The sequence below is a fragment of the Micromonospora sp. NPDC049900 genome, assembly GCF_044461025.1.
Taxonomy (GTDB): Bacteria; Actinomycetota; Actinomycetes; order Mycobacteriales; family Micromonosporaceae; genus Micromonospora.
Window position 1 is genome coordinate 1 of sequence record NZ_JBITKM010000001.1, and the last position, 56,470, is coordinate 56,470.

47 protein-coding genes, 2 tRNA genes, 1 rRNA gene and 1 other RNA gene (1 of these 51 cut by a window edge) are annotated in these 56,470 nt (G+C 71.7%); 28 read left to right on the plus strand and 23 right to left on the minus strand.

Annotated features, from left to right (window positions below):
• Positions 1-94: ribosomal RNA gene (gene rrf, locus ACIBMZ_RS00005) — 5S ribosomal RNA — on the plus strand; the annotation flags it as partial.
• Positions 95-514: 420 nt separating this feature from the next.
• Here the strand turns inward: rrf and ACIBMZ_RS00010 are convergent.
• Positions 515-2,329: a VanW family protein gene (locus ACIBMZ_RS00010; protein ID WP_396689588.1), complete on the minus strand. Its 1,815-nt coding sequence runs from the start codon at positions 2,327-2,329 to the stop codon at positions 515-517.
• Positions 2,330-2,427: 98 nt separating this feature from the next.
• Complete coding sequence (locus tag ACIBMZ_RS00015; RefSeq protein ID WP_396689590.1) at positions 2,428-3,723, minus strand: polysaccharide biosynthesis protein; 1,296 nt, start codon at positions 3,721-3,723, stop codon at positions 2,428-2,430.
• A gap of 159 nt (positions 3,724-3,882) precedes the next feature.
• On the opposite strand from ACIBMZ_RS00015, the gene ACIBMZ_RS00020 reads away from it, so the two are divergent.
• Positions 3,883-4,638, plus strand: coding sequence for an FkbM family methyltransferase (locus ACIBMZ_RS00020; protein ID WP_396689592.1), 756 nt, complete (start codon positions 3,883-3,885; stop codon positions 4,636-4,638).
• Positions 4,639-4,665: 27 nt separating this feature from the next.
• Here ACIBMZ_RS00020 and ACIBMZ_RS00025 read toward each other — a convergent pair whose 3' ends face one another.
• Positions 4,666-6,513, minus strand: a complete 1,848-nt coding sequence (locus ACIBMZ_RS00025) for a hypothetical protein (protein ID WP_396689594.1) — start codon at positions 6,511-6,513, stop codon at positions 4,666-4,668.
• 139 nt (positions 6,514-6,652) lie between these two features.
• Here ACIBMZ_RS00025 and ACIBMZ_RS00030 point away from each other — a divergent pair, with 139 nt between their 5' ends.
• A complete protein-coding gene (locus tag ACIBMZ_RS00030; RefSeq protein ID WP_396689596.1) occupies positions 6,653-8,371 on the plus strand; it encodes a hypothetical protein in 1,719 nt (572 codons plus the stop codon).
• Positions 8,368-8,529, plus strand: coding sequence for a hypothetical protein (locus ACIBMZ_RS00035; protein WP_396689598.1), 162 nt, complete (start codon positions 8,368-8,370; stop codon positions 8,527-8,529). The genes ACIBMZ_RS00030 and ACIBMZ_RS00035 overlap by 4 nt, the downstream gene beginning before the upstream one ends.
• Before the next feature lie 60 nt (positions 8,530-8,589).
• On the opposite strand, the gene ACIBMZ_RS00040 is transcribed toward ACIBMZ_RS00035, so the two are convergent.
• Positions 8,590-9,750: a glycosyltransferase family 4 protein gene (locus tag ACIBMZ_RS00040; RefSeq protein WP_396689600.1), complete on the minus strand. Its 1,161-nt coding sequence runs from the start codon at positions 9,748-9,750 to the stop codon at positions 8,590-8,592.
• Positions 9,751-9,996: 246 nt separating this feature from the next.
• Between ACIBMZ_RS00040 and ACIBMZ_RS00045 the strand changes: the two genes are divergently transcribed.
• The 4 genes from ACIBMZ_RS00045 to ACIBMZ_RS00060 all read left to right on the plus strand — a co-directional run bounded on the left by ACIBMZ_RS00045 (position 9,997) and on the right by ACIBMZ_RS00060 (position 17,901).
• On the plus strand, positions 9,997-11,664 hold the full coding sequence (locus ACIBMZ_RS00045) for a substrate-binding and VWA domain-containing protein (protein WP_396689602.1): 1,668 nt from the start codon (positions 9,997-9,999) through the stop codon (positions 11,662-11,664).
• Positions 11,661-15,878: an alpha-(1->3)-arabinofuranosyltransferase gene (locus tag ACIBMZ_RS00050; protein WP_396689604.1), complete on the plus strand. Its 4,218-nt coding sequence runs from the start codon at positions 11,661-11,663 to the stop codon at positions 15,876-15,878. Before ACIBMZ_RS00045 ends, ACIBMZ_RS00050 begins: the two co-directional genes overlap by 4 nt.
• A gap of 5 nt (positions 15,879-15,883) precedes the next feature.
• Complete coding sequence (locus ACIBMZ_RS00055; protein WP_396689606.1) at positions 15,884-16,696, plus strand: class I SAM-dependent methyltransferase; 813 nt, start codon at positions 15,884-15,886, stop codon at positions 16,694-16,696.
• Positions 16,697-16,761: 65 nt separating this feature from the next.
• Positions 16,762-17,901, plus strand: coding sequence for a DUF3068 domain-containing protein (locus ACIBMZ_RS00060; protein ID WP_396689608.1), 1,140 nt, complete (start codon positions 16,762-16,764; stop codon positions 17,899-17,901).
• A 58-nt stretch (positions 17,902-17,959) separates the two neighbouring features.
• Here the strand turns inward: ACIBMZ_RS00060 and ACIBMZ_RS00065 are convergent, their stop codons facing one another.
• From ACIBMZ_RS00065 to ACIBMZ_RS00080, 4 genes are all read right to left on the minus strand, one after another.
• Positions 17,960-19,630: a DUF885 domain-containing protein gene (locus tag ACIBMZ_RS00065; RefSeq protein WP_396689609.1), complete on the minus strand. Its 1,671-nt coding sequence runs from the start codon at positions 19,628-19,630 to the stop codon at positions 17,960-17,962.
• A 62-nt stretch (positions 19,631-19,692) separates the two neighbouring features.
• On the minus strand, positions 19,693-20,757 hold the full coding sequence (locus tag ACIBMZ_RS00070) for a PHP domain-containing protein (RefSeq protein WP_396689611.1): 1,065 nt from the start codon (positions 20,755-20,757) through the stop codon (positions 19,693-19,695).
• 149 nt (positions 20,758-20,906) lie between these two features.
• Positions 20,907-23,822 (minus strand): glycosyl hydrolase, encoded by a 2,916-nt coding sequence (locus ACIBMZ_RS00075; RefSeq protein WP_396689613.1) that lies wholly within the window; start codon positions 23,820-23,822, stop codon positions 20,907-20,909.
• A 167-nt stretch (positions 23,823-23,989) separates the two neighbouring features.
• On the minus strand, positions 23,990-24,730 hold the full coding sequence (locus ACIBMZ_RS00080; RefSeq protein ID WP_396689615.1) for a M23 family metallopeptidase: 741 nt from the start codon (positions 24,728-24,730) through the stop codon (positions 23,990-23,992).
• 66 nt (positions 24,731-24,796) lie between these two features.
• On the opposite strand from ACIBMZ_RS00080, the gene ACIBMZ_RS00085 reads away from it, so the two are divergent.
• The 4 genes from ACIBMZ_RS00085 (at position 24,797) to ACIBMZ_RS00100 (ending at position 26,754) form a co-directional block, all read left to right on the plus strand.
• The gene (locus ACIBMZ_RS00085) at positions 24,797-25,138 is read left to right on the plus strand and encodes a hypothetical protein (protein ID WP_396689617.1); all 342 of its coding nucleotides are present in this window, start codon (positions 24,797-24,799) and stop codon (positions 25,136-25,138) included.
• A gap of 132 nt (positions 25,139-25,270) precedes the next feature.
• Positions 25,271-25,438: a hypothetical protein gene (locus ACIBMZ_RS00090; protein WP_396689618.1), complete on the plus strand. Its 168-nt coding sequence runs from the start codon at positions 25,271-25,273 to the stop codon at positions 25,436-25,438.
• Between the two features lie 130 nt (positions 25,439-25,568).
• Positions 25,569-26,093, plus strand: a complete 525-nt coding sequence (locus ACIBMZ_RS00095; protein WP_396689620.1) for a tRNA adenosine deaminase-associated protein — start codon at positions 25,569-25,571, stop codon at positions 26,091-26,093.
• Positions 26,094-26,274: 181 nt separating this feature from the next.
• The gene (locus tag ACIBMZ_RS00100; RefSeq protein ID WP_396690925.1) at positions 26,275-26,754 is read left to right on the plus strand and encodes a nucleoside deaminase; all 480 of its coding nucleotides are present in this window, start codon (positions 26,275-26,277) and stop codon (positions 26,752-26,754) included.
• 83 nt (positions 26,755-26,837) lie between these two features.
• Here ACIBMZ_RS00100 and ACIBMZ_RS00105 read toward each other — a convergent pair whose 3' ends face one another.
• The 3 genes from ACIBMZ_RS00105 to deoD form a co-directional block, all read right to left on the minus strand.
• The gene (locus ACIBMZ_RS00105; RefSeq protein WP_396689622.1) at positions 26,838-27,299 is read right to left on the minus strand and encodes an acyl-CoA thioesterase; all 462 of its coding nucleotides are present in this window, start codon (positions 27,297-27,299) and stop codon (positions 26,838-26,840) included.
• Positions 27,299-27,934: a TetR/AcrR family transcriptional regulator gene (locus tag ACIBMZ_RS00110; protein ID WP_396689624.1), complete on the minus strand. Its 636-nt coding sequence runs from the start codon at positions 27,932-27,934 to the stop codon at positions 27,299-27,301. The genes ACIBMZ_RS00105 and ACIBMZ_RS00110 overlap by 1 nt, the downstream gene beginning before the upstream one ends.
• A gap of 167 nt (positions 27,935-28,101) precedes the next feature.
• On the minus strand, positions 28,102-28,809 hold the full coding sequence (gene deoD / locus ACIBMZ_RS00115; protein WP_396689626.1) for a purine-nucleoside phosphorylase: 708 nt from the start codon (positions 28,807-28,809) through the stop codon (positions 28,102-28,104).
• A gap of 75 nt (positions 28,810-28,884) precedes the next feature.
• Between deoD and ACIBMZ_RS00120 the strand changes: the two genes are divergently transcribed.
• Positions 28,885-28,971 (plus strand) — tRNA-Ser (locus tag ACIBMZ_RS00120).
• A gap of 337 nt (positions 28,972-29,308) precedes the next feature.
• Here ACIBMZ_RS00120 and ACIBMZ_RS00125 read toward each other — a convergent pair.
• The 4 genes from ACIBMZ_RS00125 to ACIBMZ_RS00140 all read right to left on the minus strand — a co-directional run bounded on the left by ACIBMZ_RS00125 (position 29,309) and on the right by ACIBMZ_RS00140 (position 31,864).
• Positions 29,309-29,839, minus strand: a complete 531-nt coding sequence (locus tag ACIBMZ_RS00125; RefSeq protein WP_396689628.1) for a hypothetical protein — start codon at positions 29,837-29,839, stop codon at positions 29,309-29,311.
• Positions 29,840-29,877: 38 nt separating this feature from the next.
• Positions 29,878-30,435, minus strand: coding sequence for a hypothetical protein (locus ACIBMZ_RS00130; protein ID WP_396689630.1), 558 nt, complete (start codon positions 30,433-30,435; stop codon positions 29,878-29,880).
• 324 nt (positions 30,436-30,759) lie between these two features.
• Positions 30,760-31,515, minus strand: coding sequence for an NPCBM/NEW2 domain-containing protein (locus tag ACIBMZ_RS00135; RefSeq protein WP_396689632.1), 756 nt, complete (start codon positions 31,513-31,515; stop codon positions 30,760-30,762).
• Between the two features lie 264 nt (positions 31,516-31,779).
• Positions 31,780-31,864: transfer RNA gene (locus tag ACIBMZ_RS00140), tRNA-Ser, on the minus strand.
• An 81-nt stretch (positions 31,865-31,945) separates the two neighbouring features.
• On the opposite strand from ACIBMZ_RS00140, the gene ffs reads away from it, so the two are divergent.
• The 9 genes from ffs (at position 31,946) to ACIBMZ_RS00185 (ending at position 42,333) form a co-directional block, all read left to right on the plus strand.
• An RNA gene (gene ffs / locus ACIBMZ_RS00145) (signal recognition particle sRNA small type) lies at positions 31,946-32,035 on the plus strand.
• Between the two features lie 212 nt (positions 32,036-32,247).
• On the plus strand, positions 32,248-35,145 hold the full coding sequence (locus tag ACIBMZ_RS00150) for a DNA polymerase III subunit gamma and tau (RefSeq protein WP_396689634.1): 2,898 nt from the start codon (positions 32,248-32,250) through the stop codon (positions 35,143-35,145).
• A gap of 125 nt (positions 35,146-35,270) precedes the next feature.
• Positions 35,271-35,579, plus strand: coding sequence for a YbaB/EbfC family nucleoid-associated protein (locus ACIBMZ_RS00155; protein ID WP_396689636.1), 309 nt, complete (start codon positions 35,271-35,273; stop codon positions 35,577-35,579).
• 8 nt (positions 35,580-35,587) lie between these two features.
• Positions 35,588-36,181, plus strand: coding sequence for a recombination mediator RecR (recR, locus tag ACIBMZ_RS00160; protein WP_396689638.1), 594 nt, complete (start codon positions 35,588-35,590; stop codon positions 36,179-36,181).
• A gap of 261 nt (positions 36,182-36,442) precedes the next feature.
• On the plus strand, positions 36,443-38,104 hold the full coding sequence (locus tag ACIBMZ_RS00165; RefSeq protein ID WP_396689640.1) for an ABC transporter substrate-binding protein: 1,662 nt from the start codon (positions 36,443-36,445) through the stop codon (positions 38,102-38,104).
• An 80-nt stretch (positions 38,105-38,184) separates the two neighbouring features.
• Positions 38,185-39,189: an ABC transporter permease gene (locus tag ACIBMZ_RS00170; RefSeq protein WP_396689641.1), complete on the plus strand. Its 1,005-nt coding sequence runs from the start codon at positions 38,185-38,187 to the stop codon at positions 39,187-39,189.
• A complete protein-coding gene (locus ACIBMZ_RS00175) occupies positions 39,186-40,148 on the plus strand; it encodes an ABC transporter permease (RefSeq protein ID WP_396689642.1) in 963 nt (320 codons plus the stop codon). The genes ACIBMZ_RS00170 and ACIBMZ_RS00175 overlap by 4 nt, the downstream gene beginning before the upstream one ends.
• Before the next feature lie 11 nt (positions 40,149-40,159).
• Entirely contained in the window at positions 40,160-41,233 is a 1,074-nt protein-coding gene (locus ACIBMZ_RS00180; RefSeq protein ID WP_396689644.1) for an oligopeptide/dipeptide ABC transporter ATP-binding protein, read from the plus strand.
• Positions 41,230-42,333: an ABC transporter ATP-binding protein gene (locus tag ACIBMZ_RS00185; RefSeq protein WP_396689647.1), complete on the plus strand. Its 1,104-nt coding sequence runs from the start codon at positions 41,230-41,232 to the stop codon at positions 42,331-42,333. The genes ACIBMZ_RS00180 and ACIBMZ_RS00185 overlap by 4 nt, the downstream gene beginning before the upstream one ends.
• 69 nt (positions 42,334-42,402) lie before the next feature.
• Here ACIBMZ_RS00185 and ACIBMZ_RS00190 read toward each other — a convergent pair whose 3' ends face one another.
• Positions 42,403-42,849, minus strand: a complete 447-nt coding sequence (locus ACIBMZ_RS00190; protein WP_396689649.1) for a hypothetical protein — start codon at positions 42,847-42,849, stop codon at positions 42,403-42,405.
• On the minus strand, positions 42,831-43,493 hold the full coding sequence (locus ACIBMZ_RS00195) for an HNH endonuclease family protein (protein WP_350698730.1): 663 nt from the start codon (positions 43,491-43,493) through the stop codon (positions 42,831-42,833). The genes ACIBMZ_RS00190 and ACIBMZ_RS00195 overlap by 19 nt, the downstream gene beginning before the upstream one ends.
• A 108-nt stretch (positions 43,494-43,601) precedes the next feature.
• Between ACIBMZ_RS00195 and ACIBMZ_RS00200 the strand changes: the two genes are divergently transcribed.
• The gene (locus ACIBMZ_RS00200; RefSeq protein ID WP_396689651.1) at positions 43,602-45,098 is read left to right on the plus strand and encodes an MFS transporter; all 1,497 of its coding nucleotides are present in this window, start codon (positions 43,602-43,604) and stop codon (positions 45,096-45,098) included.
• A gap of 66 nt (positions 45,099-45,164) precedes the next feature.
• Here ACIBMZ_RS00200 and leuA read toward each other — a convergent pair whose 3' ends face one another.
• The 3 genes from leuA to ACIBMZ_RS00215 all read right to left on the minus strand — a co-directional run bounded on the left by leuA (position 45,165) and on the right by ACIBMZ_RS00215 (position 48,797).
• Complete coding sequence (gene leuA, locus ACIBMZ_RS00205; RefSeq protein ID WP_396689653.1) at positions 45,165-46,922, minus strand: 2-isopropylmalate synthase; 1,758 nt, start codon at positions 46,920-46,922, stop codon at positions 45,165-45,167.
• A 241-nt stretch (positions 46,923-47,163) separates the two neighbouring features.
• The gene (locus ACIBMZ_RS00210; RefSeq protein WP_396689655.1) at positions 47,164-47,712 is read right to left on the minus strand and encodes a nitroreductase family protein; all 549 of its coding nucleotides are present in this window, start codon (positions 47,710-47,712) and stop codon (positions 47,164-47,166) included.
• A 218-nt stretch (positions 47,713-47,930) separates the two neighbouring features.
• On the minus strand, positions 47,931-48,797 hold the full coding sequence (locus ACIBMZ_RS00215; RefSeq protein WP_396689657.1) for a hypothetical protein: 867 nt from the start codon (positions 48,795-48,797) through the stop codon (positions 47,931-47,933).
• Positions 48,798-49,019: 222 nt separating this feature from the next.
• Here ACIBMZ_RS00215 and ACIBMZ_RS00220 point away from each other — a divergent pair, with 222 nt between their 5' ends.
• Complete coding sequence (locus ACIBMZ_RS00220; protein ID WP_396689658.1) at positions 49,020-50,285, plus strand: aspartate kinase; 1,266 nt, start codon at positions 49,020-49,022, stop codon at positions 50,283-50,285.
• Between the two features lie 5 nt (positions 50,286-50,290).
• Complete coding sequence (locus tag ACIBMZ_RS00225; protein WP_396689660.1) at positions 50,291-51,352, plus strand: aspartate-semialdehyde dehydrogenase; 1,062 nt, start codon at positions 50,291-50,293, stop codon at positions 51,350-51,352.
• 13 nt (positions 51,353-51,365) lie between these two features.
• On the opposite strand, the gene ACIBMZ_RS00230 is transcribed toward ACIBMZ_RS00225, so the two are convergent.
• Complete coding sequence (locus tag ACIBMZ_RS00230; protein ID WP_396690927.1) at positions 51,366-52,739, minus strand: diguanylate cyclase; 1,374 nt, start codon at positions 52,737-52,739, stop codon at positions 51,366-51,368.
• Between the two features lie 232 nt (positions 52,740-52,971).
• Here ACIBMZ_RS00230 and ACIBMZ_RS00235 point away from each other — a divergent pair, with 232 nt between their 5' ends.
• Positions 52,972-53,751: a phosphodiesterase gene (locus ACIBMZ_RS00235; protein ID WP_396689662.1), complete on the plus strand. Its 780-nt coding sequence runs from the start codon at positions 52,972-52,974 to the stop codon at positions 53,749-53,751.
• A gap of 6 nt (positions 53,752-53,757) precedes the next feature.
• On the opposite strand, the gene ACIBMZ_RS00240 is transcribed toward ACIBMZ_RS00235, so the two are convergent.
• Positions 53,758-54,342, minus strand: a complete 585-nt coding sequence (locus ACIBMZ_RS00240; protein WP_396689664.1) for a hypothetical protein — start codon at positions 54,340-54,342, stop codon at positions 53,758-53,760.
• 384 nt (positions 54,343-54,726) lie between these two features.
• Here ACIBMZ_RS00240 and ACIBMZ_RS00245 point away from each other — a divergent pair, with 384 nt between their 5' ends.
• Positions 54,727-55,185 carry a lamin tail domain-containing protein gene (locus tag ACIBMZ_RS00245; protein ID WP_396689666.1) on the plus strand — a complete coding sequence of 153 codons (459 nt, stop codon included), beginning with the start codon at positions 54,727-54,729 and terminating at the stop codon, positions 55,183-55,185.
• A gap of 222 nt (positions 55,186-55,407) precedes the next feature.
• Here ACIBMZ_RS00245 and ACIBMZ_RS00250 read toward each other — a convergent pair whose 3' ends face one another.
• Positions 55,408-56,286, minus strand: coding sequence for a GntR family transcriptional regulator (locus ACIBMZ_RS00250; protein ID WP_396690929.1), 879 nt, complete (start codon positions 56,284-56,286; stop codon positions 55,408-55,410).
• A gap of 62 nt (positions 56,287-56,348) precedes the next feature.
• Here ACIBMZ_RS00250 and ACIBMZ_RS00255 point away from each other — a divergent pair, with 62 nt between their 5' ends.
• On the plus strand, positions 56,349-56,470 hold the 5' portion of the coding sequence (locus ACIBMZ_RS00255; RefSeq protein ID WP_396689668.1) for a hypothetical protein. Its footprint extends 109 nt past the window's final position; the window shows 122 of its 231 coding nt (coding positions 1-122); its start codon is at positions 56,349-56,351; its stop codon lies beyond the right edge, outside the window.

Below are 56,470 nucleotides of genomic sequence, written 5' to 3' on the forward strand. Positions count from 1 at the left end.
AACGCCCGGTCACATTCCGAACCCGGAAGCTAAGCCCTCCAGCGCCGATGGTACTGCACCCGGGAGGGTGTGGGAGAGTAGGACACCGCCGGACATCTTCTCGTTTTAGGGCCACCCCCACATGGGGGTGGCCCTAAACGCGTTTGGCCCCCTTTGGTCGGCCCCCCTAGTCGGCCCGGCGTAGCTTTCGCGAGTGCTGGCAACGCCGTGGAGAAGGCAATAGAGAGCGGCTGGCTCACACCCTCGCTGGACGTGGCCTCACTGGGCATAGCGGAGCCGCTGGGCCGCCGACCGATCCAGCCCCAGCGGCCCGGATGGAGTCACGCCCGGGATGGGCATGGCCCGCCACACGCCGCCTGCGCCGCTGACGGCCGGTAGGGGAGTTAGCAGGGGTCCCCTGCTATGCGCGAGACGTTAGCAGGGGACCCTTCCTTACACGCGGGCCCGACGGCATGGGAAAGCCCCGCCGGCGTGGGCCGGCGGGGCCGTGGACGGAGCAGGTGGAGGCCGGACGTCAGGCGCCGGGTTCCTTGGCGCAGATGAAGCGCGGCTCGGCGCTGTACGTCCAGGTGAACTTCTCCCGCTTGACGACCTTGCCGTCCTTCTTGATGACCCGGAAGGCGTCCTGGGTGAAGCCCTGGCTGCCGCTGGCGGGGATACAGGTCGGGCCCGGCTCCAGGTAGACCGTCTTGGACGACGTGATGTTGCGTCGCGGGCTGTACTCGGTCTTGACGCTGTCCCAGATCTTCGTGCTCCAGATCGACACGGTGATCGAGCTGCCCGTGTACGAGGTGTCGATCAGCACGCCGTGATCGGTGTTGTTGCGGAACTTGAAGTCGAGGTTGGGCCAGAAGATGGTCGACTCGATGACCGACGGGTAGCGGCTGAAGTAGTACGAGTGGGGCTTGTGCTCCACGTCTTCGAGGCCGGCGTAGTACGTGGCGTTGAACAGCGTGGTGGTGAACTGCGAGGTGCCGCCGCCGACGCCCGGCACCAGCTTGCCGTCCAGGATCACGGGTGCGTCGCGGTAGCCCTGGGCGTAGCCGCGCTCACCGGTGTGCCCGTTGAGTGAGAACGTCTCGCCGGGCAGCACCACGGTGCCGTCCACCTTCTTGGCGATCGTCACGATGTTCTGGCTGCGCGCCGAGGAGAGGCCGCCGGTGAAGTTGGTGGTGAAGGAGGAGACCTTCTCCTTGATGCCGAGGCCGCCCAGTTTCTCCGCGGTGAGCTTCGGCTTCTTCTCCGTCAGTTTCGCGGTGATCGTCCGGTCGTCGGTGCGGGGCAGGACGGCCATCAGCTCGTCGCCCAGGCCGTCGGTCTCCACCTGCTGGCCGGCGCGGCCCTCGACCACCTTCGGTTTGCCGCCGGAGATGGTCATCGTGGCGTCCCTGGGCGCGACCTCGACCTCGTTCAGCCGGTTCCCCAGGGCGTCGCGCAGCCGCTTCATGTCGATGCTGGGTGTGAGCTTGCCCGTCTTGTCGGCCTTGAAGCGGAGGCCCTTCGCGATGGCTGCTGGCGGGATGTTCACCGAGCCCCGGTCCGTGGTCAGCTTCACCGGTGCGGCGACCGCCGGCTCGGCCAGCTCGCGCACCATGCGGTCGACCTCCTCGGCCGAGGTGGCCGGGTGGTTCTCCACCAGCGGCACCGTCACCGGCTGACCGCTCAACCAGCCTGCCTTGACCACGTCGGCGGAGTGCTCCGGGTCGACGGCGAGGCTCGGCTTGGGATGACGCACCTTCGGCTTCGTGCCGGTGAACGTGATCGCCGGCATGGTCATCTTGCGGCCCTGGTCGCCGACGAGCTTCTCCAGCTCGGCCTCCAGCTTCGGCACGTCGACGGAGACCACCGGTTCGACCTGCCGCGAGCCGACCAGCCGGTCCACCGCGTGCGCGTCGGCGGCGGCCGCAGCGGCCACGGTGGCGTCCACGTCGACGGTGAGCCCGACCTCCGCCGGGTTGATCTCGGCCGTCCGCTCGCCGATCTTCACCTGGATCGGGGCGGCGAGTTCGGCGGCGCGACGGTCCAGTTGGGCCCGCAACTCACGGGCCGCGTCGGTCCGGCTCCGTCCGCCGAGTTCGGTGCCCATCACGCTGGTGCCTCGGGGCACGTCTCCGGCGTACGCCCAGACGGTGACCGCGCCCACCGAGGCGAGCACGGCTGTGGCCACCCCGGAGGCGAGGAGCAGGCGGAACCGGCGCGGCCGGGTCGGGGCGCCCGACTCTGGTGGGCTCGCCGGGGGCTCCGGCCGATCGTTCGGCCAGTTGACCGCGGTCACTTCCACGGTGGGCCGATCGTCGGCGGGGGGCTTCTTCTCGCCGTACAACGTCACAGCTACCTCTTTGGGGAACTACCGCAGGGGGAACGGATCCACCCGGAAGACAACTACGGTAACCAACGGTGTGGCCGGCGGGGAGTCCGAGTGACCCGTCAGTCGTCCGGAGAGCCCGTCGGGCAGGTCGGAGCGGTCGTCGTGGTCACTCTTGGTGACCGGTCGTTCGTCGCCGGGTCAGTGGTGCCGCGACGGAAGACCAGCCAGCCCATCACCAGTGCGGTCCCGGCCGCGGTGGCCAGGGCGCAGGACAACACACCGGTGACGGTGCGTGGCGCGATCAGCGTGGCCGTCGTCGCCAGCGCGGCCGACGCCACCCACAACGGTAGGGCCGGCCACCGGGCGGCGGTCGCCACCCGGTCGTTGACGAGCATGAACACCACCGCGTAGAGGGCGCCGGTGGCGGCGAACAGCGGCGCGGACCCGGCCAGGTGGCGGTAGTCGGTGCCGCCGGCGAGGTGGAACGCCACCTCCCCGCCGATGGCGGAGGCCACGACCAGGACCGCGCCGCAGGCCCCGATCAGCACCAGCGCCACCACGCGGGCCCGGCGGTCGCCCCGGGCCAGTCGGGGCAACACCAGCAGCGTGACCACCTGGGGTGCCCACAGCGCTCCCTTGGTGAGGACCGCGCCGACGGCGTACGCGCCGGAGTCGGCCGCCGGCAGCAGTTGACGGGCGAGGAGCAGATCGGCGTACGAGATGGTGAGCATCGCCAGCGTCGCCACGCACGCGGTCCGCACCTGTCGGCCACCGAGTGCCCGAGACGCGGCGTCGCCTGCGGGAGCCGGTGCGGGCGGCTCGTCGACGGACGGTGCCGCGAGGCGGGCCAGGACCGGGATGGCGAGCAGGCCGGTGAGGGCGGCCAGCAGCAGGCAGGCCACGGGTCCCCGGCCGGCCAGGAGCCCGACGACCAGTCCGCCGTAGCGGCCGGCGGCCAGCACGGTCATCGCGGCGGCGAGCCGCAGGAACCGTTGGTCGCCCTGAAGTTCGCCGAGCCAGCGGCCGCTGAGCACGGTGGTGAACGTGGTCGCCGCGAGCAGCAGGGCCAGGGACACCGGCAGCCGTAGGGCGACGGAGAGTACGGGTGCGGCCGCGAGGGTGACCGCTGCGGTGAACGCGGCGGTGCGCAGCGCCGCTCCGGCCTCGCCACCGCCACTGCGACGGGCCCGGTGGGCCGCGACCGCGATCTGGAGACCGAAGCCGGGGACAGCGGCGATCGCCGCCAACGCGAGGACCGTGGCCAGGGCGCCCAGGTCGGCGGCGCTCAGTCGGCGTGCGCCCAGCACGGGTACGACGTACGCCAGCGCGTTGGTCGCCAGGGTGGCGACGGTGACGGCGGCACCGGCCGCGCCGAACCGTACCGTCGCGGCGTCCTTGCCCGTGGTCCGTGTCATGCCACTCCGCGTCGTGCCGACGGGCCGGCGGACCCGCGCGGGTCCGGCCCCGGGCGGATTCGAGTCGGGAGGTGGCCCGACCGGCAAGACCTTACCGGCCGGTAGCCGTCTTCGGCAGCCCCTGCCCCCGCGGCCGGTAACCGTCTAGTGTGCTGCCCCATGGCGTCGACGAAGCTGTCACCGGCAGCGACCTCCGGTGTGGCGGCGATCCTTCCGCAGCGGTTGCTCGCCGGGGCGATCCGCCGGGTCTACCCCCGGGTGGAACCGGAACTGGCGCGGCTGACCGATTTCGTGCCGGTCGGCGGCACCGCTGTCGACGTGGGTGCCTGGTACGGGCCGTGGACGGCCCGGCTCCTCCGGCGTGCCGACCGGGTGGTGGCGGTGGAGCCGACCACCGCGCTGGCCGGTCAGCTCCGGGTGGCCTTTCCGACCGTCGAGGTGGTGGAGGCCGCCGTCTCCGACCACGAGGGCTCGGCGACGCTGTACCTCCCGGAGGGTGGGGCGATCGTCGGCACCTCGTCGGTGGAGGACGGGACACAGGGCACCCCGGTGACGGTCCGGCGGATCACGCTCGACTCGCTCGGCCTCACCGACGTGCGGTTCGTCAAGCTCGACATCGAGGGCCACGAACTGCCGGCGCTGCGGGGCGCGGCGGAGACCGTCCGGCGGGACCGCCCGGTGCTGCTGATCGAGGTCGAGGAGCGGATCCAGCCGGTGCAGCCGTTGTTGGACCTGCTGACCGGCTGGGGGTACCGGGGACACGTGCTGCCCGACCGGCAGTGGATTCCGCTGGCCGACTTCGACCTCGGCGGGCACCAGCGGAAGTCCATCGCGCGGGTCGGCCAGAGCTTCGCCCGACGGGTCGTCTGGCCGCGTCCGCGCTACGTCAACTCGGTGCTGTTCCGTCCCGAGTGAGGCTCCGCCGGACGAGATGTCGACGGCCTACTCCTCCGGCCGGGGTGCCGGTTCGCCGATCGCGATCTCGTTGGTGCAGAGCGTCAGGTCCGTGCCGGTCACGGTCAGCTCCACGCTGTCCCCACCGCCCACGATCCGGAAGAAGCGCTGGTTCAGCCCCTTCCTGATCGGGAAGACCGCCTCGCCACTGCCCAGTCGCAGGGTCGCCGTGCCGTCGGCCGAGCTGAGATAGCCGACGCGTACCACCCAGGGCCACGCGAAGCGCGGCTCGTTCAGCGGTATCCGGACCGTCTCGCCGCCGGTCACCAGGTGACCGCAGCCCTCCCGGGAACCGGGCTGGATCGTGCTGCCGACGACCGTGGCCACCTTGACCCGGCCCAGTCCGTCGAGTACCGACGGGTGCTCGGCCTCGTCGACGTAGGTGGGGCGGGCGCCGAGTGCGCGGAAGAACCGGGACTGGAGGTTGTACGGCTCCGAGAGGCGCGGTACGACGTTGTCCGGGACCGGGGAGTCGAAGAAGACGGTGTCGGGCGGCGCGCTGGCCAACTCGATCCGCACCGTGTCGATGTACGACCGTCCGGACTTCGCCGCCCACTCGTCGCCGTACCGGGAGGTGGTCCAGGCCGTGCCCAGACAGACCGCCACCAGGACCAGGGCGAGCGTGACGGCCACCGGCTCCCGGTAGCGCTCCGGCAGCGGTCCAGCGGCGGGCGGTGTGGCGGCGGGCGTCCGCGCCAGGCCGACGACGGCGACACCGAGGCAGATCGCGGCGACCACCACCACGTCGCTGACGTACCGCGGCACCCCGCCCGCCACGCCGCTGAACGCCGACCCGAGCCGGGTGGCGGCCAGCATCGCCGCCACCATGACCAGGTACGCGACGAGCAGCAGCCAGGCCCGTCCGGCGCGTGGGCGCAGGCGGACCGTCGCCACGACCACGGCGACGACGATCACCCAGCTCACCCAGGTGCCGACCCTCGGCGGGGCGGTGACCGGGGCGCCGTCACCGGCCCCGAGCCACTGCCACGGCCCGCCCACCAGACCCGGCACCACGGTCGAGTTGAGCATCTGGGCCAGGAACGAGAAGACCTCGTCGGGAGAGTCCGGCCGGCGCAGGGAGGACTCCGACCGGCTCAGGTACGCGGCCATGAAGACCAGCGAGAGCGCCGTCAGCAGCAACCATGACGGCCACCAGCGACGGATCGTGGTCCAGACGGTGCGCAGCGGGCCGCCGTCGGCGTAGAGGGCGGCGGTCAGCAGGAAGACCAGCGCCACGACCAGGATCGCCTTCTCGAAGAAGAAGAGCCCGAACAGGACGGCGAGCGCCAGGGCCACCAGGTGCCGGGGCCGTCGGGTCCGTACGTAGTCGACCTGCGCGCGGATCGCGAGCACCATGGCGATCTGCATCGGCAGCATGTTGACGCCGACCGCCCACCAGGTCGTCGCCTCCAGGGTCAACGGGCTGAACAGCAGCAGACCGAGCGGGAGGAGGATCAGCCACGACGGCTGGAGCAGGCGGCGCAGCAACTGGAGGAAGACGACACCGAGGATCGCCTGGCCGATCGCCATGAGCAGCACGTACGGCCAGTAGTCCAGGCCGACGTACTCGGTCACCAGCCAGATGATCAGCCGCCCGCCGGGCATCAGGTGGTTGTTGTAGAGCGCGAACAGGTGCGCCACGGTCAGGTCGGACTCGGCGGCCTGGGTGATGAGCACGTAGTCGTCGGCCGCCAGGAAACCGCGGAACGCCACGTGGGCCCGCCAGAAGACGCTGAGCGCGATCATGGCCAGCGCGGTCACCCGGATCGGATCGCCGTTCCACCAGCCGGCGCTCCGGTCGGGTGCCGCCGTCACGTCCGCCCCCGTCGATGTCATGGCGGGAAGATTGCCACACCCGTCAGCCCGCCCCCATCCGGCCAACGGACGGTTCGACGGCCGCCGCCGCACCGGTGCCGCGTACAGTGACCGCCACCAGCGCGGCCGATGCCGCGCCCGGCTGTGATGGGGTCGACGGATGCGGGAACGGCTGGTGCCGCACGCGGTGGCGGCCTCCGTGGTGGCGGTGGTGCTCGCCCCGCTCGCCCTGCCCGGCTACGTGTTGCGGTACGACATGGTGTTCGTGCCTCGGCAGACGCTGAGCTGGGACCTGATCGCTCCGGCCACCGCGCTGCCCCGGGCCGTCCCCCAGGACGCGGTGGTGGCGCTGGCCAACCTCCTGGTTCCGGGGTGGCTGCTGCAACGGCTGGTGCTGGTGGCGATCCTCTATCTGGCCGCGCTGGGTGCCGCACGGCTCGTCCCGACCGAGCGGGTGGCCGTACGGGTGGTGGCCGCACTCGGGTACGCCTGGACCCCGTTCCTGGCCGAGCGGTTGCTGATCGGACAGTGGGGGCTGCTGGTCGCGTACGCGGTGCTGCCGTGGTTGTTGCGGGCGGCGATCGAGGTGCGGGCGGGTGAGCGGTACGCCCTGCATCGGCTGCTGCTCTGCGTGGCGGCCTCGGCCATCACACCGACCGGCGGGCTGCTCGCACTGGTCGTGGCAGCGGTGTTGCTGGTGGGGCGGTATCCGGGGGCGCTGCGGGCGGCGTCGACCGGGCTGGGCGCGGCGATGCTGCTGAACGCGCCGTGGCTGGTGGCGGGCGTGGCCGGTGCGGGTGATGCGCGCTCCGATCCGGCCGGGGTCGCCGCCTTCGCCGCGCGGGGCGAGAACTGGGCCGGTCCGTGGGCGGCGCTGGCCGGCACCGGCGGTGTCTGGAGCGCCGATGCGACTCCGGCCTCCCGGGCGAGTTGGCTGGTGCCGCTGGCGACGGTGCTGGTGCTGGCGGTCGCCGGGTACGGCGTACCCCTGCTGTCGCGTCGGTGGCCCACCTCGATCGTCGCGCGTCTCGGGGTGCTGGCCGTGGGGTCGTGGGTGGTCGCGGCGCTCGGCGTGCTGCCCGGAGGGGCGGCGCTGCTGCGTTGGGCGGTGGCCGAGGTGCCCGGCGCCGGCCTGGTCCGGGACGGGCAGAAGCTGTTGGTGCCGTACGTCCTGGCGCTGGCGGTCGCGGTGGCGTTGGGGGCGGAGCGGGCCGCCGGGCATCTGGCCGCCCGGTTCGACGCCGCCACCGGACGGGTGTTCCTGGTCGGTGCGGCGTTGCTGCCGGTGGCGGTCCTGCCCGACCTGGCGTTCGGTGCCGCCGGTCGGCTCCGCCCGGTGAGTTGGCCGGCCGACTGGACGACGGTGAGTCGGCTGGTCGCCGAGCGTCCGGGCGAGGTCGTCTCGTTGCCGTTCCAGCAGTACCAGAGCTATGCCTGGAACGACGGGCGGGTGGTGATCGACCCGGCGCCTCGGTACCTCGGCGTACCGGTGCTGATCGACGACACGCTGCGGGTGGGTGCCACCCCGGTCGTCGGTGAGGATTCCCGGGCCGCCCGGCTGCGCGACGTTCTGGCGGCCGGGCGGCCGGTGGCGTCGACCAATCCCCGTTGGGTGCTGGTGCAGCGGGCGGCCGGACCGCCCCCGGACCCGGCCACGCTGGACGGCCTGCGCCCGAGATACGCCGGGAGCGAGTTGACCCTGTACGAGAATCCGATGTGGATCTCGGGCTCTGAGCCGGCCGGGCCGGGGCCGGTCGGTCTGGCCCACCTGCTGGCCGCGACGGCGCTGCTGGTCGTCGGTCTTTCGGGCACTGCGCAATGGTGCTACCGCGTGGTAACGTCCCGGCACGCGAGTCCCGCGGAAGGAGAAGGTGGATGAAGAACCTGCCTGCGTTCGTCGCCGTCGGGGTACTCGGAATCGTGCTCGGCATGCTCGGCAGCGTCGGTCTGACGAACGTGCTCAGTCCGTCCGCCAAGGAAGCCGCGAACTCCACGGTGAGCGAGCAGACCGAGGCTCCCCTCTACGGCACGCGCTGACCTGAGAACGTCCGACGGGGTGTCCGCGACCCGGGCACCCCGTCACCGTGCGCGGGACCGTCAACCGGTGGCAGCGGTCGCCCGCTCCACCAGTCGCGCGAACCGTGCCCCGGTCGCGGCCCACGTGAAACGGGCGGCGTGCGCCAGTGCGGCCTCGCCCATCGCCTTGCGTCGGACGTCGTCGCCGAGAAGCTCGCGGACCACGGCGGTGAACTCCCCTTCGTCGTCGACCAGCAGGCCGGTCCGGGTGTCCACCATCGCCTCGGCGACGCCACCGGCGTAGCGGAACGCCACCGTCGGGGTGCTGCGCGCGGCGGCCTCCACGATGGTCAGCCCCCACCCCTCCTTGAGCGACGGGGTGAGGGTGAGCCAGGCCGAGCAGAGCAGCGCGTGCTTCTCCTCCTCGGTGACGAATCCGGCGAACCGCACCTGGCCGGTGATGCCGAGCGAACTGCACAGTTCCCGCAACGGCTCCTCCCACCAGCCCTGCCCGGCCACCACCAGTTCGAGTTCGGGCAGCTCCCGGGCGAGTTCGGCGACGGTGCGCAGCGCGATCTCCACCCGCTTGTGCGGGACCAGGCGGCCGAGCACCAGGAGCGAGGGGTGCGGCGTCCGCGGCCACGCGGGGCCGATCACCGGCGGAGTGCCGTTGGGTACCACCTCGATCCGCTCCGCCGCCACACCCAGCGCGGTCAGTTCGGTCCGGCTGGCCTCCGAGACGGTGACGTACCGGCAGCCCCGATAGAGCCGTACCGCCAACCAGGACTCGATCCACCAGCCGAGCCGGGCCATCCTCGGGCCGAACACCACCGGCCACTGCTCCCGGTGCACGTGGTGCACCAGCGCGATGACCGGCCGTCCGGCGTACAGCGGGGCGAAGAAGGGCACCCCGTTGCACACGTCGACGACCAGATCCGGCCGGCCCAGCCGACGACGGCTCAGCGGTCCCCGCCCGAACCGGCCGGCGACGCAGGTCAGCGCCGCGCGGAGGTAGACGGTCATCCGGGTGCCCCGGCGCAGCACGCGGACCCCCGACTCGGTGGTGCCGGCTGCGGCGGCGGCACCGTGCGCGGCGCAGAACAGGGTCACCCGGTGCCCCACGGCGACCAGTTCGGCGGCGATGCGCTCGATGTAGACCTCCGACCCGCCGCCTTCCGGGTTGGTGGTGTCGCGCCAGTTGAGGAACAGGACGTGGCGGGAGGGGGTGCCGTTGGTGTCCACGCTGCTCCTACTGATGAGTAACTGAGCACGATCGCGCCACCCTAGGACCGCCCGGCCCGAGTGCGCAATGGGTAGTTCCGGCCGTGACGGTCCATGACCGTCCATCGATCGGGGGTTTGCCGACGGACCGAAACCTTGGCAGGGTGTGCAGCGCAACCGCCCGCGATCGCCGAGTCCTTCGCTCGTGGTGGCGTTGTGACCTGCGTCGAAGGGTGGGCGCAGGGCTGACGAGGAGGTGAGGCCGCGGTGGTGGCCGACCGTCCCGCGCCGACGCGGGCCCCGTTCCGCCGCTCGCCGGTGGTGCTGCTCAGCGCCGCACTGGCGGTGGTGCTGACCGGTTGGGCGGTGGTGGCCTACGTGCGTGCCGACCGGGGCACACCGACCTGCGTCGAACAGGTCCGGCTGCGCGTGGTGGCCGCGCCGCTGATCGCTCCCGCGCTCGACCGGGTCGCGCGGGTGCGAGCGGGCAGCCAGCCGTGCGTCTCCGTCGAGGTGCGCACCTCGGAGTCGGCCGTCGTCGCCCGCGACCTCGCCGACGGCGCGGAGGTGGCCGAGGTCTGGGTGCCCGAGTCGACCTTCTGGCTGCGCCGGGCACGGGCGGCGGGCGCGTTCGAGGTCGCCGGGCAGGGCACCTCCATCGCGAGTACCCCGGTGGTGCTCGCGGTCCACGACCGGCTCGCCCGCCGCGCGGGTTGGCCGGACAAGCGGCCGACCTGGGCGGCGTTGGTCGGATCCACCGCACGGGAGGTCCAGGTGGGGGTGCCGGACCCGGCGGTCGACCCGGCCGGGTCCGCCGCCCTGCTCGGCGTACGGGAGCTGGCCGACGAGAACGGCGACTCGGCCGCGACCACGACGGCCACCCTGCGTGCCCTCGCGAAGCGTACGTTCATCCCGGAGTCGCCGGACGGCTCGCTCGCCCCGGGCCGACGGCTGCCCGGTGGAGTCGACGCGGTGGTGGTCAGCGAGCGGGCCCTACGCGAGCACAACGCGTTGGCCGCGACCGACAAGCTGGTCGGGGCGTACCCGGAGGTCGCCGTTCCCTGGCTCGACCTGCCGTACGTGGTGCTGCCCGCCACCCGGGGACGGGCACGGGACGCCGCCGCGGGCTTCCTCACCGGACTGCTCACCCCGGCGGCACAGCAGGTGTTCACCGGTTACGGGTTCCGCACCGCGGCAGGTTTCCCGCCGACGGTGCCGGACGACGGGCGACTGCTGGGGGAGGAGCGGCGACCGGTCCCACTGCCCGCCGAGGAACTGGTCACCGAGGTGCTGACCGGCTGGAGCGGCGTGCAGCGCAGTGGCCGGATCCTCACCCTGCTGGACGTCTCCGGCTCGATGGCCGCGCAGGTGCCCGGTGAGGGCAGCCGGCTGGAGGCGACCGTCCGGGCTGCCGAGGAGGGGGCCGGGCTGCTGCTCGACAACAGCGAGCTGGGCATCTGGACCTTCTCCACGAAGCTCGACGGCGACCGGGACTACCGGGAGATCCTGCCGGTCGGCCCGCTGGGTCCGCAGCGGCGGCTGCTCGCGGAGCGGTTGGCCGCCGTCCGGGTCGAGCCGCAGGGCGGCACCGGACTGTACGACAGCACACTGGCCGCGTACCGGGACGCCCGCCGCAACTGGACGCCCGGTCGGATCAACCTGGTGCTGGTGATGACCGACGGTCGTAACGAGGACGGCGACAGCATCAGCAGGGCGGAACTCCGCACCGAGTTGAAGCGGTTGCAGGAACCGCGTCAGCCGCTACCGATCATCTTCATCGGACTCGGCGAGGACGTCGACCCCGCGGAGCTGACGGCGATCGCGGAGGTCACCGGCGGACGGGTGTTCGTGACCAGGCAGCCCGGCGGGATCCGCCGCATCTTCTTCTCCGCCCTGGCCGACCTGGGCTGCCAGCCACCGGAGTGCCGCAGGTGAGCCGGACGCTGTCGGTGCTGCGCCGCTCGCCCGGCACCGCGCTGTCGGTGCTGCTGCTCACCGTGATCGCCTTCGTGCAGCGGCCCGGTCAGGTCACCTTCGACACCAAGCTCGACCTCGCCGCCGATCCGATCCACTTCATGGCCCGCGCGCTGCACCTGTGGAATCCGGAGGCAACCTCGGGGGAACTACAGAACCAGGCGTACGGCTACCTCTTCCCGATGGGGCCGTTCTTCGCCGTCGGGCAACTGCTGTCGGTGCCACCGTGGATCACCCAACGGCTGTGGACGGCGCTGCTGCTCGTCGCCGCGTTCTACGGACTGCTGCGACTGGCCCGCGCGTTGCAGATCGGCAGCGAACCGACCCGGTACGCGGCGGCACTCGGCTACGCGCTCGCCCCGCGCATCCTGACCGAGGTCGGGGCGCTCTCCTCGGAGACGCTCGCCGCCTCGATGCTGCCCTGGGTGCTGCTGCCGCTGGTCACCGTGCGCCGGATCGGCTCGCCACGACGGGCCGCCGCGCTCTCCGCGTTGGCGGTGCTCGGGATGGGCGGGATCAACGCGGCGGTGGTGCTGCTGGCGCTGCTGCTGCCCGGGATGTGGCTGCTCACCCGCCGCTTCGACGCCGCACACCGACGCCTGGTCGGCTGGTGGTGCGTCGGCGTGCTCGGGGTCTGCCTGTGGTGGATCGTGCCGCTGCTGCTGCTCGGCCAGTACAGCCTCCCCTTCCTCGACCACATCGAGTCGTCCACCACGACCACGGCGGTCGCCTCGCTGTTCCAGGCGGTGCGCGGCACCAACCAGTGGGTGGCGTACATCGTGCAGGGCGAGCCCTGGTGGCCCGCCGGATGGTTGCTGATCGACCATCCCGTGCTGATGACGCTCACCGCGGTGATGGCGCTGATCGGCCTGGCCGGGTTGGCCGGCAACCTGCTGCCCGAGCGGCGGTTCCTGGTGGCCGGCTTCCTGGCCGGGCTGACCCTGCTCACCGTCGGCTACGTCGGCGCGCTCGACAGCCCGATCTCCGAGCAGGTGCGCGGCCTGCTGGACGGTCCGCTGGCACCGTTCCGGAACGTCCACAAACTCGACCCGGTGTTGCGGCTGCCGCTGATGCTCGGATTCGCGCACGGGGTCGCCGCGGTGGCCACCCGACTGCACCACGCGCTGGCCCGGCGTCGGCCCGGGCTCCGGCTCCGGCCGCTGGTCTTCGTCCCGGTGCTGCTGCTCGTGCTCGGGGCCGCCGCGCCCGCCTGGCTGGGCCTGCTGCGGCCCGGTCCCGGCTGGTCCGACCTGCCACCGCACTGGCGTACGGCGGCGACCTGGCTCGCCGACCGCGACGCGACGGCCCGGACGCTGGTGGTGCCGGGCACCAGCTTCGGGCAGTACCAGTGGGGACGTACGGTCGATGAGCCGTTGCAGGCGTTGGCCGGGGCGCCGTGGGCGGTACGCCACCAGGTCCCACTCGGTTCGGCGGGCAACACCCGGATGATGGACACCGTCGAGGAGGCCCTGGCCAGCGGTCGAGGCTCGGCCGGGCTGGCCGATCTGCTCGCCCGCTCCGGTTTCCGGCACCTGCTGCTGCGCAACGACATCGACCGCCCCCAGGTCGACGCGCCACCGGTGGCGGTGCTGCGCCGGGCCCTGACCGAGTCGCCGGGCATCGTCCGGGTCGCCGCCTTCGGCACCGCCGACGTCCTGGCCCGCACCTGGAGCAGCCCGGTCGACGACCCGACCGGCATCCTGCCGGCGATCGAGGTGTACGAGGTGCAGCGGCCGGTCCCGGCCGCCTCGGCGGTGCTCACCGCCGACGTGCCCACGGTCAGCGGAGGCCCCGAATCGCTGCTGCCCCTGCTGGAACAGCGGGTGGTGGAACGGGACCGGCCGGTGGTGCTCGCCGGTGACCGGGAGCGGTATCCCGACGCCGTCGGTGACTCCTGGATCGTCACGGACGGGTTGCGGCGTCGCGAGCGGGACATCGGCCGGGTCCGGGACAACCTCTCCCAGACGTTGGCCGCCGACGAGGAGGGGCGGCTCGGGCGGGTCGCCCTCGACCTGCTGCCCTTCACCGCCGAGCGACACCAGACGACCGCCATCTACCAGGGCGTACGTGAGGTCAGTGCCTCCTCGGCGGTGAGTTTCGCGGACTCCTTCGGCCCTGCCGACCCCTCGCGCCTGCCGTTCGCGGCCCTGGACGGTGACCCCGGCACCGCCTGGCACTCGGCACCGCTGGGCGGCCCGGTCGGCCAGTGGCTCCAGGTGGACCTGGACACGCCGCGTCCGGTGGACGGAGTGCGCCTGGCGTTCGTCAGCGACCTCGCGGTGGGCTGGCCGGTGACGCGGTTCCGGCTCACCACCGACCGGGGCTCGGTGGACCACGAGGTGGCCCGCACCCTGGGCGCCCACTCGTACTACACGCTGCCCGGTTCGACCAGCCGGGTCCGGGTGACGGTGTTGCAGGTGGCCGACGGTCGACTCGACGGTGGGGTGGGCATCCGGGAGATGACCATCCCGGACACCGAGCCGCGACGTGGTCTGCGTGCGCCGACCGACCTGCCGGACACGACGTCGACGCCGGTCGGGTGGGCGTTCAGCCGGGGTACGACCCATCGGCCCGCGTGCCATCCGAGCCCGGCCGGTGGCGCGGATCCGGTGGCGGGCGACACCGTGATCCGCTGTGACCGGTTCCTGGCCCGAGCCGGTGAGGAGCCGTCGGGCCTGGACCGGGTGTTCCGGAACCCGACGGCGGGCACGTACCGGATCCAGTTGCGGGCCGTCGCCCGGCCGGGCGGTGCGTGGACGATGCCGGACAGTCCGCTGACCGCCACCTCCTCGTCGCAACTCGGCGGCGACCCGGCGGTGGCGGCGTACGCGGCGGTCGACGGTGACCCGGGCACGGCCTGGCTCGCCGGGACCGACGACCTGCGCCCCACCCTGCGGTTGGGTTGGGCGGGGCAGCGCCGGATCGACGAGGTGCGGCTGCGCCCCGCCGACCTGCCGGTGGGCTCGCTGCCGCGACGCGTCGAGATCCGCACCCCGGAGCGGGAGATCACGGTGCCGGTCGATGCCGACGGGGTGGTCCGCTTCCCGGCGGTCCGCACCGACCGGATCGAGATCGTGGTGCTGGAGACCGAACTCCGGGTCGCGGACGAGCGCGTCAACGGCTGGCCCGCCACCGCCGGTATCGGGGAGGTGGAGATCCCGGCACTGGCGGACCTGCGTACGCCGGTCGCTGCGGACGCCCGGGTGGTCGAGGACTGCGGCGACGGGCCGACCGTCGAGATGGACGGCTTCCGCTACCGCACCTCGGTGACCGCCAGCCTGGCCGACGTACGGGCCGGGCGGCCGGTGCCGGTGCGGATCTGCGGCGAGGACGGTGCGGTGCTGGACCTGCCCGCAGGCGGCCACCGGCTGGTGACCTCGCCGTCGGCCGGATTCGTCGTGCAGGACGCGACGCTGCGGCCGGACGGCGACGTGACCGCCCCGCCCCGGCACCGGGAGGTCGAGGTGCTCGACTGGGCACCGACCGACCGCACGGTCCGGGTCGCGGCGGGCGAGCAGGCGCTGCTGGTGGTGCCGGAGAACGCGAACTCCGGCTGGACGGCCACGCTGGACGGTGAGCGGCTGACCGCCACCCGCGTCGACGGCTGGCAACAGGCCTGGGTGGTGCCGGCCGGCGTCGGCGGCGAGGTCCGGCTCGTCTTCGCGCCCGACCAGCCGTACCGCGCCGGTCTGGGCGCGGGGGCGCTGACGGCGGCCGGGGTGCTGGTCCTTGCCGGGTGGCCGGTACGCCGTCGGCTCGACCTGCCGGACGGCGTACCCACCGAGGCGTCCGGCTGGGCGATCGGCGTGCTGCTGCTGGCGCTGCTCGTCGTGCTGGGCGGGGTGCTTCCGGTGGCCATCGTGCTGGCCGCGATGGTGCTCCGCCAACTGGTCCCGCGTGCCCTACCGCTGGTGGTACTCGGTGGGTTGACCGTGGCCACGGCGGTCGCGGTGACCGGCCGGTTGCAGGGCCACGGGCAGGACTGGGCCTACGGCACGTGGGTGCAGGGGGCGATGCTGGTCGCGATCGGCGCGGTGGTCGCCGCAGTGGTGCCGGTCCCCGGTGTCCGGACCGCACCACCCGCACCGGACGATGCGACGCCGGACACGCCGGCGGTGCCGTCCGACGTGACCGACGTCGGCGGCGAGGGCGAGAACGGGACGGTGGCACGGTGACTGCGGTGGACGACCGTACGCGGCGGGCGGCGATGCGCCGGTTCGCGACCCTACGGCGCTCGGTGACGTTGTTCCGGGCCTTCCTGGTCGAGCAGACCGATCCCGACCGTTTCTACGGACTGCTGGCCGCCGACTCGGTACGCCAGGTCTCCGGCTACACCGACCTGGCCGGGCGGACGGTGCTCGACGTGGGCGGCGGACCGGGGTACTTCGCGAACGGCTTCCGGGCCGCCGGGGCGTGGTACGTCGGGTTGGACCCGGACGTGGGTGACTTCTCGGCCGGTGGCGAGACGGTGTCGGGAATGCTGCGGGGCAGCGGCACGGCGCTGCCGGTGCGGACCGGCAGCGTGGACGTGGCGTTCTCGTCCAACGTGGTGGAACACGTCGCCGATCCCCCGTCGATGCTCGACGAGATGGTGCGGGTGACCAGACCGGGCGGGCTGCTCTTCGTGTCGTACACGCCCTGGTTGTCGCCGTGGGGTGGGCACGAGACCGCGCCGTGGCACTGGTTGGGCGGGCACCGGGCGCGTCGCCGGTACGAGCGACGGCACGGACGACCACCGAAGAACCGCTTCCAGGAGACGCTGTTCCCGGTCTCCATCTCGGACACCCTGCGATGGGCGCGCGGTAACGGCGACGTCGAGGTGGTGGACGCGTTGCCCCGCTACCACCCCTGGTGGGCACGGTGGGTGATCCGGGTGCCGGGCGTCCGCGAGGTGGTGGCGTGGAACTTCGTCCTCGTCCTGCGGCGGTCCACCGGCAGACGACCCGACGAGGTGGCGAAATCGGGACTGACCGGGGGTCGCGTTGCTATGTGACTTGGTAGTAACCTCGCGGCCACACTAATCGATGCCGACGAAAATTCGCTCCTCGGGGAGGAAACATGAAGCACCGCGCCGTGGGTGCTGTGCTGTTCGGCGGCGGCGTACTGCTCCTGGCGCTCGCCGCCGGGCTGGTGTTCGTCGTCAAACCCGCGATGACCAAGCTGCCCTACGACCTGGACTCCTCGACGTCGGTCGCCGAGGCCAAGAACGCCACCTTCCTGCAGATCACCAACGGCACGGCGGCCATCAACCAGGCCGACCTCAAGTCGACCATCCTGGTCACCCCCGAGCGGGACAAGACGGCGGCGCTCAGCGGTGACCTGGCCGGTGACACGGTGATCTGGCGAGTCGGCCAGACCGTCGACCGGACCGACACCAAGGAACTGGTCAGCGCGTACGGCGCCGAGCTGGCGTTGGACCGGGTCTCCGGTGCCGCCGTCGAGTGGAGCGAGGGCTACCTCGACGACAGCGGCACCCAGGAGAAGGTCCCGTACGCCGGGCAGATCTACAAGTTCCCGTTCGACTCCGCACGGACCGACTACGAGGTCTTCGACCGGGACCTGCGGCAGACCCGGGTGGCCGAGTTCACCGGCACCGAGGACGTCAACGGGCTTGAGGCGTACCGGTACGAGCAGGTCATCACCGACGAGAAGCTGCCACTGCCGGCGGACCGCGTCGGGCTGCTGCTCGGTGCGCTCGCCCCCGGCGCGACCTCCGGCGACGTCGTCTACAGCAACACTCGCACGGTCTGGGTCGACCCGGTGACCGGCTCCTACCTGAAGGTGCGCGAGCAGCAGAAGAAGGTGCTGGTGCCGAACACGGGCACCCAGGTGACGCTGCTCGACGCCGACTTCGCCTACAACGACGAGACCGTGGCGGCCTCGGTGGACCGGGCCAAGGAGAGCCGGGGCCAGCTCACCCTCCTCGGTGTGTACGCGCCCCTCGGGCTCGCCGTACTCGGTGTGGCGATGATCCTGGTCGGACTGCTGGTCTCCCGTGACCGGACCCGCAGCGGCGCGACCGGCCGGCACGCCGCGAACGCGGCGCCGACCCGGGTCGACCAGCCGGCGGTCCGCGACGACGAGCGGCAGAGCGGCCCGTTGTCCGACGAGATCCCGCCGGCGTCGACCAACTGGAAGTCCGAGGAGCCCACCGTGCCGCAGCAGCGTTCCGCGCGCCGCGACTCCGACCGGAACTGATCCCGGTACGCCCGAACGACACGGGACGAGGGGGCGACCCTCGTCCCGTGTTCGTCGCTCAGAGCCGGTCGAGTGCCCGACGCAGCGGGTCGAGCCCGAGAGCGCCCAGGTCGAGCGCCTGCCGGTGGAACTCCCGCAGGTCGAAGTCGGCGCCCTTGCGGACCTTGGCGTCCTCCCGGGCCTGGAGCCAGATCCGTTCGCCCACCTTGTACGAGGGCGCCTGCCCCGGCCAGCCCAGGTAGCGGTTGAGTTCGAAGCGCAGCATCTCGTCCGGCACCCGGCAGTGCGCCCGCAGGAACTCCCACCCCAGTTGCGGCGTCCAGCGCTCGCCCGGGTGGAAGTCGAACGGGTTGTCGGCGGGGATCTCCAGTTCGAGGTGCATGCCGATGTCGACGATCACCCGGGCGGCCCGGAACGCCTGGCCGTCCAACATGCCGAGCTTGTCGCCCGGGTCCGCCAGGTAGCCCAGCTCGTCCATCAGGTTCTCGGCGTACAGTGCCCAGCCCTCGCCGTGGCCGGAGACCCAGCAGAGCAGCCGCTGCCACCGGTTGAGCAGCTCCGCGCGGACGGCGGTCTGCCCCACCTGGAGGTGATGGCCGGGCACCCCCTCGTGGTAGACCGTGGTCACCTCCCGCCAGGTGGAGAACTCGGTCAGGTCCTGCGGCACCGCCCACCACATCCGGCCTGGCCGGCTGAAGTCCTCGCTCGGACCGGTGTAGTAGATCGCGCCGTCACTGGTCGGCGCGATCATGCACTCGATCCGCCGGACCTGCTCCGGGATGTCGAAGTGGGTGCCGTTCAGGTCGCCGATCGCCTGCTCGGCCAGCCCCTGCATCCAGTCGCGGAACGCCTCCTTGCCCCGGATCGTGCGGGCCGGGTCGGCGTCCAGCCTGGCCACCGCCTCGTCGATCGTGGCACCCGGCCCGGCGATCTGCGCCGCCACCGTCCGCATCTCGGCCTCCAGGCGGGCCAGCTCGGCGAACCCCCAGGCGTACGTCTCGTCCAGGTCGACCCGGGCACCGAGGAAGTACTGCGAGGCCAGCTCGTAGCGGTCCCGCCCGGCGGCCTGCTTCTCCCGGCCGTGCGGGGCCAGCTCGGCGCGCAGGAACTGCCCGAACTCGGCGGTCGCCGCAGTGGCCGCCGCCGCGCCCCGGCGCAACTCCGCGTCGAGGGCACCATCGGCACCCAGCCGCTCGACGAGCCCGTGGAAGACGTTGTCGCCCTCCGGGTCCACCCAGGTGTCGCACTGCTTGGCCACCTCGAGCAACTGCACCCGGGAGCTGACGTGTCCGGCGGTGGCCGCCTCGCGCAGCGTGGTCTTGTACGACTCCAACGCGCCCGCGAAGAGGTTCAGCCGGGCGGCGATGTCGGCCTGCGCCTGCTCGCCCTCGTGCGGCATCAGGTCGAAGACCATCCGGAGTTCGTGCAGCCCCGAGGTGATGACGCTGACCTCGCTGCTCGTCTCGCCGCTGTCGTAGCGCGCCAGGTCCAGGCCGAGCCGCTCCTGCATCGCCTCCTGGGCGGTGCGTTCGGCCTCCGACTGCGGCTCGACGGTGTCGAGTTCGGCCAGGGTGCGCCGGCTGAGGTCGGCGCGGGCGGCGTACCCGTCGGGCGACAGGTCGTCGAGCTGGTCGTCGTGCCCGGAGATGCCGACCATGGTCGCGCCGGCCGGACTCAGCGCCGCCCAGTCGGCGACGTACCGGTTCGCGAGGTCATCGATTCGTCCCACGCAGCGAACCCTACGTGACCCGTCCGGCAGGGTGACGGCGCTGCTTGCCGTGTCCGACCGGCTCAGCCGTGGGTCCAGGCGACCAGGTCCTCCGCCGACCAACTGTTGACCACCCGATCAGCGGGTACGCCGCAGCGGGCCGCCCGCTCGCAGCCGAAACGCTGCCAGTCGAGCTGTCCCGGGGCGTGCGCGTCGGTGTTGATCGCGAACAGGCAGCCGGCCTCCACGGCCCGCCGGATCAACCGCTTCGGCGGGTCCTGCCGCTCCGGCCGGGAATTGATCTCCACTGCGGTGCGGTGCGCCACGCAAGCGGCGAAGACGGCCTCGGCGTCGAAGTCGCTCTCCGCCCGGGTCCGCGCCCGATGCCCCCGGTCGCCGGGCCCGGTCACCCCGGCCGGACGCGAGGACACCATCCGCCCGGTGCAGTGACCGAGGATGTCCAGATGCGGGTTGGCGACGGCGGTCACCATGCGCCGGGTCATCTTCGCCCGGTCGTCGTTCAGGCCGCTGTGCACCGAGCCGACCACCACGTCCAGCCGGGCCAGCAACTCCTCGTCCTGGTCGAGCGAGCCGTCGGCGAGGATGTCGACCTCGATGCCGGTGAGGATCCGGAAGCCCTCCGGCAGCGCCTCGTTGAGCCGTGCCACGTGGTCGAGCTGGCGGCGCAGCCGATCTGCGGTCAGTCCCCGGGCCACCTTCAACCGGGGCGAGTGGTCGGTCAGCACCAGGTACTCGTGACCCAGCTCGACCGCGGCCAGCGCCATCTCCTCGATCGGCGAGCCGCCGTCGGACCAGTCCGAGTGGGTGTGGCAGTCACCGCGCAGCGCGCTGCGCAACGCGGCGGCCTCGGCGTCCAGGTCGGTGCCCTCGGTGGCGACCAACCGACGCAGGTAGACCGGTTCCTCACCGGCCAGCGACTCGGTGACGCACCGGGCGGTGACGTCGCCGACCCCGGCCAGCTCGGTGAGCGTGCCGCTGCGGGCCCGCTCGGTCACCTCGGCGGCGGGGAGTGCGGCCAGCGCGTTCGCCGCCGACCGGAAGGCCCGGACCCGATAGGTGGCCTCGTTGGCCCGCTCCAGCAGGAACGCGATCCGGCGCAGGTCGGCAACAGCGTCACGGGTGCTCATGTCGGCACTCCGCTGCGCTGCGTGCCGCCATGAGGCACCTGTGCGCTGAGCCGATGATTCGCTCGTTGGCGCTCGCTCATGTGGTGAAAGTACGCGTCCGCGCCGCCGGTCGGGTGTGACCGGCGGCGCGGAGTGCGGGGTGTCAGGGATCAGGAGTACGGCAGGCGTATCACCGACCGGTTACCGACGCCCAGCGTGCTGGGGTTGTTGCCGATCGCGGACCAGACCTCCACCCGGACCGTGCCGCCGCGCAGGTTGCCGAGGCTGCCGGTGCTGGAGTGCAGTCCGGCCGCCTGGGTGTAGGTCTCCCAACCGGGCACCGGGTCGGTGGCGAAGTAGCGGTACGTCTCCACCCGTTCCCAGCTCCCGTTGCCGGTCAGGTCGTACGAGACGCGTACCTGCACCCCGTTGCCGACCGCGTTGCCCGCGTCGAGGAACAGGTCGAACGCGGTCTGTCCGCCGGTGTGGTCGAGGTTGAGCCCGGTCGCGGTGAACACCGCCGGGTTGGTCGGCGTGCCGTCCCGGTTGGTGCCACCGGCACCGGCCACGGTCGTGGTGCCGGCGGTCCCGGCCGCCGCCAGTCCGCCACCGGCGAGCAGGTAGCGGGTCGGCTGACCCGAGCCCGGCGGGTTCGTCGGCGTCGGGGTCGGCGTGGGCGTGGGCGTGGGCGTCGGGGTCGGCGTCGGGGTGGGCGTCGGGCCGGGCGGTACGCCCCCACCGGCGTTGCCGCCGGTCCAGGTGTGCGCGCCACTGGTGGCGGTGCGTCCGGCGGCCACCGTGAGTTGCGTACCGTCGGAGAACCGTACGGTCAGCGGGGTGGCGGAGATGTTGCTGGCCACGTAGGTGCGGGCCCCGTTGCGGTTGAAGACGGCGGCCAGCGGGTGGTCGGCGGTGATGCCGGTGTCGACCCGGCCCAGCCCGGCGAGGTTGCGGATCCAGTGGAAGGTGTGTGCCCGGCTCTCGCCCTCCTCCGGCGTGTAACCGGGGTTGGCGCGCAGTTTCGCCAGCGCCGAGTCGGCGTCACCGAGGGCGAGGAACTGCCAGTGGATGTCCTGCCACACGGTGGGTTCGCCACCGTTGTTGCGGACCAGCTCCTGGTACTTGATCGAGTTGTAGTTCGGGTGGTAGCCCAGGTAGAGGTGGCCACCGGTGATCGGCAGCAGGTTGATGCCCTGGATCATCTCCGGCTCGGCGCTGAACCAGGTGGCGTACGCGCCGCCGTCGCCCCAGACCATGCCCACGTTCGAGTGCCCGAACCCGGCCGGGAAGTTCTCGTCGTTGACGTCGAACCAGTACTCGTGGATCGCCGCCGCCTGGGTGGTGTAGATGAAGATGCCGGCGTCCCGGACGGCGGTGTTGCCGGTGGCCTGCCCCCACTGGATCAGGGCGTTGGCGAAGTTCATCCCCTCGGACGACGACTCCTGGTTGTTGCCGCTGGCGAAGGAGCCGTGCCCGGAGGCCCAGTCGTGCCCGGCGTAGATGTCGAAGTCACGCAGGTACGGGAAGCGGGTGTCGTTCCGGTCGTAGTTGTTGGCGTCCCGGATCAGCAGGTCGATCATGCCGCCGTACTGGTCCTGCCGGGCCCAGGACGGGTCGAACTTGGCCAGCGTCGCGGCGGCGGCGATGTAGTAGCCGTAGTGGAAGTGGTGGTCGTTGAGTTCCTGGTCCGAGCCGTACGAGGCGGGGTAGCCGATCAGGGTGCCCCACCGCTGGTCGTAGTAGAAGAGGCGTTCGGTCTCGCCGGGTGAGGCGGTGAGCCAGTCGTTGAGCGTGGACCGGATGGCGTTCAGCGCCGAGGTCCGGGTCTCGGTGTCCCCGACCAGGTCGGCGATCTCGGCGATCCGGGCGGCCCGGCCGAGGCCCTTGCCGGTCCAGTAGGTGTCGCCGCCGCGCTGGTCCATCGGGTTGCTCCGGACCGCCGCGAGGTGCTGCCGCAGCGTGGTCAGGTCGGCACCGGCGCCGGTGGCGACCGCAGGCAGCTCGGGCAGTACGCCGTGGAACCGCATCGAGGTGCGGAACTCGCCGACACCGGTGAGCACCTTCATCCGGCCGCGCGCCGACGGGTAGGTCGGCGCGATCGGGGTGGCTCCGGTCAGTGACTTCCACTGGTGCGGGTAGAGACTGACCACGGTCCGCGTCTCGGTGCCCTCGTGCGGGGTGGTGGTGAAGGTGTAGCGGGTCTCCACCTGGCTGGTCGACTGGTTGTAGGTGTAGCCGACCCGGGTGCCGGTGACGTGGGCGTGCGCGTACTGGCCGTAGGTGGTGGCGAGCTGGGCGCGGGCCGTGGCGTCACCGGTGGCGGGCAGCAGGGCGACCGAGAAGTAGCCGCGCCCGGCGAGGTTGGAGCTGATCCGGGTGCCGCTGACGGTCCAGGTGGCCCCGGACGGCGCGTACGCGACGTAGTCGTGTCCCCGGACGCTGAAGCTGATCCGGCCGGCGCTGTTGGAGAAGACCGTGAAGCCGCCGCCGTTCGCGTTGATCACCGCGTCGCCGCCGGTGGTGCGGAAGTACGCGAACGGCAGGCCGTGACCGATGGTGGCACGCAGGGTGCGGGTGCCGTCGCTCCAGTACGGGGTGACCGTCCAGTCCGTCCAGTCGGCGACCCGGACGAGCGGTGCGGCGAGCCCGGCCACGCCGACCCGGATGTCCTCGACGTAGGGGTACTTGTACTCGCCGACGCCGGTCGCGGTGCCGCTGATGGCGGCCACCGACTCGGCGGAGAAGCCGAGTCCGTCGGTGACCGGCCGGTAGGAGGCCGGGTGGGCGTGCAGTGGCTCGCTGAACGAGCAGTTCAGCCGCTTCCACAGCAGCGAGGACCACCAGTCGTTGGTGGGGATCGGGCCCGGCGGTGCGTCGGCGGTGGCGAACTGGCGCGGGTTGGTGGTCATGTCGCCGCAGCCGCTGGGCAGCGGGCCGACGGGGGTGGTGGTGTAGCTGCCGGCGCCGACGGGCGCGGCCTGCGCGGGGGAGGTGGCGGTGACGGCCAGCCCGCCGAGGACGAGGGCTGCTGCGGCGGTGGCGGCCAGCAGCCGGTGACGGGTACGGCGTGGGACGGGAGGTCGCATCTTTCCTCCAGGGCGCCGGTCGACGGCGCGTTTCGTCGTCGTTTGGGGGGTTGATTCCATGAGAGAGCGCTCTCTCTGGTGTTACGCGACGGTAGTTCACCGGCAAGACCTGCGTCAATGTGTCGGACTGATGAAGTGCGGATGACGCCGGACGGGACGTCTCCGGCTCACCGCGCCGGTGGGCGCTCCGGGCAGCCGTTCCTGCGGTGCCAGGCGGCCACCTTCGCCGCCGGCTCGCGGTTGCCACCCTCGCGCCACGAGTCGAGGTACGGAGCCGGCCAGATCACGCCCCGGCGGATCCACCAGCCGTCCTCGCCCAGGCACGGCGGGGAGATGCCGAAGTGCAGGTGACAGACGTTGTTGGCGTTGCCGGTCCGGCCCACCGTGCCGAGCTGCTGCCCGGCGCGGACCCGCACGCCCGGCGCGATGTCGTCGGCGATCTCGGTCAGGTGCGAGCCGTAGTAGCGCACGCCGTCGTCACCGAGCACCGACACCGACAGGCCACCGTTGTACGGCCCCTGCGGCCCCTGCCTGTCGTACCGGTCCCGGCGACTGACCTCGCCGATCGTGCCGTCGGTGACCGCCACGACGGGTTCGCCGCAGTCCGCGAAGATGTCGGTGCCCGGGTACGCCGAATGGGTCGGGTGGTAGGCCACCTTCGTCGCGCGTACCGGGAAGACGTGCCGGAGCCCGGCGCGGGTCGGACTGGCGGTCACCGCCGGCTGGTCCGCGGTGTCCGGCGTCGCGGCGGTCGGCGGCGCCGCCTCGCCGGTGATCGGCGGCGCGGGCGAGCCGGTCGGCGGCGCCACGCGCGGGGGCGGGGGCGTCCCGCAGCCGGCGGCGGCGAGCACCGGCACGAGCAGCAGCGCGGCGTACGTGCGACGGCGTCCGATCGTCAGCGAGACCATCGGGCCATCCTGACAGAATCGCCTACGGTGGGAGGACGACGTCCGCACGTGGGAGGAGTGGCAGGGATGATGCCGTACAGCCCCTCGGGCCTCTTCCCGTCCGGGCGTCCGCCGCGCCCCACCTATCGCGAGCCGCACCCGGTCAGCGGCGCCGGTGTCGCGTCGGGAGCCGTCGGCGCGCTCGCCTGGCTGGGCCTGTTCGCCCTGCTCGGACGCAGCCTCGCCGGGTATGCCTGGTGGACGCTGCTCGCCGGTGGCGTGGCCTGGCTCGTCGCCCTGGTGCTGGTCCGCTTCGGCGACCGGGGAGCCGCCGCCGGCATCGCGATCGTCACCGCCGGAGGCTGGAGCATCGCCACCGTCGCGGTGGTCACCCGCTGGGCGGCCAGCGGCGACTGGCCGCTCTGGTAGGGCGGGCACCGACTTCGGCCGCACGGTGTCGGACGGCGGCCACGGCCGCCACCGGCGGTGACTGCGCTGCGTTGTTGTGCAGGCACCGAAACCCGTCTTGACTCGGCCGCCGGGACTCGGCACGCTCCCGGTATGGCCTGGACCACTCCGCGGTTCGATCCGGATCGCAGCCGTCGCCGCCTTCAGCTCCTGGCGCAGTTGGCGGACGCCCGCTCGGTGCGCGAACGTGAGCGGCCACAGCGGGCCCGCACCCAGCGACTCCGCCAACTGATCGCCACCCGCCGTCGCCTGACCGGCTGACCCGCGCCCGTCACTTTCCCCAGGAATGACCGGCCCTTCGGGGCGTTGACCGGTCGCCTGCCGACCCGACCGGCTAACGTGCACGCGTAACGGGTCGGCGTGTGCTGTGCCGAGGCTACTTGGGGGAACCGTGTCGTACTTCGCTGCGGCCGTCGTGCGCGAAAAGGGCGGCTGGACGGCCGCCGAGCTGAGTCTGCGGGGGACCGCCGACGTCGACGAGGTGGCCGAGCGGCTCCGCGACCTCGCCCCCGACGCGGACCTGTCGTTGCTGTTCGTCGAGGCCGACGACACCTATCTGGTCATCCTCCGCCTCGACGAGGGCGAGGACCTGCGGGTCTTCGGTTCCGACTCGGCGTACGCGGAGGAGTCCCGGCTCGGTGCCCTGCTGGTCGGCGACCTCAAGACGTCGGTCACCGGCCTGGACGACACCGAGGAGGTGCGCCCGGCCGCGACCAGCGACGACAACGAACAACCCGCCGTCGACCCGGAGGCGGACCCGGTCGGCGAGGCGGACCTTCTCACCGACCTGGGCATCCCCGCGCAGCGGCTGCTCGCGCTCTGCGCCCACGAGGGCATGATGCCGGCCGACGTCACCGCCGAGGTGTGCCAGGTGCTGGGCTGCGTGGACGACGTCGAGGAACTGCGTGAGGTATGACCCGGTCGAGGGTGCGCCGGTCCGGTCCGGCGGTGGACCGGTCGATTCGACGGACCCGGCACTGGAGACGGTCCGACCCGGCCAACCCACGCCCGGCGCGGTCGGCCGGGTGGGGCCGGGAGCGCACGAGGCACTCGCCGACCTGACCGGCACCGGTCGGCGGCAGCGGCACGAACTCTGGATGCGTCGGGCGCTGGAGATCGCGGTGACCGGGCCGGACGCCGGTCCGGCCGTCCCGGCTTCGGCCGGTGCGTCAGCCCCGGCCGACGACGTGCCGACCGGCGACGTGCCGGTTGGTGCGGTGCTCTACGGTCCGGACGGCACCGAGCTGGCGGTGGCCCGCAACGAGCGGGAGCTGACCGGCGACCCGACCGCGCACGCCGAGGTGCTGGCGCTGCGACGGGCCGCCCAGCGGCGGGGCCGGTGGCGGCTGGACGGCTGCACGCTGGTGGTGACCCTGGAACCCTGCACCATGTGCGCGGGCGCGCTGGTGCTGGCCCGGGTCTCGACCGTGGTGTTCGGCGCGTGGGAGCCGAAGACCGGGGCCGCCGGTTCGCTCTGGGACGTGCTGCGGGACCGCCGACTCAACCACTGCCCCGAGGTCTACGGCGGCGTCCTGGAGGCGGAGAACGCCGCCGTGCTGCGCGCCTTCTTCCGCTGACGCCGTCGGGCGTCGCCGGGCCCGGTGGTGCGCGGCCTGGTCGTGCCGTCGTCGGTCGCCGCCGGGCGGCACCGTCCGGCTCGTCAGGCCGAGGTCGGCCGGAGCAGCGTGTCGGCCACCGCCCGGGCCGCCTCCGTCCACGGTGTCGGGCGCATGGTCGCCGGGTCCAACCGGACGATCGCCCGCCGGCCCTCGGCGTACGTGGTGGTGTCGTCGAGGGAGTGGAACCGGAAGGCGTACTCGGCGCTGCTGGTGCCGAAGTGCTCCAGCCAGAAGTGCACGGCGATCGGGCCGGTGCCGGTGACCGGCGCGCGGTAGGTGATGCTGAACTCGCGGACCGCGTGGAACACGTCCGGCGTGGTGGCCCGTCCGGCGCGGTAGGCCACCCCCCGATCCGACCAGTACGCGGTGAGCGCCCGCTCCAGCAGCAACGCGTACCGGGCGTTGTGCAGCAGGCCGAGCGCGTCGAGGTCGTCGAAGTGCACCATGGCCTGCCCGACGTGGCCGTACGTGACGGCGGACTGGTCGGCGAGGGCGTGTGTCATCAGGGGCCTTCCGGTAGCAGGGTGGAATCGGGGCACAGCGCCCGCAGGCGGGCCAGTACGCCCCGGCGGGCGTGTCGATAGGTGGTGTCCGGGTCGAGCAGCCGGGAGCGCATCGCCGCCGCGATCCCGTACGCGTCGATCTCGTACGCGAGCAGCGCGACGTCCAGGTCGGCGGGGAGTTCGCCCAGCTCGACGGCCTCCCGCACGAGCCGCTCCAGGAACTGTGTCCAGGCGGCGAAGACCTCGGCGAGGCGGTCCCGGACCGCTCCGGGCCGGGCGTTGAACTCGAACTCCGTGGTGGCGAAGAAACAGCCGCCGGGCAGCACCCGCGCGGCGTAGAAGTCGATCCGCGCCTCGTGCAGCGCCAGGATGCGGCGTACGCCCCGGGGTGCGCGCAGGGCCGGCGCGACGATCCGCTCCTGCCACTGCCCGACCGCCCGGTCGATGGTGGCCAGTTGCAGCGCCTCCTTGGAGCGCCAGTGCGCGAAGAGGCCGGACTTGCTCACGCCGAGGGAGTCGGCGAGGTGCCCGAGGGAGAGGCCGTCGAGACCGTTGGCGGTGGCCAGGACGACGGCGGCGTCCAGCACCGCGGTGCGGGTGCGCTCACCCCGGGCGAGCCGGCCGTCGACGGTCATGCGACGACCCTACTAAAGAAGACCGACCGGTCGTATTTATTTCGGCGGTGACGGCCGTCACCACTCCGGGCACGCCACGTCCCGCCACCGCGAGGCGGTGACGGGACGGTCGATGCGGCTGCCGCCGTGGTTGCGTCGGCGGTGGCTGTGCTGCGGCGGCGCGGTGCTCAGGCGATGATCGTGTCCAACGCGATCTCGACCATCTGGCTGAACGTCTGCTCACGCTCCTGCGAGGTGGTCTTCTCGCCGGTCTTGATGTGGTCGCTGACCGTCAACAGCGTCAACGCCCGCGCCTTGAACCGCGCGGCGATCGTGTACAGCGCGGCCGACTCCATCTCCACCGCCAGCACGCCGTACTCGGCCAGGCTGTCGTAGAGGTCCGGGCGGTCGGTGTAGAAGGCGTCCGCCGCCAGGATCGGCCCCACCCGCATCGCCACGCCGCGCTGCTCGGCCACCTCCACCGAGGTACGCAGCAGCCCGAAGTCGGCCACCGGGGCGTAGTCGATCAACCCGTCGAACCGCATCCGGTTCATGTTCGAGTCGGTCGACGACCCGATCGCCGCGATCACGTCACGCAGCTTCAGGTCCTCGGTCAGGGCGCCGCACGAGCCGACCCGGATCAGCGACTTCACGCCGTACTCGTTGACCAGCTCGTGCGCGTAGATCGAGGCGGACGGCATGCCCATCCCCGAGCCCTGCACGGAAACCTCGACACCGTTCCAGCGCCCGGTGAAGCCCAACATCCCCCGGACCGTCGAGTAGCAGGTCGCGCCCTCGAGGTAGGTCTCCGCGATCCACTTGGCCCGCAGGGGGTCACCCGGCATCAGGACCCGCTCGGCGATCTCGCCCGGCTTCGCGCCGATGTGCGTACTCATGGCAGAGATCCTGCCAGGCCCACCTGCCCGGGACCGGTTCGGCGTCGGAACCGGCAGTCCTGTACCCTCGTCGGCGGTGGCGTGTCCGAGTGGCCTAAGGAGCACGCCTCGAAAGCGTGTGAGGGTTTACGCCCTCCGCGGGTTCAAATCCCGCCGCCACCGCCCGTGAAACACCGAGAACGCCCGGCATGATCCCTGCGGATCGCGCCGGGCGTTCTCGGTGCCGTCTACTCGTCTCGCCGCCCGGTGAGCGCTTCCGCTTGTACGGGTCGCCAGGTCTGGCCGACCGGACATGGTCATCGATATCCGTGTCCCTAGGATGTGTGGGCGGCGGTCACCGGTGACCAGGCCGGTGTCTCGTCCGGGTCGGTCGCGGTGTTCCACGGTGGCTCCGGCGGGCTCGTCCCGCAGGCGACCTCGTGGAGCGGCCTGAACCTGCGCACCGAGACCGTCTGGCCGAAGTGGTACGGCCGGGCGGATTCGTACCAAGATCTCGTCGTCAGCAGGGGCCGTGGCCCTCGACGAAGAGGCGGTGCGCCCAGTCCGCGTACCCGGCGATGATCTTCCGGATCGTCTCACCGTCGTGCAGGAACAGGTACGCGCGGTCGCCGTCGCGGGCGAACAGACCGTCGAAGCGGTGCGTTCCCGGCGGTGCGTGCAGCGCGCGTACCTCCGGATAGCTGGCCCTGACCTCGGCGATCGGTGACCCGGCCGCGATCCCCTCCGGGGTGCGGACCGGCTCGCCGGCCCAGAGCAGGACCAGCCGGTCGTCGATGAAGACCGGGCTGATCATGTCGTGCCCGGCCAGCGTCGGACCGCAGGCGTCGACGTCGGTGCGGAGTATGCCGCGCCGGGCCAGGTCGTCCTCCGTGTCGCCGAAGTCGACATCGGACAGACCGTCGAGGTCGACGATGCTGGCCGCGGCGACCGGCTCACGGACGGCGATGGTGTCCGGCGGCATGGGTCCGCTGCCCGAGATCGCGGCAGCAAGAAGCAGTGTGGCGATGAAGCCGAATTGTCGCAATTTCATGGAATCCCCCAGTCCCCAACGTGACGGGAGCGAAGAGGTTATTGCCGCGCCTCCCATTCCTCGGCCAACTCGTCCCAGTAGTCGGCGCTCAGCCCGCGTCGGCCGTGCGTGAGCCAGCCCTCGGTGCTCCGCTCCACGTGCAGCCCCAGCTCGGCGAAGGGGTCGATCCAGCGGCCCGGCTCCGCGCCCAACTCGGTCAACGCGGCGTTGATCGGCCACTCAGGACGGGGCCCGTCGAACGCCGCGTCGAAGCGCGGCCCCCAGGACAGGACGCCGCCCAACCAGACCGCCGCCGCCTGACGCCCGACCCCACCGAAGAACTCCGCCTCGACGTACGCCACCGGCCCCCGTCCCGACCAGCGGGCCAGCACCTCCACCAGCGTGGGGGAGAGCACCAGCGCGAACGGGTCCGCCGCGCTCGGCTCGTCGGCCGCGTAATCCGGCGGGATGCCGGTCAGCTCCGCCACCAACTGCGGCGTCACCGGCAACAGGGCGAAGTCCTGCCGCAACTCGCCGAGCACCGCATGATCCAGGTCCCGGGTCTCCTCGCGCAGCAGGTCGGCGTCCGCGACGATCGCGCTGAGCTGGTAGCTCACCGCGCGTCCACAGCCTGTGGATAGCACATGTGTACGACGGTGGTCGGGCGTGCTCGCCGTCGTCGGGCAGCGCTCGGCTCCATCCGGTCAGTATCGCGGCAACGGCGACCAGGACCCCGGCCACGGTGAGCCCGGGATCAGCCGTGGGAGCTGGTGTTCCAGGACGCGTCGACCTCTAAGCTAAGGCGACCCTCGACCGGTACAACACCGTCCCGGCGGTCTGACCGGCCAGCGCGGGCCGTTGTCGCCGCCGTCCTCGTCGCCGCGCCGCTCCGAATGGTCGGCTGGCCGGGCTGACGCCCGTGATCGCAGTGCGATGCGATGTCAGGGGGTGACGACCGGGTCGATCCAGGCGGCGTAGACGGTGCCCTTGCAGGTCGCGTTCTCCATGACCTGCGTCCTGATCTCGATGCGGAACGCCCCGGTGATGTCGGCCTCGAAGGGCACGGTCTGCCCGAGCGCCACGGTTTCGGTGTGGCGCACCACGCCGTCTGCGAGAACCGTGAACCTGACCCTGGCTTCGGAGGTCGTGTCGTCGCCGATCCCGACCTCGGCGCCGAACGTGCCGTACTTCCGATCCACCTGGTAGGTCTCCGAGATGGGTTCCAGGTACGCGCACCCCGGGTGGTTGTAGAGCACCTGCTCGTACAACCGGGTGTCGACCGTCAACGGGCCAGCTGTGAAGCGTGCCTCGTCGTCGCCGACACGCTTGGCATCGAGAAGGGACAATTCACCTGCCGGTGGAGGTGGCGCGGACGCGGACGGGGTGTTGCTGGGCGTGGGTCGCGGTGCGGCACTGCTCGGGTTGCCGGTGTCGCCGCCGGTTGCCGCCGTGGTCGGCGGTTGATCTTCGGTCAGGGCGTCCTGCGTCACCACCACCAGCGCCGCCGATCCGGCGATCATGGTGACGGTGGCCATGGCGATCCGCCAGTCCACCGGCCGGCCCCACCGCACCGCAAGCTGATAGATCCCGGCCAGCAACGCGCACAGCCCGATCACCGCGACCACCATGCGAGCGCCGGAGCCCAGCACGGCGATCACCGCCGACACGTCGGCGATCACCGCGACCGTGATCCACAAACGGTCCGGAGTACGACGAGCAGGCTCTCCACCGGAATCCGGCACGGTCAATCCCCTCGGCGCTCACAGACCCATCGACGCGGGGCTCATCGTAGTCGGCCCAGCGCAACCTGTGCCGCCCTGCGGCCGTCCTGCGCGGTGCTGACAGGAGCCAGCGGAACGGACGAAGCCGGGCTGCTCCGAGCTGGCCGGGAGGCTGAGTCACGAAACGACGAAAGGGCCGACCTGTCGGTGCGGCCCTTTCGTTCGTGCTGCTCAAGCGAGCGGAGGATACGAGATTCGAACTCGTGAGGGTGTAAACCCAACACGCTTTCCAAGCGTGCGCCCTAGGCCTCTAGGCGAATCCTCCGTCGAACAGGATACAGGTCCCTCACGACCCGCCCACCCCACCACCCCCTGAAGATCGAGGGCGGGTCGGGTAGGCTGGTGCCACCTCCCGTGCGGCGGTATCTCGTGAACCTCCCCAGGGCCGGAAGGCAGCAAGGATAAGCGAGCTCTGCCGGGTGCACGGGAGGCCTTTCTGTCTCCGGCGCCGTGCGCTCCCCTCCCACCCAGCGTGGTCGGGCGCTGAGCTGTCGGTGTTAACAAGGGGCCCTTCCTCTACCGGAGGCGTTAACAAGGTGCCCTTCCTTGCACTCGGCGCTGCACTCGGAACACCCCGAACAGCGGGGTGGGTGGTCAGTGGGGTGTGCGCGGGGCGAGAATGGCGCGGTCGAGAGGAGGCGGGACGCCGTGGCACTGGCGCTCTACCGCAAGTACCGGCCGCGTACCTTCGCCGAGGTCATCGGGCAGGAGCACGTCACCGAGCCGTTGTCGCAGGCGCTGCGCAGCGGGCGGCTCAACCACGCCTACCTCTTCTCCGGGCCGCGTGGCTGCGGCAAGACCTCCAGCGCCCGCATCCTGGCCCGGTCGCTCAACTGCGAGCACGGTCCCACCCCGGAGCCCTGCGGCACCTGTGACTCGTGTCGCTCGCTGAGCGGTGACGGGGCCGGCTCGATCGACGTCATCGAGATCGACGCGGCCAGCCACGGTGGCGTGGACGACGCCCGCGAGCTGCGGGAGAAGGCGTTCTTCGCGCCGGCCAACAGCCGCTTCAAGATCTATGTCATCGACGAGGCGCACATGGTCTCGTCGGCCGGCTTCAACGCCCTGCTCAAGCTGGTCGAGGAGCCGCCGGAGTACGTCAAGTTCATCTTCGCCACCACCGAGCCGGAGAAGGTCCTCGGCACGATCAAGTCGCGAACCCACCACTACCCGTTCCGGCTGATCCCGCCGAAGACCCTCCGGCCGTATCTGGAGCAGCTCACCGAGGCCGAGGGCGTCCAGGTGGAGCCGGCGGTGTTCCCGCTGGTCGTCCGCGCCGGTGGGGGCAGCGCCCGGGACAGCCTCTCGGTGCTCGACCAGCTCATCGCCGGTGCCGGCCCGGACGGTGTCAGCTATGCCCGGGCCGCCGCGTTGCTCGGTGTCACCGACGCGGCGTTGATCGACGAGATGTGCGACGCGCTGGCGGCCGGGGACGGCGCGGCGGCGTACGCGACCGTCGACCGGGTGGCCGAGGCCGGGCACGACCCCCGCCGGTTCGCCTCCGACCTGCTGGAACGCCTGCGCGACCTGATCGTGCTCCAGCAGGTGCCGGACGCCGCCACCAAGGGGCTCATCGACGGGCCGGACGACCAGATCGAGCGGATGGCCGCCCAGGCCCAGCAACTCGGGCCGGGCACGCTGTCCCGGTGCGCCGACATCGTGCACGACGGCCTGGTGGAGATGCGCGGTACCACCGCGCCCCGGCTGCTGCTGGAGTTGATCTGCGCCCGGATGCTGCTGCCCGGCGCCGACGACTCGGCCGGCGGTCTGCTCCAGCGCCTGGAGCGCATGGAACGTCGGCTCACCCTCGCCGGTACGGACGCGCCGTCGGCCGCCGTCGGCTCCGCGCCCGCGACCGCGCCTGCCGCCGTACGCTCCGCGCCTCCCGCCGCGCCCGCGGCTGCCGCCGCGAACCGGGCCGGGACCGGCACGCCGGCTGCCGCCCCCACCTCGACGGGGTACTCCGGTCCGACCGGCGACGCTCCGACGGGGACTGGCACACCCTCGCCGAGCCGTGACTCCGACGGCGTCTCCGGCGCAGCGGGGGTGGGCGGTCCCGGCGACGCGGGTCAGGTCGACGTGGCCGGATCGACCGCGCGCCGTCCGGTGCACCCGTCGGCCGTGATGCCCGACCCGGCGACCCCGGAGCCGCCCCGCCCCGGTGCGGTGGCGCCCGGCGAGCTGGACGCGGTGGCGGTGCGCCGGGTCTGGCCCGAGGTGGTCGGCAAGGTCAACCGGAGTAACAAGCGGATCGCCGCGCTGATGCGGGACGCGGTGGTGCGGGATCTCGACGGCGAAACGCTCGTGGTGACCGTGAAGTCGGGTGTGCTGGCCAAGATGATGACCGACCACGCCCGGGTGCTCACCGACGCGCTCTACGAGGAGTTGGGCGGGCGCTGGCAGATCCGCTGCGAGGTGGCCGGCGAGCGGGGCGGCATGTCGCCGGGCAACCCGCGTGCCGCCAACTCGGCGCCGACCCGCCCGACGCCCGCCGCCGAGGCTCCGGGCCGCCCCGCCGGTGCGGGGTCCCCGGCCGACAACGGTCCACCCGACGGCACGGCCCATCCGGGCTCCGCCGGTCGGGCTCCCGGAGGCGTCGCTGCTGACGGTGCGGCCGTGGCCGGCCGACCCGGCGGCGCCGACGCGGGCAGTGGCGGCGGTGCGAGCGCGGGACCGGGTGGCGTGGCAAGCGCGGGTCCCGGTGGTGCGGCAGGCACGGGTCGTGGCGGAGGTCAGGCCAGCGCCGGCCCTGGTGGCGCGGTCGATGCGAGTGCGACCGGCTCCGCGCGCTCCGCTGGGGCGGCCGATGCGGCTCGCGCCGGAGGGGGCGCCAACGCGGCGACCGACGCGGGTGCGTCCGGTGCTGCCGGGCGACCGCCGGGCCGGGCCGGTGGCGGCGCAGCGTCGGCGGCGTCGGCCCAGGAGGACGACGGGGGCTGGCCGGAGCCGGCCAGGCCGGGCGGTGCGACGGCGTCCACGTCGGGTGGATCGGACGAGGGCTGGCCGGAGGCGGCCCGGCCGGGCGGCGGGTCCGCGTCGACCGGGACCGGCTCGGCAGCGCAGGCCACGGTGACGAACGGTCGGTCCACCCCGATGGACGGTCAAGCCGTGGACGCGGCGGCAGGCCGCTCCGGATCGGCCGCCCTGCCCCGCCCGGCTTCGCCGGGCAACGGCAACGGTGGCTCCGGTGGCGCACCGGTCAGCAGCGCGATCGCGGCGGCTCGGGCGGCGGCGGCCGGGCGGGGTACGCGTACCGCTGCGGCCGGCACCCGTACCGCTGCGGCGGGGCGGCGGACCGCGGACGCCGAGTTCGCCGGTGAGCCGCCGTACGATCCGGACTTCGACGGTCCGGGACGCGGCGGTGGGCGTCCGGGCGGTGGCCCACCGGCGACGACGCCGGTCTACGAGGGTTTCGACCCGGGCGACGAGCCCGGGGACGAGATCATCGACGAGAAGACCGCCCGGGAGTCGGGCGAGGAGCAGGCGGTACGTCTGCTGCGGGAGGCGTTCGGCGCCGAGAAGATCGACGAGGCACCGACCCGCTGACCCACGGACCGCGCCCGATGGGCGGGGTGTGGCCGCCGGGGGGTGGTCGGTGGGCATGGTTAGGGTGGGCGTGGTCTTGTAGACGAGTCGAGGGAGCGATCGTGCGGCCTGGTGGACAGCCGAACATGCAGCAGATGCTGAAGCAGGCGCAGAAGATGCAGCAGCAGATCGCCAAGGCGCAGGCCGAGTTGGCCGAGGCCGAGGTGACCGGCACCGCCGGCGGTGGTCTGGTCACCGCGACCGTGTCCGGTGCCGGTGAGATCAAGAGCATCAAGATCGACCCGAAGGCGGTCGACCCGGAGGACGTGGAGACCCTTGAGGACCTGGTCCTCGCGGCGCTGCACAACGCCACCGCGGCGGTCCGGGAGCTGACCGACCAGAAGATGGGCCCGGTCGCGGGTGGGATGGGCGGCCTCGGCCTGCCCGGGTTCTGAGCCACCCGATGTACGAGGGTGCCATCCAGGATCTGATCGACGAGCTGGGCCGCTTGCCGGGCGTGGGCCCGAAGAGCGCCCAGCGGATCGCCTTCCACGTACTGTCGGCGGACCCGGCGGACGTGAACCGGCTGGCCGGTGCGCTGCGCAAGGTCAAGGACCTGGTGCGCTTCTGCACGAGCTGCTACAACGTGGCCGAGTCCGAGCAGTGCCGGATCTGCCGCGACCCGCGACGCGGCAACGAGGTCATCTGTGTGGTCGAGGAGCCGAAGGACGTCGTCGCGATCGAGCGGACCGGCGAGTTCCGGGGGCGGTACCACGTGCTCGGCGGGGCGATCAATCCGTTGGAGGGCATCGGGCCGGACAACCTGCGCATCCGGGAGTTGTTGACCCGGCTCAGCGGCGGTGAGGTCCGGGAGCTGATCCTGGCCACCGACCCGAACACCGAGGGCGAGGCGACCGCGACGTACCTCGCCCTCATGGTCAAGCCGATGGGCATCTCGGTGACCAGGTTGGCCAGTGGTCTGCCGGTCGGCGGCGACCTGGAGTACGCCGACGAGATCACTCTGGGCCGTGCTTTCGAAGGTCGTCGGGCGGTCTGATCGAAGGCGGATCGGTGTGACACCGCCGTCGGCGGGCCGTCCGAAACACGTAACAGATTGATATCGATTATTTGCGGTCTTTGATCGCTTTTGTCGCGTGGCCCCTGTGCGGGCTTCCTGGTGGCCGGTCACTAAGGACACGATCCGGTACCAAGAGCTTCGCGCGCCGTTTCCCGGCGGTCGAAGTGGGAGCTATGGTCACCGCCATCGGTGACCCTGTCACCACGTTGTCCGTACCCCCTAGGACGAGGTGAAGCACCCATGCGTGCATCCAGGCCGAAGGTCGCTATCGCGGCCGTGGCGGCCGCGGCCCTCGCGGTAGCAGGCTGTGCCGAAAGCGATCGCGATGGTTCCAGCGGTAGTAGCAACGAGACCCTCGTCTTCGGCGTCGCCGGAGACCCGAAGGTGCTCGACCCCAGCTTCGCCAGCGACGGTGAGTCGCTGCGCGTGGCGCGTCAGGTGTTCGAGACGCTGGTCAGCCCCGAGGAGGGCGGCACCAAGGTCAGCCCCGGCCTCGCCGAGTCCTGGGAGCCCGACGCGGCGGGTACGACCTGGACGTTCAAGCTGCGCTCCGGCGTGAAGTTCCACGACGGCACCGACTTCAACGCCGAGGCCGTCTGCACGAACTTCGACCGCTGGTACAACGCCAAGGGCCTCATGCAGAGCCCGGACGTGACGGCGTACTGGCAGGACATCATGGGTGGCTTCGCCACCAACGAGGACGACACTCTTCCGGAGAGTCTCTTCAAGTCCTGCACGGCCACCGACGCGACCACGGTCAGCCTGGCCTTCACCCGGGTCTCCAGCAAGATCCCGGCCGCCCTGATGCTGCCGTCCTTCTCGATCCACAGCCCGAAGGCGTTGCAGGAGTACGACGCCAGCAACGTCACGGGCAGCGCGGACGACATCAAGTACCCGACGTACGCGACCGAGCACCCGACCGGTACCGGTCCGTTCAAGTTCAAGTCCTGGGACGTCCCGAACAAGACGCTGACCCTGGAGCGTAACGAGGACTACTGGGGCGAGAAGGCCAAGCTCAAGAGCCTGATCTTCCGCACCATCTCGGACGAGAACGCGCGCAAGCAGGCGCTGCGCTCCGGTGACATCCAGGGCTACGACCTGGTCGGACCGGCCGACGTCGAGCCGCTCAAGGGCGAGGGCTTCAACGTCCTGACCCGCCCGCCCTTCAACATCCTCTACCTGGCGATCAACCAGAAGGGGAACCCGAAGCTGGCGGACCTCAAGGTCCGGCAGGCGCTGGCGCACGCCGTCAACCGCCAGGCGCTCGTCGACTCGAAGCTGCCCCCGGGCGCCCAGGTCGCGGTGAACTTCTTCCCCGAGACCGTCGAGGGCTGGAACGGCGACGTCACCAAGTACGAGTACGACGTCGAGAAGGCCAAGTCGCTGCTGGCCGAGGCCGGCGCGTCGGACCTGACGCTGCGGTTCCACTACCCCACCGAGGTCACCCGGCCCTACATGCCGAACCCGAAGGATCTGTTCGAGCTGGTCTCGGCGGACCTCCAGGCGGCCGGCATCAAGATCGAGCCGATCCCGCTCAAGTGGAGCCCGGACTACCTCAACGCCACCACCTCCGGCTCCGCGCACGACCTGCACTTCCTCGGCTGGACCGGTGACTACGGCGACGGTTACAACTTCATCGGTACGTTCTTCGACCGGCAGAAGGACGAGTGGGGCTTCAACAACCCCGCGCTCTTCGAGAAGTTCAAGCAGGCGGACACCACCGCGGACCAGGCGGCCAAGGTGGCGCTCTACAAGGAGCTGAACGCCGACATCATGAACTTCCTGCCGGGTGTGCCGATCTCGCACGCACCGCCGGCCATCGTGTTCGGCAAGGACGTGACCGGGGTCAAGGCGAGCCCGCTCACCGCCGAGGACTTCTCGACCGCCGAGTTCAAGTCCTGATCTGACACGCACATAGAACGCGGGCGGGCGCTGTACCACAGCGCCCGCCCGCTACCCTCAGCACACCCTTCGAGGCCGCCGTGTTCCGGTTCATCGTCAGACGCCTCCTGCAGCTGATACCCACGCTGTTCGGGCTCTCCATCCTGTTGTTCATCTGGCTCCGGCGACTGCCCGGTGGCCCCGAGACCGCCATCCTCGGCGAGCGGGGCACACCCGAGATGCGCGCCGCGATCCGCCGCAATCTCGGCCTCGACGAGCCGATCCTGATCCAGTACGGCCGGTTCGTGCGACGGATGGTCCGCCTGGACCTGGGTACGTCGATCTCCACCAAGCGCGAGGTCACCACCGAGTTCCTCCAGCGCTTCCCCGGCACCGTCGAGCTGACCGTCACCGCGATGGTGATCGCGATCGGCATCGGTATCCCGCTGGGCTACCTGGCCGCCCGTCGACGCGGACGCTTCCTCGACCACGCCTCGGTCGGCGGGTCGCTGATCGGCATCTGCATCCCGGTCTTCTTCCTGGCGTACGTGCTGAAGGCGATCTTCTCGGAGAACCTCGGCTGGTTCCCCTCCAGTGGACGACAGGACCCGACGCTCGGCGCGACCCGGATCACCAACTTCTTCGTGCTGGACGGGCTGATGACCCGGGAGTGGGACGCCGCCGCCGACGCGCTGTGGCATCTGGTCCTACCCGGGCTCGCGCTGGCCAGCATCCCGCTGGCGATCATCGTCCGGATCACCCGGGCCAGCGTGCTCGAAGTGCTCAACGAGGACTTCGTGCGTACCGCCGAGGCCAAGGGCCTGACCGAGAACGTCGTACGCCGCCGGCACGTGCTGCGCAACGCGATGCTCCCGGTGGTGACCTCGATCGGTCTGCTCACCGGCGGTCTGCTCTCCGGCGCGGTGCTCACCGAGACCGTCTTCGCGTTCAGCGGGATCGGCGCCTTCCTCGCCGAGGCCATCAACCAGCGCGACTATCCGGTCCTGATGGGCTTCATCATGATCATCGCGGTGGTGTACGTGCTGGTGAACCTGATCGTGGACCTCTCGTACAGCCTGATCGACCCGAGGGTGAGGGTCCGATGACGATCATCAGTGGCAAGAAGCGCGAGAAGATCGACCGGCTCGCCGAACTCGCCGCGCGCGAGGAGGAGCGGGGCGTCAGCCTGTGGCAGGACGCCTTCCGGCGGCTGCGGCGCAACCCGGCGGCCGTCATCGGTGCGGTCATCCTGGCCATCTTCGTGGTGGTGGCGCTGGTCGGACCGTTCCTGGTGCCGTACGGCCCGACGGACACGATGGGTATCCGCGAGGGCGTGATCAGGCCGGGTGTCATCCCCGGCCCGTCCGGCGAGCACTGGTTCGGCTACGACCACCAGGGTCGGGACGTGTTCAGCCGGATGGTGGTGGGTGCCCGGCAGACCCTGCTGGTCGGCGTGGTGGCCACCCTGATCGGTCTGGCCGTCGGCGCGCTGATCGGTGGCGTCGCGGGTGCCGCCGCCGGCCTGGGTGGCCGCTGGGGACGCTGGATCGACAGCACCCTGATGCGCTTCATCGACATGCTGTTGGCGCTGCCCAGCCTGCTGCTCGCGGTCAGCATCGCCGCCCTGCTCGGCCGGAGCCTGACCACCGTGATGATCGCGGTCGGCATGGTCTCGGTGCCGGTCTTCGCCCGGCTGCTGCGCGGCTCGATGATCGTGCAGTCGAACAGCGACTACGTCCTCGCCGCCACCTCGCTCGGCGTACGCAAGTCGAAGATCGCGCTGACCCACGTACTGCCCAACTCGCTCGCCCCGGTCATCGTGCAGGCGACGTTGACCCTGGCCACCGCGATCATCGAGGCTGCCGCGCTCTCCTTCCTCGGACTCGGCAACCCCGACTCGGCCACCCCCGAGTGGGGCGTCATGCTGGCCGACGCGCAGCAGTACCTCGGGGTACGGCCGGAACTGGCCATCTATCCGGCGGTCGCCATCATCATCACCGCCCTGGGATTCACCCTGCTCGGTGAGGCGATGCGCGAGGCCCTCGATCCGAAGCTGCGGAAGTAGGAGGGTTCGTAATGGCACTACTCGAAGTGAACGACCTCTCCGTCACCTTCGCCCGGCGCGGTCAGCGCGCCGTGCACGCCGTCGACGGGGTGTCCTTCTCGGTCGACGCCGGTCAGGTCGTCGGCCTCGTCGGTGAGTCCGGCTGCGGCAAGTCGGTGACCTCGCTGGCCATCATGGGTCTGCTGCCCAAGCAGCCCGGTCTACGGGTCGGCGGCAAGGCGGTGTTCGACGGCACCGACCTGCTCCAGCTCGACGACCGGTCCCGGCGGGACATCCGAGGCCGCGACGTCGCGATGATCTTCCAGGACCCGCTGTCGTCCCTGAACCCGGTCGTACCGATCGGACTCCAGGTCACCGAGGTGCTGACCCGGCACCGGGGGATGAAGGGCGCCGCCGCGGCGAAGGAGGCCGCCGCGCTGTTGGACCGGGTCGGCATCCCCGATCCGACGCGGCGGCTCAAGGAGTACCCGCACCAGCTCTCCGGCGGGATGCGGCAGCGCGCCTTGATCGCGATGGCGGTGGCCTGCCAGCCCCGGCTGTTGATCGCCGACGAGCCGACCACGGCGCTGGACGTCACCATCCAGGCCCAGATCCTGGAGCTGCTCAAGGATCTCGTCCGGGACTCCGGCACCGCGCTGGTGATGATCACGCACGATCTGGGCGTGGTCGCCGGCATGTGCGACACGATCAACGTGCTCTACGGCGGCCGGGTGGTGGAGACCGCCCGGCGACGTCCACTGTTCCGCGAGCCCCGGCACCCGTACACGGTGGGGCTGCTCGGCTCGGTGCCCCGCCTGGACGCCGGGCGCGGCGAGCGGCTGAACCCGATCCCCGGCTCGGTGCGCGACCTGCTGCCCTGGCTGGAGGGCTGCGCCTTCGCCCCGCGCTGCACCCGCCGGGTGGACGCCTGCATCGGCCAGCCGCCGGAACTGGTGCTCTCCCACGCCGGCCGTGGCTACCGATGCGCTAACCCGGCCCCGGTGGCGGACACCACGCCGGCCACGCCGCCTGCCGAGGCGACCGCGCCCGCCGAGTCGTCGGGTGCCGACCGGGTGCCCGCGCCGCGCGAGGAGGAGAAGCCATGACCGAGAGCGACGTCCTCGTCGAGGTACGGGACCTCAAGGTGCACTTCCCGATCAAGCGGGGGGTGCTGTTCGACCGGACGATCGGCCACGTCAAGGCGGTCGACGGCGTCGACCTGAGCATCCCGCGCGGCAAGACGTACGGTCTGGTCGGGGAGTCGGGCTGCGGCAAGTCGACGCTCGGCCGGGCGCTGCTCCAGCTCAACCCGCCCACCGCAGGCGAGGTGCGCTTCGACGGCGTGGAGTTGACCACGCTGGCGCCGCGCAGGCTGCGGACCATGCGGCGGCGGATGCAGATGATCTTCCAGGACCCGATGTCCAGCCTCGACCCGAGGCAGAACGTCGAGTCCATCCTCACCGAGGGCCTACAGACGCACGGCATCGGTGGCGACCGGAACGGCCGTCGGAAGATCATCGCCGAGACGCTGGACAAGGTGGGCCTACCCCGCTGGGCGTTGTCCCGCTATCCACACGAGTTCTCCGGTGGTCAGCGGCAGCGCATCGGCATCGCCCGCGCGCTGGTGCTCGGACCGGAGCTGATCGTCGCCGACGAGCCGGTCTCCGCCCTGGACGTGTCGATCCAGGCGCAGGTGATCAACCTGCTCGACGAGTTGCAGGACGGCCTCGGCCTCACCTATCTGGTGATCGCGCACGATCTGGCGGTGGTGCGGCACATCTCCGACACCGTCGGCGTGATGTACCTGGGCGGACTGGTCGAGGAGGCGCCCAGCGACCGGCTGTACACCGAGCCGCTGCACCCGTACACCCGGGCGCTGATGTCGGCGGTGCCGGTGCCGGACCCGGACGTGGAGGACCGTCGCGAGCGGATCCTGCTCTCCGGTGACCTGCCCTCGCCGGCCAACCCGCCGTCGGGTTGCCGGTTCCACACCCGCTGCCCGTGGGCGCAGCCGACCCGGTGCGCGGACGAGCGGCCGGTGCTGCGGGAGATCGGCGGAAGCCGGGTGGCCTGCCACTTCGCCGAGCAGATCGCCAGCGGCGAGCTGCGACCGCACAAGGTGAGTGCGGAGATCGTCCGCCCGGAGGGCGAGGGCGAGGAGCCGGGCGTGGTCTCCGCGCCCAGCGAGCCCGGCACGTTCGTCTAGCAGAGATGTAAGGAGGGGGCCCTTTCTATGCCGTAGGCGTTAGAAAGGGCCCCCTCCTTGCGACCAGGATCAGCCCTCGGGGCGGTTCAGCAGGCCGACCGCGATGCTGTGCACCGCATCCAGCCCGGCGGCGTCGGCCAACGCCGCGCTGCCGCCGGTGACGGCGTACCACTCGTCGGCGTCCTTGTACTGCACGTGCAGGGTGACCCGGCCGTCGGCGAGGTCGGTGCGCAGGGTCAACTCCCCGGTGACCACGCCGACCTCGTCGGTCATCACGCCGCCCGGTCCGGGCACGATGTCCGTGGTCCGGCTCTGCGGGCCGGTGGCGCCACCGGCGTCGGCGGTCATCCCGGCACCGGGCACCTCCACCTCACCCGCGGCCGCACCGTCGGCGGTCATCCCGGCGGTGGCCGGGCCGGGGCTGCCGGTGGCCGCCGCGGCGTCGTCCCCACCCGCGTCAGGCGTCCGCTCGGGTGCCGGGGTGCCGCCGGCTCCGGTTACGGCTTGCTCTCCCATGTGCAGCCCTCCAACATGTCGGCCAGCGCGGCCTTCTCAGCACTGGTGATCGTGAGCTTCCAGTGGTGCTTCACCGCCACCCAGTCGCCGGCATACTGGCACCAGTATGACCGGTTTGGCGGTTTCCACTGGGACGGATCCTGATCACCCTTTGCCCGGTTGGAGGAGGCCGAAACCGCGAAGAGCTGCGGTCGGTCGAGGTCGTTCGCGAAATCACTACGCTTCGAGTCGTCCCACTCGTCGGCGCCGGAGCGCCACGCGTTGGCGAGCGGGACCATGTGATCGATGTCCACGCTGGACGGGTCGGTGAAGGTCCGTCCGTCGTACACGCTCTCCCAGTTGCCACCCACCACGTTGCAGCCGGAGTGCTGGATGTCCTTGCCGTCGCGTTCCAGCACGGTGTCACGGACGTCGCAGTTCTGGCCGGTCTTGCGCCAGTGCGAGAAACGGTTGCGGCTGTAGCCGCGCATCGGGTTGGCCTCGGCGACGGTCAGTTCGGAGAGCATCTGGGTGGCGGTGCCGCCGTCACCGCTGGTGGGCGACACCTCCGGCTCCACCAATTCGACGCAACCGGCCGCGCCGAGGGTCAGCGCCGCGACGAGCGCGAGCGCCCCCAGGGCGCGAGGTCCTGATCTGGTACGCACAGATGACACCTCTCCAGCTTGCGGGCTCTTGGCGATCCCGCACAGTACCCGGGCCCAGTTTCGGCGATTCGTGGTGTCTCACGTATGGCGCACGGCACATTGGTAGTCATGCCCGAAACCGCGCCCGCACTCCGGCTGAAGTCGCACGCCGGCCGAGGCACCCTGGCCGCCGCCGTCCTGGCCTCCGGCATGGTCTTCCTGGACACCACCGTGGTCAACGTGGCCCTGCCCCGGCTCGGCGCCGAGCTGGGCGCCTCGGTGGCGGGACTACAGTGGACGGTGAACGGATATCTGCTCACGTTGGCCGCGTTCGTGCTGCTCGGCGGGGCGCTCGGGGACCGCTTCGGGCGACGCCGGATCTTCCTGCTGGGCGTGGTCTGGTTCACCGTCGCCTCGGTGCTGTGCGGGCTGGCACTGCGTACCGACTGGTTGGTGGCCGCGCGCTTCCTCCAGGGTGCCGGCGGCGCGCTGCTCACGCCCGGCTCGCTGTCGCTGCTCCAGTCGAGCTTCCACCCGGACGACCGGGGCAAGGTGATCGGGGCGTGGTCCGGGTTGTCCGGCGTCTCCACCGCGCTCGGCCCGTTCATCGGTGGATGGCTGATCGACGCGCTCTCCTGGCGGTGGATCTTCTTCCTGAACCTGCCGCTGGCCGTGCTGGTGGTGCTGGCCTCGCTGCGCTGGGTGCCGGAGAGCCGGGACGAGAGCGCCTCGCGTAGCCGGGGAACGGGCCGACGCTTCGACATCGCCGGTGCGCTGCTCGGCGCGCTGGCCCTGGCCGGGGTCACGTACGCGCTGGTGGACGCGCCGGGTCGCGGGATCAGCTCACCGGCGGTGCTGGTGGCGGCCGTGGTCGCGGTGCTGGCCGCGGTGGCGTTCGTCGGGGTGGAACGGCGTCGCGGCGAAACCGCGATGCTGCCCACCGGCCTGTTCGGCAGCCGACTCTTCTCGGTGCTGAACGTCTTCACCGTGCTGGTGTACGCCGCGCTCGGCGGTTTCACCTTCTTCTTCGCCGTCTACCTGCAGAACGTGGTCGGCTGGTCGGCTCTGCTCACCGGCCTGGCGCTGCTGCCGATGACGGTGCTGCTGCTGATCGGCTCGCCGAGGGCCGGGGCGCTGTCGGCGAAGATCGGGCCGAGGCTGCCGCTGACCGTCGGCCCGGTGCTGGCCGCCGTCGGGCTGCTGGTGCTGCGCGAGGTGGACGCGGGTGCGTCGTACTGGCGGCAGGTGCTGCCCGGGGTGGTGCTGTTCGGCGCCGGGCTGACCCTGGTGGTGGCGCCGCTGACCGCGTCCGTGTTGGCCGCCGTGGCGGACCGCTTCGCCGGGGTGGCCAGCGGCTTCAACAACGCCGCGTCCCGGGTCGGCGGTCTGCTGGCGGTGGCCGCGTTGCCGCTGCTGGTCGGGCTCAGCGGGACGGGCTACGAGCAGCCCGCCGAACTCACCGCCGCCTACCGGGGCGCGCTGCTCTGGTGCGCCGGTCTGCTGGTGGCGGGCGCGGTCATCGCCGTGCTGCTGGTACGTCGTCCGACCCGCCGTCCACCGCCCGCACAACCCTGCCACTCCATGCCGGTCTCCACCCCGGACGACTCGGCCGCCCGGGACAGGTGAAAGGAGGGGTCCCCTGCTATGCACGAGGCGATAGCAGGGGACCCCTCCTTACATCCAGGCCGGCGGTCAGCGACGGGCGCGGTTGACGGCGCTGGTGACCGCCTTGACTGAGGCGGTGACGATGTTCGCGTCCATGCCGACGCCCCAGACCGTCCGCCCGTCCACCTCGCACTCCACGTACGCAGCCGCCTGCGCGTCGCCACCGGAGGAGAGCGCATGCTCGTGGTAGTCGAGCACCCGGACGCTCACCCCGGCCGAGCCCAGCGCGTTGACGTACGCGTCGATCGGGCCGTTGCCGATCGCGGTCACCGACCGGGCCTGGCCGCCGACCCCGACCTGTGCGGTGATCTCGACCTTGCCGTCGGCGCTGCCGATGACGTACTCGGTCAGCGTCACCGCCGGGTCGACCTGGTGGTCGAGCAGGTACTGCGTGGCGAAGATCTGCCACATGGTGTCCGGGCCGACCTCGCCACCGTCGTGGTCGGTGACCTGCTGCACCACGCCGGAGAACTCGATCTGGAGCCGCCGGGGCAGGTCGAGCTGGTGCTCGGTCTTCATGATGTACGCGACGCCGCCCTTGCCGGACTGCGAGTTGACCCGGATCACCGCCTCGTAGCTGCGGCCCAGGTCCTTCGGGTCGACCGGCAGGTACGGCACCGCCCAGGTGAAGTCGTCGACCGGTACGCCGGCCGCCGCCGCGTCGGCGTTCAGCGCGGCGAAGCCCTTGTTGATGGCGTCCTGGTGGGAGCCGGAGAAGGCGGTGTAGACCAGGTCACCGGCGTACGGGTGGCGCTCGTGCACGGGCAGTTGGTTGCAGTACTCGACGGCCCGCTTGACCTCGTCGATGTCGGAGAAGTCGATCATCGGGTCGATACCCTGGGAGAAGAGGTTCAGGCCCAGCGTCACCAGGTCGACGTTGCCGGTGCGCTCGCCGTTGCCGAACAGGCACCCCTCGATCCGGTCCGCGCCGGCCAGCAGGCCCAGTTCGGCGGCGGCGACGCCGGTGCCCCGGTCGTTGTGCGGGTGCAGGCTGAGTACCAGACTCTCGCGCCGGGGCAGGTGCCGGTGCATCCACTCGATCGAGTCGGCGTACACGTTCGGCATGGCCATCTCGACCGTGGCGGGCAGGTTGACGATCAGCTTGCGGTCCGGCGTGGGGTCGACGACCTCGATGACCTTGGCGCAGACCTCCAGCGCGTACTCCAGCTCGGTGCCGGTGTACGACTCCGGCGAGTACTCGTAGTGGATCTCGGTGTCCGGCGTGTGGATCTCCGCGTACTTCTGGCAGAGCCGGGCGCCGGTGGTGGCGATGTCGGCGATGCCGTCGCGGTCCAGCCCGAAGACCACCCGTCGTTGCAGCGTGGAGGTGGAGTTGTAGAAGTGCACGATCGCCCGGCGCGCGCCGCGCAGTGCCTCGAAGGTCCGGTCGATCAGGTGCTCCCGGCACTGCGTCAGCACCTGGATGGTGACGTCGGCGGGGATCATGTCCTGCTCGATGAGCTGCCGGACGAAGTCGTAGTCGGTCTGGCTGGCCGACGGGAACCCGACCTCGATCTCCTTGTAGCCCATCTGCACCAGGAGCTGGAACATCCGGCGCTTGCGCTCCGGCGACATCGGGTCGATCAGCGCCTGGTTGCCGTCGCGCAGGTCGACGGCGCACCAGCGCGGTGCGGTCTCGACGTGCCGGGTCGGCCAGGTGCGGTCCGGCAGGTCGATGCGGAACTGCTGCTGGTAGGGCTGGTACCGGCGGTACGGCATCTGGCTGGGACGCTGCCGGGCGATGGCATCGGAATCAACGTCGGTGGTGCCGGCTGGGTGAGCCATGGCGGACTTCTCCTGGGGTCATGTGACGTCAGCGACGGGGGTCGGCACGGGGTGCCGAGCGAAAGATCCGGGACTGTGCTGGCGGCGCGGTTCGACTCCGCGACGAGGTGCCGGCCGTCAGGCCTCGTCGCGGCGACCAAGGAGGAGGTACGCCTGCCACATGACAGGGTGACCCTACGTGATGGCACCTGGCCTGGGAAAGGCCCGTCCGGAGTATGGGATGGAAATTGCGCCCAACGGCTCAGTCGACGGTCTCGCCGCAGCTCAGAACGAGTTCGGCGAGCGGGCGACGGTGCCGCAGGGCGGTCTCATCGGCCAGCAGGTCGGCGGGAAGGCTCAACGGATCGCCGAGTTGGCCGACCGCCACCACCACGTACGGTCGCACGTCGCGGGGAAGGTCGAGGTCGGCGATCAGCCCGGCCCGGTCGAAATCGGTCACCTGGCGGACGTGCAGTCCCAGCGCGGTGGCCTGCACGGTGAGGTGGGCCACCGCCTGCCCCAGGTCGTACGCGGCGAACGCCTGCTCGGTTCGCCGGTACGCGCCGAGCAGCAGGGCCCCGGCGCGTCCGGCCCACCGCTGCTCGGTCGGCGCGAGGTTGACCAGGATCCGCTTGAAGGTCTGGTCGTCCCGGTGCCCGAGGGCGAACCGCCAGGGCTGCCGATTGCCGACCGACGGCGCCCATCGGGCGGCTTCCAGCAGTGCGACCGCCTCGGCCCGGGGCAGTTCCGCGACCGGGTCGAAGGACCGGGGACTCCAGCGGAAGGCCAGCACGGGGGTGAGGTCGGTCATGCGTAGAAGCGTCCCCTATGGGGGATTTGGTAGTGATGTCAGGGTGGCCGAATGTGGGAAACGACACCCGTAACGGGACGGCCGCCCCGGCGTTGGCGGCGCGGTCGAGACCCGGTGCCGACCCGGGACGCCGAAGCGGACGTCGTGGTCGACGGCGCGGATCGGGCGACCGGACCGTACAGGCCGGGACCGGCGACGCGAGCTGGAGTCCACCCGGCCTACCCGCCGCCGGTCGGTGCGGTGCCGCCCGGCTCGATCCCGCCCGGTGCCGTGCCGTTCGGCGTGGGGTCACCCGGGGCGGTGCCGCCCGGATCGAGGTCGGACGGCGGCGGTGGCGGGGCCTCCATGCCCAGCGGTTCGCCGTCTACCACCGGGCCGGCGAGCTGCACGGTTGCCGGTGCGGGCTCGGGCGGACCGGCCAGCGTCAGGGTGCCGAACGCCGCGCGGACCGCGGTCGGCGTGCCGTCGGCGTCGAAGCAGTAGATACCGACGTCCAGCGGCGGGTTGATCGAGGCGGCGGTGGTCTCCACCGAGTAGCAGGTGCCGGTCGCCTCGGGTGGGGCCATCGCGGGGGAGACCGACAGCGGAGCGCGCCGGTCGGTCAGCACGTCCAGCCAGTCGGTGAACGGATGCTGCACCCGGGGGTCGATCCGGCGGGGCAGCGTGTCGTCGCGCTCGCCGACGCGTACGCAGCTCGCGGGCTCGGGCCGGGTCGCCGTCGGCAGCGCGCACTGGAACAGCCCGTCGGCGGTGGCCGCGAGCGAGATGTCCGCCGTGCCGCCGAGCGCCCCGCCGGGTACGTCCACCCGCCAACTGCCGTCGTTGGCGCTGGTCACCACGATCGTGCGGTCCGGGGTGTCGGCCACCCGCAGGGTGTACCGGGCGATCAGGTGCCGGTCCTGCGCGGCGGCGGCGAGCGCGGCCAGTTCGTCCCGGGCCGCGTCCTGGCCGGCCGGTCGGGGCGCGGTGCTCGGCGGTGGCGGCGGGTCGTCCGGCGGGTCCGAGGAGCAGCCGGCGAGCAGGACGGGCAGGGCGAACGCGATCGGGGCGGTCAGGCGGACGGCGGGACGATGGGCGACGTACACCCGGCCATTCTCGGCGTTGGGTGCGCTTACGGACACCCCCGGAAAGGTCGGCCTTCCCGGCGTGTCGCACACCACCTCGCCCGCCGCGCCGGGCCGGATCGTGGGATCACCTGACCCGGCGGTCAGAGCGGCCCGATACCCTGAGGTCGTCCGACCCGCGCCGCCGGCCCCGGTGCCGGCGGCGTCGGCACGCTCAGGGCAACCGGGAGGGAGTGCGCCGTCGTGGCACTCGTGGTGCAGAAGTACGGCGGATCCTCCGTCGCCAACGCCGAGCGGATCAAGCGGGTGGCGGAACGGATCGTGGCCGCTCGCAAGGCCGGCGACGACGTCGTCGTGGTCGTGTCGGCGATGGGCGACACCACCGACGAGCTGCTCGACCTGGCCAACCAGGTCAGCCCGCTGCCGCCCGGGCGCGAGCTGGACATGCTGCTCACCGCCGGGGAGCGGATCTCGATGGCGCTGCTCGCCATGGCGATCCACAACCTGGGCTACGAGGCCCGCTCGTTCACCGGATCGCAGGCGGGTGTCATCACCACCTCGGTGCACGGCCGGGCGCGGATCATCGACGTCACGCCGGGGCGGCTCAAGGGCGCGCTGGACGAGGGCGCGGTGGTCATCGTCGCCGGGTTCCAGGGTGTCTCGCAGGACACCAAGGACGTGACGACCCTGGGGCGGGGCGGCTCGGACACCACCGCCGTGGCGCTGGCCGCCGCGTTGCACGCGGACGTGTGCGAGATCTACACCGACGTGGACGGCGTCTTCACCGCCGACCCGCGGATCGTCACCAACGCCCGGCACATCAAGCAGATCACCTACGAGGAGATGCTGGAGCTGGCCGCCTGCGGCGCGAAGGTGCTGCACCTGCGCAGCGTGGAGTACGCCCGCCGGGCGGGACTGCCGATCCACGTCCGCTCGTCATACTCGACCAACACCGGCACCATGGTCATCGGATCGACGGAGGAGCTTCCTGTGGAGCAGGCACTGATCACCGGCGTCGCCCACGATCGCAGCGAGGCCAAGATCACCATCGTCGGGGTGCCCGACGAGCCCGGCGCCGCCGCGCGGATCTTCGACACGGTCGCGGGCGCCGAGATCAACATCGACATGATCGTGCAGAACGTCTCCACCGAGGGGACCGGGCGCACGGACATCTCCTTCACCCTGCCGAAGACCGACGGCCCGACCGCGATGGCCGCGCTCAGCAAGATCCAGGAGTCGGTCAACTTCAAGGGCCTGCTCTATGACGACCACGTCGGCAAGGTCTCGCTGATCGGCGCCGGGATGCGCTCGCACCCGGGCGTCGCGGCCGGCTTCTTCGCCGCGCTCGGCCAGGCCGGCGTGAACATCGAGATGATCTCCACCTCGGAGATCCGGGTCTCCGTGGTCTGCCGGGACACCGACCTCGACGCAGCCGTCCGCGCCATCCACGAGGCGTTCGACCTGGGCGGTGACACCGAAGCCGTGGTGTACGCGGGAACGGGACGGTAACGCGGATGGCCGGGCTGCCCACCCTGGCCGTGGTCGGGGCGACGGGCGCTATCGGCACCGTGATGTGTGAGTTGCTCACCGGGCGTCGCAACGTCTGGGGTGAGATCCGCCTGCTCGCCTCCGAGCGGTCGGTCGGGCGCAGGGTCCGCTGCCGGGGCGAGGAGTCGACCGTCCAGGCGCTGACCGCCGAGGCGTTCGACGGCGTCGACGTGGCGATGTTCGACGTACCGGACGAGGTCGCCGCGCACTGGGCGCCGATCGCGGTACGCCGGGGCGCGATCGTGGTGGACAACTCGGGCGCTTTCCGGATGGACCCGGACGTCCCGCTGGTGGTGCCGGAGATCAACCCAGAGCAGGTCCAGCACCGCCCCCGGGGCATCGTCGCCAACGCGAACTGCACCACCCTCGCGATGATCGTCGCGGTCGCCCCGCTGCACCGCGAGTACGGCCTGCGCGAGCTGGTCCTCGCCTCGTACCAGTCGGTCTCCGGGGCGGGTCAGCGCGGCGCGGACACGCTGCACGACCAGTTGGCCAAGGTGGCCGGCGACCGGCTGCTCGGCTCGCGTACCGGCGACGTGCGGCAGGCGGTCGGTGACGACCTCGGCCCGTTCCCCGCACCGATGGCGCTCAACGTGGTGCCGTGGGCCGGAACACCGGCCGACGACGGCTGGTCCTCCGAGGAGATGAAGATGCGCGACGAGTCGCGCAAGATCCTCGGTACACCGCACCTGAAAGTCACCGCCACCTGCGTACGGGTGCCGGTGCTCACCGGCCACTCGGTCGCGGTGCACGCCGTCTTCGGCACCGAGATCAACGCCGAGGGGGCGCGTGGGGTGCTGCGCAACGCCCCCGGTGTGATCGTCGTCGACGACCCGGCCGCCGGGGAGTTCCCGATGCCGATCGACGCGGTCGGCACCGACCCGTCCTGGGTCGGCCGGATCCGTCGGGCCCTCGACGATCCCCGTGCGCTGAACTTCTTCGTCACCGGCGACAACCTCCGCAAGGGTGCCGCCCTGAACACCGCCCAGATCGCCGAACTCCTGGCCAAGGAACTCACCCGACGCTGACCGGCGGGGCCGGTCAGGCGGCGGCGAGGCGTACGCCGTCGCGACCCTGCCGTTTCACGGCGTAGAGCGCCTGGTCGGCGCGGCGCAACGTCACCTCGGGGGACTCGCCCGGCCGGGGCAGCGCGACACCGACGCTGATCGTGCGGCCGATCCGGCGGGCGGCCTCGGTGAGCCGCTCGGCCACCCGGACGGCCTCCTCGGGACGGCTCACCTCGATCACCGCGACGAACTCGTCGCCGCCGACCCGGTACAGCTCGTCGCCCTGGCGCAGCGCGCCCTCCAACGCCCGGGCCAGGCCGACCAGCACCCGGTCACCGGCCTGGTGCCCGTACGTGTCGTTGATCGTCTTGAAGCCGTCCACGTCGATCGCGAGCAGCGCGGTCCGTCCCGGCGTCGCGGTGGCGATCCGCTGCCCGAACGGGCCGGTGTGCCGCAGCCCGGTCAACGGGTCGGAGCTGGCCTGTTCGCGCAGCCGGTCCAGCGTGCGCAACCGGTCCAGGCAGCTCCACGCCTGACCGGCCAGCAGCTCCAGCAGGTTGACCGTGGTGGGGTCGGGGCGCAGCAGCCGGTCGTCGGCCACCAGCAGCACCCCGCCGCGTCGGGCCGGACCCACCGGCACCGTGACCAGCGTCCGGACACCGGCGCGGACCAGCGGCTCGTGTTCCACGGTCGGCGGGTGGCCCGCCTCGCCGAGGGTGTACCCGGCCCCGTACCGGTGCGCCCGGTCGATGATGCCGCGCAGCGCCTCCGGGCCTGCCTCGGTCAGCTCGGCCCGCATCCGGCACTCCAACTCTCCGGGGGCCACGGTCGGGGCACCGAGCCGTACGCCACCCCGGCCGCCGAGCACCAGGACGGCCGCGCCGAGCGTGGAGACGTCCCGGGCCGCCCCGATGGCGGCGGTCATCAGGTCCCACTCGGTGCCGGCGGCGGTCATCGCGGCGGCGTGCCGGAGCAGCTTCTCGCTGCGGCTCTCGGTCGGCCCGCCCAGCGCGACGATCCGCGCGCCGAGGCGGGCGGCCACGCGCTCGGCGCTGGTCCGCCAGGCGGCGAGGTCGGCCGGGCCGGTCCACTGCACGTCGAGTACGCCGATGACCCGCCCCGCCGGATCCGGCACCGGTACGCACACCTCGGCGGTGACGTCGGGGCGTACCGGGATGTGATCGGGATCGGTCGTCACGTCCGGGGCGACGACGGTCGCGCCACCGGTGTAGGCCCGACCGACGATCCCGGCGTCCGGCGCGACGGTGGCGAAGACCTGCCAGGAGCCGGTGGCGGCGACGCACCGGAGCCGGTCGTGCACGTGCAGCAGGACGGCGATGGTGGCGGGGGTGTGACGGGCCAGCGCTTCGACGGTGGCCTGACACACCTCGGCGACGGTCGACGCCATCGGCAGGCGCACCGTCACGTCGCGGAGGACTTGCTGATGATCCACTCGCACGTCGTTCCAGGTCGGGTACGTCTCCCGGCGGCACCGGGAGGATGACCAAGCGTACTCACCGGAAACCGGGAGCGGGCTGGGCTCGTACACATGTGCTATCCACAGGCTGTGGATGCAGGCTGTGGGCTACGCACGGACGTCTGCGGCGATAGCGTGAGGTCTCCGGTCGAGTGGAGGCCCGATGCTCGTCGCACACCTCAGCGATCCGCACCTGACCACCGGCGTGCTCGGCGCCGAGGCCGCCGCCGGGCTGCACCGCGCGCTCGGCCGGGTGCTGGCCCTCGACCCCCGACCCGACTGCGTGGTGATCACCGGCGACCTGGCCGACCACGGTCGCCCCGACGAGTACGCCCTGCTGCGCGAGGTGATCGGCCGGTTCCCGCTGCCGGTGCACCTCGCGACCGGCAACCACGACGACCGGGAGTCGCTGCTCGACGCGTTCGGCGGCACCGGCTGGTTGGGCGGCGGCTTCTCGGCGTACTACCAGGTCGAGCAGCCCGAGGGGACGCTTGTCGTACTCGACTCGCTCGTCCCCGGGGCGGACGGTGGCCGGCTCGGCGACGAACAGCTCGCCTGGCTCGACGCGGTGCTGGCGGCCCGCCCCGGCGTACCGGCCGTGGTCTGCCTGCACCACCCGCCGATCGAGGTCGGCATCCCGGCCGCCGACGCCATCCGCCTCGCCGACGGCCCGGCCCTCGCCGAGGTGCTGCTCCGACACCCCCACGTGGTACGCGTCGCCGCCGGTCACGTGCACCGGTCGGTCACCGCGACGTACGCCGGCACGGTGCTCACGGTCGCCCCGAGCACCTGGCGGCAGGCCACCCTGACCACCGACGAGCACCAGCAGATCGGCTGGGTCGACGAACCGACCGCGTTCCTGCTGCACCGGGCCACCGCTGACGGTTGCGTCACGCACACCGTCCAGGTCAGCCACACCGCCGGAAAGACCTGCGGCTTCTGAAACTGGTCAGGGTGAGCCGGCAAGCGTCGCGTCCGACGGCTCGTCGACGGCGGCCGGTGGCATCGTCGGCCTGCGGTGACGCCGGGCCCGGAACATCTCGATCAGGCGCGGACTCCAGCCCACGATCAACAGGAGCAGCATTCCTGCGCCGATGGCCCAGGCGGCACGATCCGTCCAGTTCCGCATGCTCGGGAGCGTGAAGGCCAGTGCGAGCGCAGACACACCGGGGAAGATGAGCCCCAGGGCGAATGCCTGCGCCAGATGACCGTCGTGCTTGCGCATCCGGTAGTACGTCTCCCAGCCGAACAGGGAGTCGTCGCCCGTGTGCCTGGCGATGGCCGGTCGGAGCACCTCTTCGAGATAGGCCCCGGCGATGCGGCCGTCGCGATACTGCGCGGCGACGCTCAGACCCAGCGCGGCGCTGAGCATCGGAAGGAGGAGGAGCAGCCGGACGTCCGCCTTCTCGGAGAGCACCACACCGGCGACCGCCGCCACTGCGGTGAGGTACAGGCTGATCAGGTTCTGATTGTGGTTGGCCTTGCGTTCGATCGTGGCGCGGATGGCGGCGGCATCGGCGAGCGCCGCATCCAAGGCCAGGTTCCGTGTCTCCTGGTGCACCGGACACTCCCTTCCGAGGACTGCCCTCCGGTGTATCAGGATTCCTCAATGGCGGTTCGATCTGCACGCCGTGACGGCTCCGGTGGCTCGCCTTCCGGTCCTCGATGGACATCGAACGCACAGCCGTCGATCATCTTTCGTGCGGTCGGCCCGGAACTCCGGTCGAGTCGGCACAACCGGACCGGCGGGCCGGGTCGAGCCGGCTGGACGCTAATCGACACCCGCGTGGCCGTATTCGGCGGCGCGGGTGCGAGCGGGACCCATGTTGCCGTAACTCGTCGTTAACCTCGCTCCGTCACGCGTCGGCGTGACGTGTCCGCGCCGAACTTCGGCGCGCATCATGTGGGGGTAACACGCATGTCGAGAAGGTTCATCGGGTTGGTGTCCGCGCTCGCCGTGGCGCTCGGCGGTTCGCTCGCCGTCGCCGCCCCGGCGCAGGCCGCCACCCCGGCGATCGAGATCACGAAGGTCTACTACGACTCGCCGGGTACGGACACCCGCTCGAACGCCAGCCTGAACGCCGAGTACGTGAAGCTGACCAACCGGCGCGCCCGCACCATCAACCTGAAGAACTGGACGCTGCGCGACAAGGCCAACCACGTCTACACGTTCACCGGGGACGTCAAGCTCGCCAAGGGCAAGAGCGTGGTCATCCGGACCGGCAAGGGCAAGAACACCGCCAAGAACCGCTACTGGGGTTCGGGCAACTACGTCTGGAACAACACCGGCGACACCGCGTACCTGCGCAACGCCAGCGGCAAGCTGATCGACAAGTGTGCCTGGTCGAAGAAGGGCAAGGGATACACCGCCTGCTGAACGGGTAACCGTTGATCGGCGCAGGCGTTGTGGCGTCGAGGGAGTCTCTCGCACGGGCTCGATCTCACCGGGGCGTCGCGGTTCTCGGTGAGATCGAGTTCCCGTCCGGCCGACACCACGGCGACGTCGTCCAGGCCGCCTTGGTCGAGTGCCATACCGATCAGCCCTTTCGCGACCGGCGCTGCGTCATCTGAGGAACACCGGACATCACGTACCCCCTCTTCAGGCACGTGCGAGCGGTTCGGGTGGCCAGGGCTGGTGGGCGTTCTCGTCACGATGCAGGACATGGACGGTCTCGACCCGGTCGCTCGCCACCACGCACTCGGTGACCTCGACCGGCCGATCATCTGTCCCTGACGTGCCGACGCGCACGATCTCCAGTACCGGCAGATCGGTCGGGATCTCCAGCAGGCCGGCCTCCTCCGTGCCGGGCATTCGCGCGCGGTGGATCTCCATCCACCTGATCGGCCAGTGTCCGGCCTTCTCGATGCGACTCAGCCACTCGCCCGCCGCCGGGCTTGCACCGAGGCCAGCGACGGTGTCAGCGATGCGCGGATGAATCCACGTGACGTTGATCTGAAAGGGCGCTTCCGACGCCGGCCCGGTCACCCGGAATCTCCGCAGCACCTCCGTGCCGGGATCGACGCCCAGGAGCATGGCGATCCGCGGATTCTCCAAGCGGGCTGGCGCGTTCGTGGCAGTGCCGTGACGGACCCACACCTCCCGGCTGCTTGCGGACGGAAACGAGTAGCCGGTCACCCGCTCGTTGCGTTTGACCAGGTCACCACGCGGTCGGCGGGGCCGCAGCGTGTCGTGGCGCACGGAGATGCCCCGCCCCTGGACCGCCCACACGAAACCCGCGGTCTCCAGTTCGGCGATGGCCCGGACGACGGTGTCCCGGTTCGCCCCGTACTCCGCCGCGAAGTCGTCGAGGCGAGGCAACCGGGCACCGGGAAGCCACTCGCCGCCCTCGATTCGCTCGCGGATCCTTGACGCGATCTCCAGGTAGCGCGGATGCACGGGCACGTCGACGCCCTCCTTCCACCATCGCGGCGATCTCTGACGGTTGGCCGCGTCGTCCCCGGACCGCCCACACCGCATTGTCCCGAGCCGAGCTCCGTAGGCGGTGCATCTCCTCTGCGGCGAGCCGTAGCCTGAGAGTCGTGCGCCGCCCACGCCTCCGACCCGTACTGCTCTGCCTCGGCTTCCTGCTCTGGCTGGTGGCCGCACTCGGCCTGTGGTTCGGGTGGTCGGGACGGTACGGGTCACTGCTTCTGCTGGCCGC

Coding starts and splice junctions, on each gene's coding strand:
- ACIBMZ_RS00200 (WP_396689651.1), top strand. CDS start 43,602: ATGCCCGAAACCGCGCCCGCACTCCGGCTGAAGTCGCACGCCGGCCGA.
- ACIBMZ_RS00060 (WP_396689608.1), top strand. CDS start 16,762: ATGAAGCACCGCGCCGTGGGTGCTGTGCTGTTCGGCGGCGGCGTACTG.
- ACIBMZ_RS00025 (WP_396689594.1), bottom strand. CDS start 6,513: ATGACATCGACGGGGGCGGACGTGACGGCGGCACCCGACCGGAGCGCC.
- ACIBMZ_RS00035 (WP_396689598.1), top strand. CDS start 8,368: ATGAAGAACCTGCCTGCGTTCGTCGCCGTCGGGGTACTCGGAATCGTG.
- ACIBMZ_RS00185 (WP_396689647.1), top strand. CDS start 41,230: ATGACCGAGAGCGACGTCCTCGTCGAGGTACGGGACCTCAAGGTGCAC.
- ACIBMZ_RS00190 (WP_396689649.1), bottom strand. CDS start 42,849: ATGGGAGAGCAAGCCGTAACCGGAGCCGGCGGCACCCCGGCACCCGAG.
- ACIBMZ_RS00100 (WP_396690925.1), top strand. CDS start 26,275: ATGCGTCGGGCGCTGGAGATCGCGGTGACCGGGCCGGACGCCGGTCCG.
- ACIBMZ_RS00175 (WP_396689642.1), top strand. CDS start 39,186: ATGACGATCATCAGTGGCAAGAAGCGCGAGAAGATCGACCGGCTCGCC.
- ACIBMZ_RS00080 (WP_396689615.1), bottom strand. CDS start 24,730: ATGGTCTCGCTGACGATCGGACGCCGTCGCACGTACGCCGCGCTGCTG.
- ACIBMZ_RS00165 (WP_396689640.1), top strand. CDS start 36,443: ATGCGTGCATCCAGGCCGAAGGTCGCTATCGCGGCCGTGGCGGCCGCG.
- ACIBMZ_RS00030 (WP_396689596.1), top strand. CDS start 6,653: ATGCGGGAACGGCTGGTGCCGCACGCGGTGGCGGCCTCCGTGGTGGCG.
- ACIBMZ_RS00155 (WP_396689636.1), top strand. CDS start 35,271: ATGCAGCAGATGCTGAAGCAGGCGCAGAAGATGCAGCAGCAGATCGCC.
- ACIBMZ_RS00245 (WP_396689666.1), top strand. CDS start 54,727: ATGTCGAGAAGGTTCATCGGGTTGGTGTCCGCGCTCGCCGTGGCGCTC.
- ACIBMZ_RS00230 (WP_396690927.1), bottom strand. CDS start 52,739: ATGGCGTCGACCGTCGCCGAGGTGTGTCAGGCCACCGTCGAAGCGCTG.
- ACIBMZ_RS00250 (WP_396690929.1), bottom strand. CDS start 56,286: ATGCGGTGTGGGCGGTCCGGGGACGACGCGGCCAACCGTCAGAGATCG.
- ACIBMZ_RS00015 (WP_396689590.1), bottom strand. CDS start 3,723: ATGACACGGACCACGGGCAAGGACGCCGCGACGGTACGGTTCGGCGCG.
- recR (WP_396689638.1), top strand. CDS start 35,588: ATGTACGAGGGTGCCATCCAGGATCTGATCGACGAGCTGGGCCGCTTG.
- ACIBMZ_RS00105 (WP_396689622.1), bottom strand. CDS start 27,299: ATGACACACGCCCTCGCCGACCAGTCCGCCGTCACGTACGGCCACGTC.
- ACIBMZ_RS00235 (WP_396689662.1), top strand. CDS start 52,972: ATGCTCGTCGCACACCTCAGCGATCCGCACCTGACCACCGGCGTGCTC.
- ACIBMZ_RS00085 (WP_396689617.1), top strand. CDS start 24,797: ATGATGCCGTACAGCCCCTCGGGCCTCTTCCCGTCCGGGCGTCCGCCG.
- ACIBMZ_RS00090 (WP_396689618.1), top strand. CDS start 25,271: ATGGCCTGGACCACTCCGCGGTTCGATCCGGATCGCAGCCGTCGCCGC.
- leuA (WP_396689653.1), bottom strand. CDS start 46,922: ATGGCTCACCCAGCCGGCACCACCGACGTTGATTCCGATGCCATCGCC.
- ACIBMZ_RS00110 (WP_396689624.1), bottom strand. CDS start 27,934: ATGACCGTCGACGGCCGGCTCGCCCGGGGTGAGCGCACCCGCACCGCG.
- ACIBMZ_RS00210 (WP_396689655.1), bottom strand. CDS start 47,712: ATGACCGACCTCACCCCCGTGCTGGCCTTCCGCTGGAGTCCCCGGTCC.
- deoD (WP_396689626.1), bottom strand. CDS start 28,809: ATGAGTACGCACATCGGCGCGAAGCCGGGCGAGATCGCCGAGCGGGTC.
- ACIBMZ_RS00125 (WP_396689628.1), bottom strand. CDS start 29,839: ATGAAATTGCGACAATTCGGCTTCATCGCCACACTGCTTCTTGCTGCC.
- ACIBMZ_RS00070 (WP_396689611.1), bottom strand. CDS start 20,757: ATGAGCACCCGTGACGCTGTTGCCGACCTGCGCCGGATCGCGTTCCTG.
- ACIBMZ_RS00225 (WP_396689660.1), top strand. CDS start 50,291: ATGGCCGGGCTGCCCACCCTGGCCGTGGTCGGGGCGACGGGCGCTATC.
- ACIBMZ_RS00075 (WP_396689613.1), bottom strand. CDS start 23,822: ATGCGACCTCCCGTCCCACGCCGTACCCGTCACCGGCTGCTGGCCGCC.
- ACIBMZ_RS00020 (WP_396689592.1), top strand. CDS start 3,883: ATGGCGTCGACGAAGCTGTCACCGGCAGCGACCTCCGGTGTGGCGGCG.
- ACIBMZ_RS00180 (WP_396689644.1), top strand. CDS start 40,160: ATGGCACTACTCGAAGTGAACGACCTCTCCGTCACCTTCGCCCGGCGC.